This is a genomic window from Microbulbifer mixtoriginis (SeqCode) (genome assembly GCF_052468275.1).
The window spans coordinates 180,172-237,842 of record NZ_CP174341.1; the positions used below are offsets into that span (position 1 = coordinate 180,172).

Genomic DNA, 57,671 nt, shown 5'->3' on the forward strand with positions numbered 1-57,671 from the left:
CTCGCACAGTATTTTTATCCACAGCGCCAAACTCAAGTCATGAACGAGGGCTGGGCCACTTTTTGGCACTACACACTGCTAACAGAACTCTACCGGCGAGGACGAGTGACTGAAGGCTTTATGATGGAGTTCCTGCAAAGTCATACGAACGTGATCTATCAGCCCAGTTTTGACAGTCCTTATTACAATGGCATCAATCCATACACCTTGGGCTTCAGTATATTTAGTGATCTCCGGCGTATCTGTGAAGAACCAACCGATGAGGATCGCCGCTGGTTCCCAGATATCGCTGGGAGCAATTGGCGAGAAACACTCCAGTTTGCCATGCGCGACTTCAAGGATGAGAGTTTTATCCTACAGTTTCTCTCACCAAAAGTGATGCGTGATATGAAACTCTTTTGTGTCAGCGACAACGATCAGGAAAATGAAATTGTTGTCAGTGCAATCCATGACGAAAGTGGTTATCGACAACTTCGGGAGAATCTCGCGGGCCAGTACAACTTGGGTAATCGAGAACCCAACATACAGGTTTACTCTGTAGATACACGGGGAGATCGTTCACTCACCTTAAATCACACCCAGCATCGCCGCCGGCCACTTGGCAAAGATACTCCGGAAGTTTTAAGGCATCTACACAGACTCTGGGGTTTTGATATACATCTAAACAGCCTCAACGGCGATGAAATTATGGCTAGCTTCCACTGCCCTGAACAGGGCCGTGATCGGCAGGAAGGAGAAGAGGAGTCAATGCTGATTCCGAAACCTATCTGAATCTTTGCACGGGAGCTTTTTGTTAAAACTCCCGTGCAAACGGGGCGAATGGCCAGGAATAAATCCAGGCAGAAAACTTGGCTTAGTGATCAGCCTCTAACAGCAACCTGGCTTTAGCAGCCAGTTCACCGCGTTCTTCACGATGTGCCAGAAGGGCATCGGCCCCCGCATCCAGCCAGCGGGCTTTATCCAGATCTTCCTCAGCAGCCACAACCAGGATACGCAGGCTGCTATACTCGCTGCGCGACCTCAAGTAATCCAGTACCTGAAAGCCCCCGTCACCAACCAATGCGGCATCGACAACCAACAGCGCCGGCTTGGCATTAGCTAATAAAACACCCGCAGAGAAACTGTCACCAGCCACTTCAATTTCACAGCCGATATTTTTCAAGGCCTGGAGGCCTGAAGAAGTCAGTTCCGGATCTGTTGTCAGCAACAGAACTTTGCGACTGGGTACCGCCAGGTCATTCGGCACTGGCATAGAGTTATCCCGCAGGAAACCCACGAAGTCCTCTACACAAATCCGATGGTCGCCACGCCCAGGAAGCTTGTAAGCCTTGAGCTGCCCCCGCTCAATCCAGCGAATCACCGTTCGGAAGTTGACCCCACAATACCGAGCCGCTTCCCCGGTGGTTAGCACATGTAGTTCGCTCATATTTATTCTCCCCAACAACTGCAATCCTTGACGAACAAGTCAATTTCAAAAGCCCCAACTCCATCCCCCGAAGCCAGGCGCGAAATTATCCTGCCCAACAGGATCGCCCCTATAAATTATGCTGTTCAATGCTGCAAAACCAGCCCGAAATTCGGTCCATGTATTTAGTTAACGAACAGAGATACAACCCCCTCAAAAAATACTAAAAGATATAGTTGACAGGTATGACAGGTCACATAGAATGACTTCAGATTTAGCGGTACCAGTGTGTCGCCAGATCCTCTCCAGCGGGTATGGCCGGTAAGTCAGCGATCCCGCTATTGGCAATTAGATGTTTGCTAAGCGAATACCCTAAGACCCTGGGCCCCCTTGTTTTTTCGGGGCCTTTTTTTTATCTTGCCAAAACCTCTGACTCTCCTTCCCTGCATTCTTATCCAGCAGCACCCCTGCGGACATTGCCGGAATAAATGGACTTATGGCAGTACAATCACCTACCGAATTAATGATATCTCCAGCTCTGGAGAACAATTTTTGAAGATCTACCTTGTTGGCGGCGCAGTGCGCGACAGACTTTTGAATCGTCCAGTCACCGAGCGTGACTGGGTAGTGGTTGGGGCAGATGTAAATAGAATGCAGGATCTCGGATACAGCCCAGTCGGCAAAGATTTTCCAGTATTCCTACACCCTGAGACCGGTGAAGAATACGCGCTCGCTCGCACCGAAAGAAAGAGCGGACACGGCTATGGCGGTTTTACCGTTAACGCCGATGCCAATATCACCCTGGAAGAGGATCTCCTGCGGCGAGATCTCACTATTAATGCCATTGCAGAAGACACCGACGGCAAGCTAATTGACCCCTACGGCGGGCAGAAAGATCTGGAGGCACGGCTTTTGCGCCATGTTTCCCCTGCTTTTGCCGAAGACCCGCTAAGAGTTCTGCGAGTGGCCCGCTTTGCCGCCCGCTACCATCACCTTGGCTTTAGCGTTGCCCCTGAAACCATGATACTCATGCGCCAGATGGTAGAAGCGGGTGAAGTGGAATATCTGGTGGCCGAGAGAGTCTGGAAAGAGGTCAGCCGGGCGCTTACCGAGCCAGACCCCGATATTTTTATTCGAGTACTGCGAGACTGCGGTGCCCTCTCGGTACTGTTACCAGAATTAGAGAATTTGTTTGGTGTTCCCCAGCCGCCCAAACACCACCCCGAAGTGGACACTGGAGAACACGTACTGCTAGCCCTGCGCGCCGCACCGGCAGAGCTCCCCTTGCGTTTTGCAGTACTGCTACACGACCTGGGCAAAGGACTGACTCCCGAGGAGATTCTCCCCAGTCACCACGGCCATGAGGCCGCCGGCGTGCCCCTGGTAAAGGCCGTCTGTGAGCGCTGGCGTACCCCAAAAGACCTGACTGCACTAGCTGTCGGGGTCTGCGAATATCACCTGCATTGCCACAGAGCCTTCGAATTGCGCCCACAGAGCATTATGAAGATGATCCGCAGTCTGGATGCCTTTCGACGTCCCGAACGATTTGAAAACTTTCTTCGCGCCTGTGAGGCAGATGCCCGAGGTCGTGAGGGGCTGGAGAATCGAGATTATCCACAGGTGGAATTTTTACGCGCCGCTCGAGATGAGGCAGCGGCAGTAACTGCCGAGGAGTTGATTAAACAGGGCTACCAGGGTGCGAAACTGGGGCAAGCATTGGACCGGGAGCGTATCAAGGCAATCGCCAAAGTAAAGGATGACTACATTGCGTAATGTGTTGATTACCGGTGCCGCCGCACGCCTGGGCCGTGCTATTGCTGAGGAGCTACATAAAGATCACAGAGTTGTTATTCACTATCGCAACTCGGCTGATGCTGCCAAGGCCCTGGCAAACGAGCTGAACCAACGTCGCCCCAACTCTGCCATAGCGTTGCACAGTGAGTTGAATAGCGCCGAAGCCTGTTCCAATCTGGCCCAACGCGCACAAGAGGCCTGGGGCAGTATTGATGTTCTGGTCAACAATGCCTCAGCATTTCACCCCACACCTGTGGGAAATGCGACCGAGGAGGACTGGGATCGGCTGGTAGGCAGCAACCTCAAAGCCCCTTTCTTTCTCACTCAGGCCCTGAAAGAAACACTCAGCCAACAACAGGGTTGCGTTGTTAATATGGCGGATATTCACGCCGAGCGCCCGATGCCCGAGCACACTATTTACTGCGCCGCCAAGGCTGGGCTAGTAATGCTGACAAAAAGCCTCGCTCTGGAGCTGTCTCCCCAGGTCCAGGTCAATGCAGTCGCCCCCGGTGCCATTCTTTGGCCAGAGCAAGAGGCAACTAACGAAGCCAAGAAAGCACAGATCACCCAGCGCATTCCTTTGGCCCGAACCGGTGACCCCAGTGATATCGCCAAAACCGTGCGCTTCCTGGTCTGTGACGCCCCCTATATCAACGGTCAGGTTATTGCCGTTGACGGCGGCCGCAACCTCAATATCTAGAGCAGTCCAACCAATAAACAGTCCAACAACGAGGCTTCACTTCAATTTCACCGGCACTCTGTCAGAATGTTTTGCAACTTCCTCTGCCAAAAGAGATTTGCCGGTGCGCTCACTGAAGATATTGTTGATTGAAGATAACCCCACTATCGCCCGCCAGCTTGCCGAATTCCTGCACGCTGAGGGCTGGCAGATAGATTATGCCCAGCGGGGCCGCCAGGGCTTACAGCTGGCCCTGGAACAAATCTTCGACCTGATTATTCTCGACCTGGGCCTGCCGGATATGGACGGCTTAGAGGTCTGCGAAAAGGTCAAGGCACAAGCGCTAGTTAACATGCCAATTCTGATGTTAACTGCCCGAGATGCTCTCGCAGATAAAGAACGCGGATTTGGTATCGGTGCCGATGACTACTTATGTAAGCCCTTCGAACCAAGGGAACTGATACTGAGATGCCGTGCCCTGGCACGTAGACACCAGCTGCATACCAGTGAAGAAATTAAGGTCGGTGATTTACAGATAAACCAGCGCCAGCAAACGGCCTACCGGGATAAACAACCTCTGCCCCTGACAACTATCGGTTTTCGCATTCTCACTATGCTCGCCCAGGCGTCGCCAGCACCAGTAAGCCGCTCGGCAATAATCCACCATATTTGGGGTGATGAACCCCCAGAAACAGACGCCTTAAAATCCCACATTTATAGTCTTCGCCAAACACTGGATAAGCCTTTCCAGGCCCCTATGTTGAAAACCATCACCAATCTCGGTTATCAGTTGGAAACTCCCAATGCGCGAAACCAGTAATTTACAGAGGAAGGTCTTCGCTATTTTTGGCAGTTTTACCCTGCTGCTATGCTTGGTGTTTTTTGCCATTTGTATGATGGTGGCCTATGTAGTTGAAGACCATTTACTCGATAACTTATTGGCCGGAGAAGTCCGCTACCTCGAACAGCAGGCAAGACTGACTAATGCGACCCCAGAGCCACGCCTACCCTATTTAACGCTATACACTGAAAGCAAAATAATTCCGGCCGAACTGCGCACTGCCTTACCAAGCTATGCAGAAAAGGCTGAGTGGTTTAGTGATACTGAACATCACTTCCATTTACGCAGAGTACATTTTCCGGACAACCATTCCGCCGTTCTCGTAGCTGAAGTCAGTGAATTGCTCACTGTTACCCGACAATCTTCAAAGCTTCTCTGGCTTTTTGCCAGCGCCTGTATCTTGACCCTACTCTTAGCCCTCTATTGTGCTTTTCGTATTTCCCGTAAAACCATCGCGCCTGTAGTAACCCTCGCTAAAGCAGTTCAGCGGCAGAGAAACTGCGATTCTCAAATTTCCCTGCCCTATAACAATGAACAAGATGAAATCGGTTATCTCGCAAGTACGTTGCAAGATACTCTTAACCAGCTCAAGCTAACATTGCGCAGGGAAACTGAGTTTACCCGGGATACAAGCCATGAGTTGCGCACCGGGCTAACCATTCTGAAAAGCACGCTGGCTCTCAGTCAAAATCGGGAAATGACTTTAGCTGAGAAAAATGAGCTATTAGAAACTGTTACCGGTATGGAAAAAACCGTTAAGACACTATTAGCCCTCGCCCGCTCTGAGTCTCTACAGTCGGAAGATATCCCGTTGTGCGCTTTACTAGAGGAACGTCTTTTAGCTCAACACCAGTTAATTGTACAAAAGCATTTTAATGTTGATTTAAAGTTAGGGCACAAAGTCAGAGTCCTGGCCAATCGACACCTGGTAAGTCTGCTCTTCGACAACTTGATCAGCAATGCATTACAGCACGCTACCAGCCCTGAATTGGTTATTACCTATAAGGGGGACACACTCTTTTTTGAGAACGCCACAGACAACCAATTAGATCTAGAAACCTCCCTCTTACCCGGCCAAAAAAGGGAAGGCAGTGATGGTATTGGTCAAGGCCTTTTCCTGGCCACGAGAATCTGTGAAGCCTTAAATTGGACCATCTCAATCCAATGTCGAAACAATACTTATCAGTGCGCTCTGTCTTTTACACAGTAGCGTTCTAAGATTCAAATTTTTACCGTATGCGCTCGATATGCACAGTGAATCGGCATCCATACCTTATACGATCTCGAGTGCAGCTTTTTCTTTCTTCCTAAATAGCAATTACAATCTCACCTGAATTTCACCTTCCATCCCTTATTCTCCTACGAACTCACTAGAAGATTTTCCGTCTACTACTGCAATTTTGGAGATTAATATGTTGAAGAAAATTGTTATTTCCCTGGCACTGACTTTGTCCGTATTTTTTGGTTTTATTATTTGGATTAAGGGCCTAATTCCACCCCAAGAGCAGGACTTTTCCACTACGACAGTAAGTGACCTGCCGTATTTACAACAATTACCCAGGGAAAGCCGAGGAAAAATCTTAGCTGTTGTCACCAGTACTGAAACGATGGGAGATAGTGGCAAGGCAACTGGTTATGAATTAACTGAACTGGCACGCCCCTATTACATCTTTTCAGCCAACGGATTTATTATCGATATTGCCAGTCCCAAAGGCGGCAAACCGCCTGCGGTGATCGATAAAGATGATCTGGGGCCTTTCGACTATGCCTTTCTCAATGACCCGGAGGCACAACAAAAGGTCAACAACAGTATTCCTATCGATCAGGTATCAGCAGAGGATTACCAGGCCGTATTTTTTGTCGGCGGTAAAGGCACTATGTTCGATTTCCCTGACAATCCCCATATCCAGTCCCTGGTGCGGGAAATCTATAACAGCGGCAAAATTATCGGAGCGGTATGCCACGGGCCAGCAGCCCTTGCCAATGTCACCCTGGATAATGGCAAGCTCTTAATCGCCGATCGGCAGATCAGTGCTTTTACTAACGAAGAGGAGCTTTTTCTTATCCCTGACGCCGAGCAACGATTTCCATTCCTGCTTGAGGATCGCTTACGTGAGCAAGGCGCGTTTTTTCAGGCTGGGCCCACTTACCTGGAACAAGTCAGCGTGGATGGCCAGCTTATTACCGGGCAAAACCCCTGGTCCACCTGGCTGGCGGCTGAGAGTATGGTAAGCGCGATGGGGTACACCCCTGTTCCACGCCAAATCACTCCGGCGGAGCAGACCGTCAAATTACTACTCACTTATGAGCAGAGTGGCTTTACCGAGGCCACAGAGAAATTACAAAAGCTTCAGAAGAAGGGGAAAATAGACCAGCGCCTACTGGCCATGCACGGCGTTATCTCTGTTATGCGTTGGGAGCCGGGCAGGGCTCTGGACATAATCAGACTGCTGTCCAAGAGCCAGGATTGATTGAGCCCCTCAAAAAGCCAACTAGCCAGCCTGCTCTAGGGGCTGGCCATTTTCATCCACAAATAATACATCGCGAATACTGAGTTTTTGTCCCTGGGCATTCTGCACAGCCACTTCGGAGATAGGCTCACCATTTTTTTTATCGACCAGATGCATCCCATCTTTATTGCCGTTCCAGCGCAGATTCCACTGGCGTAGGGCGATTACCACCGTAAACAAGTCCCGACCTTTTTCCGTTAAGCGGTACTCGTAGCGAGTGCCGTGTTCACCCGCATCAAAGCGCACCAGAACCTCGTTTTCCACCAGACGGGATAACCGATCCACAAGGATATTTTTGGCAATTCCCAGGCTTCTTTGGAAATCCACAAAACGGCGGGTACCCAGCATCGCCTGCTTAATTATCAGCAGGGACCACCAGTCCCCCACCTCATTTAGGGCGCAAGCCAGGGAGCAATCCAGATCATCAAAGCGTTTACGTGACATATAGGGAGCCTCTAAATAACTCCGTGATACCTCTGGCATGCAGAGCGGTTCACAATAAAGGCGCGGCTTCGCAAGAATGTCTAGACCTTTCAAGAAGTCGCAACGCGGAGTGTGAATCGCTCTGCAAGCCCCGAAGGGCGGGCCTTGAAGGCCACAGCTGCTGCGTTGCAGCTCTTGCAAAGGACTGAGCCATTCGCGGCGAGCTGCGCCTAACATCTGCAGCCTTCATGGCCCGCAGAGGCATTACGGAGTTATTCAGAGGCTCCCTAGCCATTATACCGACAAAAGAGTTGCAATACGAAACCAGATATTGAACTCAACCTTAAAATAAGGTCTTATAACGCAACCATTTTAATTGTGACCTAGTGGGACCAGTGAGTCCCAGTGTTGAATCGAGACATTCAGGAGAGAAATATGAGTGGTTCCCTGGACAACCTACTGCGTCCTTTCGAGCATAAATCCCTAAAGCTGCGCAACCGGGTCGCAATGGCCCCCATGACACGCACTATGTCACCGGGCTATACAGCCAATGACCAAGTGGCCGGCTATTACCGCCGTCGAGCTGAAGGTGAAGTGGGACTGATTATTACCGAAGGCACCTTCGTTAATCATAAAGCTGCCAACGGCTACGAGAATGTACCGGCAATCTACGGTGAAGCCGCTCTCGCCGGCTGGAAAAAAGTGGTAGACGAAGTACACGCTGCCGGTGGCCAGATTATCCCGCAGTTATGGCACGTAGGCTCCGTGCGCAAAGAGGGCACAGGCCCGGATAAATCAGTACCCGGCTACTCCCCCTCAGGCCTGTTCAAACCCGGCAAGCCCAATGGCCAGGCGATGAGCAAAGAGGACATTCGGGAAGTTGTACAAGCTTTTGCAGACGCGGCGAAAGCAGCCAAGGAAATTGGGTTTGACGGCGTAGAGATTCACGGCGCCCACGGCTACCTGATCGACCAGTTTTTCTGGGAAGGTACCAACCAACGCGATGACGAGTACGGTGGCTCCATCGAAAATCGCACCCGCTTTGCAGTGGAAATTATCAAAGCGGTACGTGAGGCCGTAGGCGAAGATTTCGCCATAGTGCTGCGCTACTCCCAATGGAAGCAGCAGGATTACGAAGCCAAGTTGGCGCAAAACCCGGAAGAACTGAAACGCTTCCTGACTCCGCTACTTGAAGCCGGCGTTGATATTTTCCACGCTTCTACAAGACGCTTCTGGGTGCCAGAATTTGAGGGTTCTGATCTCAACCTGGCAGGCTGGACCAAGGAGCTGACTGGAAAACCAGTAATTTCTGTCGGCAGTGTCGGCCTTGACGATGATTTTATCGGCGGCAATAACCAGGGCATGGGCGGTACTGCCAACCCTACCGATCTAGGCGAACTAACTCGTCGTATGGACAACCAGGAGTTCGACCTGATTGCCGTTGGCCGCGCACTATTACAAGACTCACACTGGTTCGCTAAGGTACGTGAAGATCGCGCGGAGGAAATCACTCCGTTTACCAAAGAGGCACTAATGAGCCTGAGTTAATTTTTACTGACAAAAAAGCAGCCTCTAAAGGCTGCTTTTTATCTACATTTTTTAAAAAATTATTGGAATCACGGCCAAATAAATTCTACCGGCCACAATTTTTGTGAAGCCTGGTCGTACTCATTCCACAACTGACGGTAAGTTTTCTGCTCGATCGGATGCAATACTTCCGGAGCAATCTCTGCCAGAGGCTGTAAAACAAAGGCATTTTTTACAATCTCACCTCGAGGCAATTTCACTCCATCGATAGTCCCCGTAAGTTGATCATAGGTAAGAATATCAATATCCAGGGTGCGCGCACTGAATTTAGGTCCAGAGCGCAGGCGGCCGTTGGCATCTTCGATACCACGCAGACACAGGGCCAGCTGTCCTACTGGCAGGTCAGTTTGTAGCCCCACCACCAGATTGTAAAAATTATCCCCTGGGAATCCTACCGCTTCGCTCTCGAAAACCTGAGACACCTTCAAGTCGCCAAACTGTCCTGCAAGGGCATCCAGCGCTGCGCGGATATATTGCGCGCGATTGATATTACTGCCGAGGCTAAGATACACCTGAGCCACGTTTACACTCCCGCAGACATCGCTGCTGCACCTTTTGCTGGCCTTTCGCCACGCTCAATAATGACACCCACATCCCTGGACCCTCGGACCGCACCCGGCTTGGACAAACGCAGTCGCAGCCAGCTTACGGAAAACTCTTCCCTGACAATTGCCGCAGCCTGTTCCGCCATAGTTTCCACCAGCAAGAACTCGCTGCTTTCAATAAAAGCGATCAAGCGCTTGGCCACCGCCTTATAGTTAAGTGTGTGCTCGATATTGTCTGTACGCGCCGCCTCGCTGATATCGAAAGCCATTTCTATATCAAGGCTGACAGTCTGGCGTACTTCCCGCTCCCACTCGTAAATACCGATAATGGTATTCACCTTTAAATCCCGTATATAAACAATATCCATTTATCGGCTCTTTTCTTTTTACTGCCAGGATGCCCCTGGGATTTCTTAAAGTTCGGTCTTGGGCAATTCTGTCATTGGCCAACGTGGACGCACATCAACTGCAAGGCTCGTCTGTTCTCCGGCTTGCAAACGCAGACTACCGGCATAGGCGATCATAGCGCCGTTATCGGTGCAAAACTCATGACGGGGGTAGTAGACGCTGGCACTATCCTTGCGCAGGCTCATTTCCAAACGTTCACGCAACAACTTATTCGCGGAAACCCCACCGGCAATTACCAGAGTTTTATAACCAGAGGCTTTAATTGCACGACGACATTTAATCACTAGAGTATCCACGACCGCCTCTTGGAAGGCTGCCGCAATATCCGCACAGGTCTGTTCATCCGGCAGGCCATCTTCGAGGGCGTGCTGACGCACAGTGGTCAGGGTGAAGGTTTTTAAGCCCGAAAAGCTGAAATCCAGCCCCGGTCGATCCGTCATAGGGCGAGGGAATGTAAAGCGCTTGGGATCACCTTTCTCAGCCAAGGCTGCCAATCGCGGACCACCGGGGTAGTCCAGATCGAGCATCTTGGCGGCCTTGTCAAAAGCTTCGCCAGCGGCATCGTCCAGGGATTCCCCCATCAGTTCGTAGTCGCCAAGACCGCGCACTTCGACTAATTGGGTATGACCACCAGAGACCAGCAAGGCCACAAAAGGAAAAGCCGGTGGATTGTCCTCCAGCATCGGAGCTAATAAATGCCCCTCCATATGATGCACCGCCACAGCGGGCACCCCCCAGCCATACGCCAGGGCGCGGCCGGCACAGGCGCCCACCATCAGGGCGCCAACCAAGCCTGGACCGGCGGTATAAGCTACACCCCCCAAATCGGAAGGCTTGGTATTGGTCTTCGCCATTACCTGCCGTACCAACGGCAACAGCTTGCGCACATGGTCGCGGCTTGCCAGTTCAGGGACTACACCGCCGTAATCGGCGTGCAGGTCAACCTGACTAAATAGAGCATGGCCGAGCAGACCGGACTCAGAATCGTAGATAGCGACGCCAGTTTCATCGCAGGAAGTTTCTATACCGAGGACGCGCACTTGATTTCATTCTCGTGACTACTTCGAGGGGCGGTTATCATACTGGAAAATGGGGTTGCGATCCCGTATAGGAGTGTTTAGAATTTGCGCCCTCGCTGTGAACCGGCCACCGGATGCAACTGCGAGAGCATTGCCGGAATGGCCGAGAGAAACGAATTTTAACAGGTATCCTAATGCCCTCTGTACGAATCAAAGACAACGAACCTTTCGATATCGCTCTGCGCCGCTTCAAGCGCTCCTGTGAAAAAGCAGGCGTACTGTCTGAAGTACGTCGTCGCGAGTTCTACGAGAAGCCCACCGCTGTTCGTAAGCGCAAAGCTGCTGCCGCTGTTAAGCGTCACGCTAAAAAGCTTCAGCGCGAAAACCGCAAGTTCCAGCGTCTCTACTAAGAGCCGCAGGCTGAATAAGCCTGTCGCAGCGAGGCGGCCGGACGGGCTTAGCCCGTAGCGGAGCTATAAAGAACGGCGTGCGAGCCCTACTCGCGCGCCGTTTTTCGTTCTGCCAACCGCATTCTCCATGCTCGGCGGACGCGCTATCCTTAGCGCTCAACCCAATAAACCACAATCAATGCCAATCCCGGAACACTCACTATGAGCACTCTCAAGGACACCCTGACTCAAGCGACCAAAGACGCAATGAAAGCACGCGACAAAGAGCGTCTTGCCACCCTGCGTTTAATCAATGCTGAGATCAAACGAGTTGAAGTGGATGAGCGCATCGATCTGGATGACGCGCGTATCCTCGCTCTGCTGGACAAGATGACCAAACAGCGCCGCGACTCCATCACCCAGTATGAAAAGGCCGGCCGCGCCGAGCTGGCTGCAGTGGAACAGGCGGAGATCGAAGTCATCCAAGAGTTCCTGCCCAAGCAGTTGACCGAAGCGGAGATTAGCGAAATTGTCGCTTCCGCCGTGCAGAGCACCGGGGCCAGCGGTATGGCCGACATGGGTAAAGTGATTGCCCAGGTGAAGCCCCAGGTTCAAGGCCGTGCAGATATGGGCGCAGTCAGCAAATTGGTTAAGGCCCGACTGGCCTAACGCCCAGCCGGATTACAGAAAAGTATGCCCAGCAAGATCCCCCAGCACTTTATCGACGACCTGCTCGCCCGCGCAGATATCGTCGAGCTGGTGGACAGTAGGGTAAAACTGCGCAAGACCGGAAAAAACTACTCCGCCTGCTGCCCCTTCCACGACGAAAAAACCCCATCCTTTACCGTGAGCCCAGACAAGCAGTTCTACTACTGCTTCGGCTGTGGCGCCAACGGCAATGCAATCGGCTTCCTGATGGAATACGATCGCCTGCCATTTCCCGAAGCCGTGGAAAAACTGGCAGCCACCCGCGGCTTGGAAGTACCCAGAGAGGCATTGGCTCCCGGGCAGGAAAAGCGCCAGAGGGAAAGCCAATCCCTCTATCTACTGGCGGAAAAAGCTGCAGAATTCTACCGTGAACAGCTACGCAACCACCCTGCAGCAGGTAACGCAGTGGCCTACTTGCGCAATCGCGGATTATCCGGGGAGATTGCCCGAGATTTCGACATCGGCTTGGCACCACCGGGCTGGGACAACCTGCTCAACGCCCTGGCCGACACTCCCGAAAAAGCCGACCAGCTTGAACTGGCAGGACTCGCCATTCGTCGCCAGGACAGTGACGGCAACAGCAAACCAGGCGGGCGTCATCACTACGACCGCTTCCGTAACCGTATCATCTTCCCCATTCGCGACCAGCGCGGCCGCACCATCGCCTTTGGCGGCCGGGTATTGGGGGACGAAAAGCCCAAGTACCTCAACTCCCCGGAAACCCCGATTTTCCACAAGAGCCGTGAACTCTACGGCCTGTGGGAGGCGCGCCAGGCCAATCGCAACTTAGAGCGCTTGATCGTGGTGGAGGGCTATATGGATGTAGTGGCCCTGGCACAGTTCGATATCCGCTACGCCGTCGCCACCCTTGGCACCGCCTGCGGCGAAGAGCACATTCAGCTGGCCTTTCGCCATACTAGTGAATTGCTATTCTGTTTTGATGGTGACCGCGCCGGCCGCGCCGCCGCCCGCCGCGCACTGGAATCTGCCCTGCCCCATATGCAGGACGGCCGCAGCCTACGCTTTTTGTTGCTGCCGGAAGGCGAAGACCCCGACACTCTGGTGCGGCAACTGGGTGGAGAACGTTTCCAGCAACTGATAGAAGAGCAGGCCCGCCCCCTGGAGGACTTTCTCTTCGACCTGCTCAGCGAAGACATCAACCTCCAGACCATGGACGGCCGCGCGCGCCTGTCCAAGCTGGCCGCCCCACTGCTGGATTTGCTGCCAGGAGGCGTATATCGCCAACTGATGTTCCAGCAGCTGGCCTCGCGTACCGGACTCGACAAAGACACTCTGCAGGAGGTGATTCACGCGGAGAAGGCTCGCAACACCCAGTTACAGCAAGCACAGGCACAGCCAACTGTCACCGGCGCACCCCTCTCTACCGAGCAGGATGAGGAACTCCAACACCGCACCCCACCGGAACCCTGGCCCCGCGAAGACGAATCTGAATATTCCCCCACACTTGGGGACAGCCCACGCCGCACCGGCCAGTATCGCCTACCTCCTGAACGTATGCTGGTAGCGCTGATCCTCCACCACCCCGAGCTGGCCACGCAGATTGAGGACTTGCAACAGTTCCTCGGCGCCGACAACCCAGACCTGCTGCTATTTGCTCAGCTGGTGGAGCTTTTCAAGAGCCGCCCACAACTTAACTTTCGCCAATTGATCGGCCACTGGCGCGCCCATCACGGCGCCGAATCCAGCGATATTCTGGCTAAGCTGGCGATATCTCCCCTAGTTTCCGGGGTTCGTCACCTAGCCCAAGGCGATAGCAACCTGGAATACGATCCCCAGGCTGAATTTAACGACTGTCTACGTCACCTAGAAAAATCCGATGCCAAGCAGCGCAATCGCGATCTCTTGGCCCAGTTAAAAGCCGGTGCCCAGCTCAGTCAGGAAGAACAACTGGCTTTATTGGCCAACTGGCGCAGAAAAGACAATTAATCTGCAATAACCCCTTGAAAACTGCGGCCTCAACACTATATTCACTCACCCCGCCGGGCGGGAACGGGAACCTCAGCACCCTAAAATTCACACCAAAGCCGTTGCTTGACAGCTAGAGTGGTTATTGCTAGTGCATATACGCTATAATCCCGCGTCTTTGTCCCGTATTTTCATCCCCAGAATTCAGGGTTGTGCATGACCGACAAAACCCAGCAACAAACCTCCCGTATCAAGGAGTTGATCGCCCGCGGTAAAGAGCAGGGCTATCTCACCTATGCCGAGGTAAATGACCACCTCCCGGAAGATATTTCCGATCCCGATCAGGTGGAAGACATTATTGGCATGATCAACGACATGGGTATCAAGGTGTTCGAAAGCGCACCAGATGCCGAAGAGTTGTTGATGGCCGAGGGTGACAGCTCCGCCGACGAAATCGCCGCAGCCGAAGCCGCCGCCGCACTGGCCGCAGTTGAGTCTGATGTAGGCCGCACCACCGATCCGGTACGCATGTATATGCGCGAAATGGGCACTGTAGAGCTGCTCACGCGCGAGGGCGAAATCGCCATTGCCAAGCGTATCGAAGAGGGCCTGCGCGAGCTGATGGCCGCCCTCGCCTACTGGCCTGGCGCAGTACAGCAAATCATCGATGAATACGCGCTCATCGAGAAAGAGGAGCGCCGTATCCCCGATGTCATCGCCGGCTGGCTCGACCCAGCAGAAGATGTGCCCCCCGGAGCCCAGGCTGGCCAAGCCGCTGTAGTAAGCGACAACAGCAGCGAGTCCTCTGAAAGCGAAGGCGAAGAGGACGATGACTCGGACGACGCCGACGATTCCTCCAGCGAGGAAGAAGAGGAAAACGCCGGCGGTCTCGACCCAGAGGAGCTGGCCGAGCGCATGAATGCGCTGATCGCTGCGCAGAAAGCCGCCGATGAGGCCATCGCCGCCCACGGTCGCGACTCCAAGGAAGCCGGTACTGCTTTGGAAGCCGTCGCCGAGGTATTCCGCTACTTCAAACTGGCACCACGCCAGTTCGATCCTCTCTACGGCGAAGTTCGCGATATTCTCGATAGTGTGCGCAGGCAAGAGCGCATCACTATGAATTTGTGCATCAAGCGTGCACGTATGCCGCGCAAGACCTTTATCAAGGAATTTCCCGGCAACGAAACCAATGAAGAGTGGATCCCCGCGATCATCAAAAAGAAGCGCGACTACTCTGACGCCCTGCGTCATGTCGTAGACGATATCGTTCGCGCGCAACGCAAGCTGGCCCAGTGCCAAGAGCGCTCCGGTCTAGACGTAGGCCAGATCAAAGAGATCAACCGCCGTATGTCCATTGGCGAGGCCCGCTCCCGCCGCGCTAAAAAGGAAATGGTTGAAGCTAACCTACGCCTGGTTATCTCTATCGCCAAGAAGTACACCAATCGCGGCCTGCAGTTCCTGGACCTGATTCAGGAGGGCAATATCGGCCTAATGAAGGCGGTGGATAAGTTCGAATACCGCCGTGGCTATAAGTTCTCCACCTACGCCACCTGGTGGATTCGCCAGGCTATTACCCGCTCTATCGCAGACCAGGCACGTACCATTCGTATCCCGGTGCATATGATTGAGACTATCAACAAGCTCAACCGTATCAGCCGCCAAATGCTACAGGAAATGGGGCGCGAACCCACGCCGGAGGAGCTGGGCGAGCGCATGGATATGCCGGAAGACAAGGTGCGCAAGGTTCTCAAAATCGCCAAGGAGCCCATTTCCATGGAAACTCCTATCGGTGACGATGAAGACTCGCACCTGGGTGACTTTATTGAGGACCAGAACCAGTCCTCCCCGGTGGACACCGCCACCCAGACCGGCCTGCACGACGCCACCCGCTCCGTGCTCTCCGGCCTAACCGCGCGTGAAGCCAAGGTACTGCGTATGCGCTTCGGTATCGACATGAACACCGACCACACCCTGGAAGAGGTGGGTAAGCAGTTCGATGTAACCCGTGAACGTATTCGCCAGATCGAGGCTAAGGCCCTGCGTAAGCTGAGGCACCCATCCCGATCAGAGCACCTGCGGAGCTTCCTCGACGAGTAAGCCCCCACGAAAAAGCCCGGTTCGACCGGGCTTTTTTATGTGACACAATCATGACCGCCCGCAAGGGTCTACGGATGGCAGGAGAGCAGCATGCAAAAAGAAGTCGCCAATAAACCGGAAGAGTCTGAAGAAGTCGCCAACAAGCCAGGCAAAAAAGGCATTGCCCGCCTGATTGCCGCCGCCAAATATTCAAGCGAAGGTCTCAGCGCCGCCTGGCGTAATGAGGAAGCCTTTCGTATTGAAGTTATCCTCGCTATCTTCTTTGTCCCTTTTGCCCTATGGGTAGGAGACACCCCGGCTGAACGCGCCGTATTGATAGCTGTTAGCCTGGTGGTATTGCCTTTGGAGCTTATCAATAGCGCTATTGAAGCCACTGTGGACCGCATAGGAGCTGAGAAGCACCCACTGGCCAAGATCGCCAAAGACACCGGCTCTGCCGCAGTAGCAGTGGCCCTGTTAATGTGGTTTATCGTCTGGGGTTGTATTGTGATTCCCAAGTTGCCGATTTAACCGCACTATTTGAAAATCGTTAGTTATAAAAAAAGGGAGGCTACGCCTCCCCTTCTATAACCTGAACAATGGTACTAACTAACACCAACAAACTGAACAGGCGTACCAACAAGCTCAAAATGGGATATCCATCCCTTACTTTCTAGGCTGGGAAGTTAAAATTTAAAGACCGCTCAAATAATAGCTACTGAGATTGACGTTGTTGTGCAAACACGACAAGAAGAAATTTCTGCCACAAAGGCATTGATTTGAAAGGAAAAATCTTGTACTTTGCCCAACCGCTTGCAACGATACCCGCAAGCAAAGTGTGGGCCCTTAGCTCAGTTGGTTAGAGCATCCGACTCATAATCGGCAGGTCCTGGGTTCGAGTCCCGGAGGGCCCACCATTTTAATCCCCAATTAATCCCTTCTCATGTGACTCACTGGGTTTCTAGGCGTCTAGGAAAAGCACCCACTTACGCACTCCCAACGTTGAAGTAGCTAGCGATATATCACACCTTTTCTAAAGCCCAGTAAATTCAAACATCAAACTATTAATCCGCCATCACCACCAAAATCTCCAAGAAACATAGAAGGTCATAAAAACTTTTACAGCGGATGATATTCACCACTGATAGAGAGCGATTAGAAGCCTGAACTATTATGAATAGATCTATATCAAGACTACTCCTAACAACTAGTCAAAGTGTTGTAATTTCAAGTAGGGTGCTCAATCCTCTCAGTAAACCATTAAAAATAGTATTCAGTTATTTGAAACAGCAGTATCTCTAAATAAATTTTGATCATTCATCCAAGGTATTTTTTCGGCGACATGACATGTCATACATGCAGAGCGGGCATTGGAAAATCCTTGCCAGGCTTTTTTTATATCCCTGGTCTCAAATGCACTAAGTACAGCTTCATATGTTGAGTTTATAAAAATTGCATCCGAATTTGCCCTCCGGGCAGGACGTTTTAGGTAACCATTCTCAATGACAGCTTTAATTTTTTTCCAATGATATATAGCTAGGTCAAAGTTCTCATTCTGAAGTGCCGAATATATGGTTTTGTAACGATCCCCTACTTCCCACATGGAAACAGAAAAACCACCAAGATAATTTTGCAGCAAAATAAAGCGACCTCTATCATTTTCTGCATTCAACAACCAATCACGCTCATCGCCCGTATCGTAACTCTCAGAATACGCAAAATTTTCTACAGATAAAGATACAATCAGAGCTATCAACAACTTATTCCCATTAAAAGTCTTTGTCATGAGCTATACCAGTTTCCCAGAGACGTATACCAACTAAATACTTATAGCAGCAGAAAATAACGCCAGCTTCTTTCCATTCAAATAATTTTTAATTTCTAGACCTTTTAAACACCCAAATAAATATATTGCAAGTACTTAAACCTTCAGTTAGATATAAGATTTTCTCATAGAGAATAATGAATAAAAATTTGAAGTATATAGCCCTATGACCCCTTCAACGCCATACAGAAGAGTCGTGAGATTAAAGAATATATTGGTAACTCTGCAGAGAAAAGTGATTGACCGTCATCAACATTACCAAGACCACAATGAGTAAAATAATCTGGTTCAGAGCTTCTCTCAGGATTACCCAATAACCATTGCTCTAGGTAAATTTTATCTCAAAGCCAGCTATAACTGATGGGTGGCCACTACTCCATGCCTATTAACTCTGTAAATGTCCAATTCCAGAATGGGCAGGGACCTGAATTAAGTAAAGGTACACAAAGTATATTTTAAATTCTCAATTTCCGGTTGAAGCGCGCTATGTAGGATATACTGCACCAGTTAAACAATAGTCAGCACCTGCAGCTTGATATGGATGTTCAGTACGCCTGGTTAATAATATCCTCAGATAAGAAGCACAGAATCGGTTGCCTGCCATTGAATTAGTGATAACCCAACCTAATCCTATGATTAATGGCCATCAAGATTGGCTAGAAGGCCTGAGAATAAAGGCTCTTAAGATTAAAGGAAGAACATAATGAAAGCTCTGACGCTAAAAGCACCTGGCGGTCTTGAAAATATCTCTCTGAGCGAAATTAATGACCCCGGCAAGCCAGGGCCTGGGCAGATCCGTGTTGCCATTGGCGCATCCTCGCTCAACTTCCATGATTTGCTGGTTGCCGACGGCAGTATATCTACCGAAGATGGCCGTATTTTAATGTCTGATGGTGCAGGAACAGTTGAGGCCGTTGGTGAGGGTGTCACCGAATTTAAGATCGGTGATTCCGTGGTTTCCTGCTTTTTTCCCCAATGGCAGGCAGGGCCGGCATGCCACAATGTTTGGGGCTTCGCCAATACACCCGGAGATGGCATTGATGGAATGGCAGCCCAGCATGTAGTACGTGATGCCACTGCATTTACCCTGGCACCCAAGGGCTGGAGCCATACTGAATCTGCCACTATTACCACAGCGGGCCTCACGGCCTGGAGGGCCTTGGTCAGCGATGGCAAGGTTAAACCAGGAGATATAATTTTAACCCTTGGTACTGGCGGCGTATCTATTGCCGTAATTCAAATTGCCAATATGTTGGGCGCCCAAGTAATTGTGACCTCATCCTCCGATGAGAAACTAGAACGCGCCAAGAAGCTGGGGGCAACTCACGGGATTAATTACAGGACCCATACACAGTGGTCAGAAAAAGTACTGGAGTTAACCCATGGCAAAGGGGCCGATCATATTATCGAGGTGGGTGGGCCCGCCACTTTGGAACAATCCATTCAGTCGGTTAGGGTGGGGGGGCACATTTCCCTCATTGGGGTGCTAACTGGCAGAGAGGGAGAAGTCCCAACAGCATTACTGATGGGAAAACAAGCACGCCTTCAAGGGCTGGTTGTGGGAAATCGCCGTGAACAGCAGAATTATGTTGCGGCATTGGAAAGCAACACAGTGCATCCAGTTATCGATAAGACATTTCCGTTTGCCAATCTTGAGGAAGCTTTTGAGTACCAAACCAGCGGTTCGCACTTTGGTAAGATTTGTGTGGAGTGGTAGCCGTTTATTTTAGAGAGCTATTCCCTAGAAAACGAGTAATACACTGCTATCGGAATTTATCATGAATAAAATCATGTATGCGCTCAATGAGTATTGATACCTAATAAAATTTCGAGTGCAGTGTATTATTTTTTCAGCACAATGAAAGTCAATATTTACTATGACTTTACCTGATTTTCACGATCCTTTTCTTGAATATGATTTAGTAACTGTAATAGTGCTTCGTCTCTACCCTGCTTATAGTCACGCCAGCTTGTCGTCATCGGAAAATCAGGGTAGAGCGCATCGGTAGGAGATTGAATAAAGCAATAATAGCGCTTGGCAATACTTATCTCTATCTTCGAGTTTTTAAGCTTAAAACGGTTAGTTTCAGAGGCTATATTAGGATCGGCACCTGTCGGAGTACCCACCAGGTTGGCATTGAGAATTTGCTGATACTGGGCCGCATTACTCATCGCTGCTGATTGAGTACCCTCATCAATCATTACATATATACCATTGCGCCAATCGAATTGATCCAAATTTTTAATACAGGAGGAGAGAGCCAAGCCTACGTAAAAATCCCCGCCATGATTATCTCGAAAATCGATAACAAGATTCTGAACTCTACTACCACGTATGATATCAACAATATTCTCACACTGCTCTTGAAGACCACGTAAATCTGGATAACTATCAAAGTCCACGTAAACTGCGTCGTACTTTCTTAGTAAAGCCAGGCGGATACCAGACAAGTCGATATTAAAATAATCAGCAACCACCCGCATAGCGGGTGGTATGGTGAAAGCCCCCAGAGGGGCTAGTTACAACCCCGCTAGTTGAATCTGCTCTTGCCGGCGTTCTTCGACCTCTTGATTCTTGATGTACTCTCGAATCATCTGCTCATCAAGCCCCACTGTACTCACGCAGTAACCCCGAGCCCAAAAGTGTCTTCCTATGAAATTTCTCTGTACATGCTTGTACTTCCGAAATATCTGGATCGCAGATTTTCCTTTCAGAAACCCAACCGTATTGGAAACACTAAACTTCGGAGGAATCATTAACAGCATATGAATGTGATCCCTCATTGCGTACCCCTCGACTAACTCAATGCCCTTTTGACGACATAAGTCTCGGAATATTGCTCCAATCTCCCGCCTCAATGTCCCAAATAACGCTTTCTTTCGATACTTGGGCACAAATACCACGTGGTACCTGCAATAATGTTTCACGTGAGCTTGGCACTGCCAATCTCGCATATGGCCTCCTTCTAGAACTTGCCCGTTCATGGAGGCCATATTTTTACTCTGCACGCCGGAACGGCTGAGCCTTGTCAAGTCTCACCGCCAGAGGCGGTGGTTTACCAGTGTGTTAATTAATATCAGGAACCAAAACCGGATACTGTGTGCTCAACCCACCAAATTTTTCCATAGGCACAGAGTGCACTTTCATTGAGATAGATCTACCATCTTTTAAAAACTGGTAAGTCACCTCATCTTGTCCATCAATAATGCCAGTGCCATAAAGAAACTTTGCCAATACTACGCATTAAACGCATTATTCCCACCTCTACTTCTGCTTCATTCATATCTGGCAGAGATTTAAGTAGATTATGAATTTGCTCATAGAATTCATATTTATCAACATTAACAAGCGGATCTATATGATGTGTTTCAATTAACTTCTGTAATTACTGTATATCTTCCTTCCACAAACTAACCTTCTCAGTTTCAAGTGTGTTGGCTTTATATGAAAAAAATAACAAGTAGATAATTAAAAATAATCTTTGTTTTATGCTTGATTCCGGCTGAAATATGAGGGAGAGACCCCAAACTGAAGGTGAAAGGCCCGGCGAAAACTATCGTAACTGGAAAAGCCCACTCTTAGAGCTACTTGCTCCAAGCTCAAGGACTCGCAAGTAATCAGGTCCCGCGCCCGGTTGAGACGAATTTGATTTAAATACTGGCTAGGCGTGCTGTGTAAATGACGCTTGAACAAGCGAGTTAACTGGCGCTCACTGATAGATATTCTCTCGGCCATATCGGAGACACTGATAGGTTTTTGATAATCTTGAGCTAACCACTCCAGCAATGGGTTGAGACGCATGCTATCGCCAGATTGTACCTGTAATAAGTCTGAGTACTGCGCCTGACCACCACGGCGCTGTAAGTAGACCACCAGTTCTTTGGCAACACTCGCAGCAATAGTATTGCCGTGGTCTCTGCGGATGATCTCTAAGGCTAGGTCGACACCGGATAAAACACCGGCGGAAGACCAGATTCCTTCACTTTCAATAAACAGCGGGTCTTCTTCTACTTGATAATTAACTGCCTGTTGTGCCAATTGTCGGCAATGTCGCCAATGTGTAGTAACTCTATGACTCTGTTCAGGAAAAATCTTTGCCAGAATAAAAGCACCGGTACAGATACTCATTACCCTACGGGCACTTTCAGCTATCAGCCTCAAAGCATTGAGTTGCTTCGAGCTCAGTTCCAATTGCCGCATTCCAACACCGCCACAAATGACCAAGTAATCGACTTGTGGTAATTCAAAGATATCGCAGTCTACAGAAAGGGATTGTCCATACGCTGTTTCAACAACCCCTGAAGACAAACCTAATAAATAGCAAGAATAGGCCTCACTGATAAAACTGTTAGTCTCCATAAATGCATCCAAGGGGCCAAATAAGTCCAGGGCCTGAAAACCATCGGCAATGAAAAAACCAATCTTTTTGCTCATAGCAATTCCTCCTTGTACCTATTCTACTCCTCTAGAAATGTCACAAAAGACGCAATTACGACAAAAACAGACATGCCGATTGCAACGCAAAATACGCTGTGGGTAACAGCTTCATTTTCCATGCCATCTTATGTACTCGTGTCGCAAGCCACAGATATTCGCTATTCATAAGTACTCATTCCTTCAAATTTCTCCTTTTATAGTTTCAACAGAGAACCGTCGAAGTGGATAATCAAATGGAGATATTGCAAAGCAAAGAAATCCGTATGGGGATAGTTGAGAATTCATGAGGGAAAATAGGTTTAGCAGAGTGACCGGTATAGACCTGTCACTCTGCTGTGAGAGAGTATAGATTGACAAAACTCTGGTATAGATCACTACAGCTCTGTAGCCGACTTAGTTATACTTCCCGAGTGACAGCTTAGTGCCTCGATTACCCCGACTTCGGCCAAAGAACAAGATTTATGCTCTTTTCATCTGCCCTACTAGCCATGGTTATGGCCACCACCACACCAAATAATTGTACCGATGGTATTGCCCTGGCAAGGGGGGTAGCCGCCATTGCAAACGAATACCCTTGGTTGAGCGCAAACAAGAAAGACTACGTATTACGTAACTATCATCGTATGTACATCATTATCCCCAAAAAGTCCGATATCAATATCAAGGGTGGTGGTATGCCAACGGCTACAGTAGGTAAGGAGAACTGTGAGGTAATTAATGTTCACCTAGCTCGTTAATTTATTGTCGAACACTAATAAGATATACTTTAACCTTGCTTTTTATAAATCTGCGTATTGTTAGTTTCATCGCATTCCTCCACGATGTTTTTATAGTCTGCGGTCACTTCCAGCACCGCATCAGGATCAAATACCCAATAATTCAAGGTAAAGTTGAGGGTTATCGTCGCACTAACGGCTAAGGCTGGGATTGCTTGAACATCATTGGCCAAAGTATCGGGATCGATCAGGCGAGCAAAACTTGCGGCAGCTGCCATTTGCCCGACATTGGTGATATCTACAGCAATCAGGGATTGCCCTGAACCAGAGTCCCAGATTGGATCATGAATTTTGCTCACGATCAGGTCTGGTTTATCACATACACATAAGCACATGTAGTGATCATCTTCAATTACTCCAAAGGGTGTACCCGCATAACAATTAGCTTCGTCGTCAAATTGATTACCATATAACCAATGGGCCAATGGATCATCATATGGCTTTTCAATAATCTCTGGATTGCGAGTGATTTTACAAACATTGGTTTGTTCAAACTCCTCTGTCATCTCCTTTGTCAGTTCAGATTCTGATGTAGCACCGACCCAAATTGCACAAGTTCTACGACAGGTAAATGGACCCTGACCTTGATAGAAGTTAGGGTACCAACCAGCATTATAGTTCTGCATACTTATATCCTGAATCGGATCTGCATAACTGATTATCGCAAAAATCAAAGTCAGTAAACTAGCTAAAAAACTGATTATCAGTCTCAACATGTTACCCTCCATAAAGTATTTTTTTTACTAACTATTTTACCCTTCAACCACATATCAAATAAAAACTACATTCTATTGGCTGGAGAGATTGTAAAGCGACCTTATGGAATATCTATATATAGCTGGAAAATATTGGCGGAATTTAATCTTAAACAGTTGCAGCTCTCTTATTTATCATGATTTTTTTAATTTTAAATTCAGTTTTATAATTAAGACACTTCAGCGCTAGAGAAATGTAAATATAACCAAGATACAAAGCATATATCCTAATCCATCCACATTAACTTATCCTCTTATAATCAAGGGTATTAAACGTGTATTTTTAATACCCTAGCACCCTAATTACTACTGAGTGAGAAAATCCGAAAATAAACAGGAAATACTAAAATTCTGCGACGCTGTATAAAACTGCCAATGTAGCTCCAATTGAAAGCATTAGCGGATACACAACAGCTAAGAAAGAATACTTAATCAAAGTCATAATCCAACCTTGCCTATATAAACGCTTTTGCATGATTAAAAGATATACAGGTATCCAAAAGACAAGGATAGATATTAAACTCCACGTGATCTGCTCAACCCATGGATAACCGCCAAACCAACCCTGAACATTAAGTAGAAGAGTCGTCAGTAATAGTGCCAAACTAATAAATGCATGGCTATGTAATGCAACAATTAAGTGTTCCATATATAACCTTCGCTTGAACAGATAAAGCACCCATAACATGAATGCAAAAATAGGCAGCATAATAAATAGTGTGGAAGGTAAAGAGCCAAGAAAAATCTTCTTGAAACGATTGGGATCAGCTTCAACTAGATCACTATTTTTTTCGATCTTTAGCAAGAATTCAGCCACGCTATCCACCAGGGATTGTGGTACACCTGAAAATCTTGGGCGTTCCGCTTTGTTATCCCAGCAAGCTCCACCAACCTTTACATTGCAATGATCATCCTCTTCACTATCAAAAATATCAACTACCAATTTGGGCTCAGCCCTCTGAAATTCATCGATTATTTCACCAACTTTTTTCTTTGGAGCCTCATTCGGCAAAAACTCAGTCTCGACATCCTGATTTGATGTGTCTGATATAGTATTTCTCCCTTCATCAAGGGGCTGCTTTATATCAGATACTTCCTCAACCACAGTCTCATCATTCTCAGATGAATAATCCTTCCAATCAGTGCTAAGCTGAATTGTAAAAAAGGTTGTTATACATAAGAAAATAAACAAACGTACTGGGCTGACATAACGTACCCGCCGTCCAGCAAAATACTCGACTGTTAGAAAACCAGGACGAAACAGCAAAGGCGCCAGAGTGCGTACTATACGCGAATCAAGCGCTAGTAATGTGTCAAAAAAATCCCCGATTATGTTAGAAAATTGGCGCACCATTCCTTTTACAGGCTGACCACAAGAATAACAGTGTGGCCCCAAAAGTTCGGTCTTGCAGTTTGCACATTCAGCAACACTTCCTTTTATATGCTCCACTGTTTCTGAACAACTCATTACCTCTATCCTTTTTTCTACTTCTAGGTATCAACCATAAAAACGTTCTACTTCTTTGCATCTTATTATGTGAAGAACGTCCAAAAAATACTAACCACTGATCAATTTGTTTTATTTCACGAATAGCTAAAAACTAGCACTAAAGCTCTGCCAAGCTCCAGAGAACAGTCAAAGCCGCACCCAAGGCCAGCAAAATCAAATAAGCCCCTCCCAGAAAAGAGTATTTACATAAGGTAATAAGCCACCCCTGCTGATATATACGCTTTTGCATCCAAAATAGATAAATGGGGACCCAAAAAATTAGCAGAAAAAACAGATTATCAAAAAGCGAAGAGATTACATTGTAATCAGAAAACTTTTCGCTTGCGCTGTAAAACAGATTGGCAGTTAAAATACTTAAACAAATAAAAGCATGACTGTGCAGTGCAACAATTAAATGCTCCATATAAAGTCGACGTTTGAAGATATAAGCTACCCACAACATCATGGCGAAAATTGGCAACATGATTATTAAAGTAGAAGGCAAGGCTCCCAGAAATGCTTTCTTAAGTCGATTTGGATCTTCAGTGACTCGTTCTACATTTTTATGGGCACTGTCTACTTTTTTATTAACCCAATCTTCCAAAGAATCAGGAAGCCAGCCAACTTGAAAAAACTCTTCATCTATTTCGGTAATAGTTTCATTTAGCCCCGAAGCAATAGCATCCTTAGTGAAATATTCGGATTGCTTTGATGCCCCTGTAACACCGTTCAGATTGACATTAACTTTATCTAGATCCGTATTCAGTTCGTCTAAACCCGCCTTAATTTCAATGCGTTCTTCAACAAGGTCAGACTCTACCTCCTTTAAATTGATGACCACCAAATTGTCTTCCGCATGTTTTTTTTGGAGGTCTTTTAAATTCTCAACAGCCTGATCAAGACCTCTTTCGGCAGACTCCGTATCCACAACTACAGATTTATTGCCACCAAAGTTAATAGCCCAGTCACTATTAATCTGAGTAACAAAAAAACTGGTGATACAAAGAAAAATAAACAACCTTACAGGACTCACATAGCGGACTCTACGACCTGAAAAATATTCAGTAGTTAAAAATCCAGGTCGAAAGAATAAAGACGGCACTGTTTTCCATGTACGCGAGTCAAATGCCAGTAGAGTGTCAAAAAAGTCTCCAATTATGGAAGAGAAATGACGCACCATCCCCTTGACCGGCTGACCACACTTGTAACAGTGAGGTCCCAAAAGTTCAGTTTCGCAGTTAGCACAACGATTTGATTTTTGAGCAGAATGATTTGCGGATGCCGTAGTACTCATTACCTATTACCCCTCGACATTTAAAATAAATTTCCGAATTACACAAAACGTATTTATGAGCCCAAGTCCCAATTAACGAGCTAAATTAAAAAAACCTCAACTAGTGAAAGTTCACTGATTAAAGCTTTCAAAAGGAATATAATTTCGTGAAAATTTACAGGCGCAGGTCAGGAAAAAATAGAAACGCGCCAATTTTAGGCGCGTTTTGCAAGGCTTTTGGCAGTAATTGCTGGGTATTAATTATCCAGTAGGAAACGAGCAATAGTTCTCAAGCCATGTCCCTTGGCACCAGCGGCCCAAAGGTCATTGGCACTTGGCTGGTAAGAGCCAGAGAGATCTATATGCACCCAGTTGCGGCCCTCCTCCGATACAAAACGAGCAAGGAAGGCCGCCGCAGTTGAAGCCCCAGGGCTACCGTCAGCGCCTATATTAGAAATATCGGCAAAGTTAGAGGGGGTCTGCTCCAGATGGAAGGGCTCCAGTGGCAAGCGCCAGGCCTTCTCATTCTCCTGTGCTGCGGCATTCAGTACCTTCTGTGCCATTTCATCTTCAAAACTGAAGACTGAATTAAAGTCGCGGCCTACAGCCATTTTGGCAGCACCCGTCAGGGTAGCGGCATCCAAAACAAAGCGAGGCTTATCTTCCCCTGCGGCGAGTAGGCCATCCGCTAATACCAGACGCCCTTCCGCATCGGTATTCAGCACTTCAACGGTGACACCATTCTTGTATTCAATAATATCGCCCAACTTAAATGCGTGGCCGGAAACCAGGTTCTCCGCACAGCAAAGGTACAGCTTCACTCTTTTTTCCAGACCACGCGCAATGGCCAGCGCGAGGCCTCCAGTCACCATAGCGGCACCGCCCATATCAGATTTCATGGTGGCCATGTTGCTTGAGGGCTTAATGCTGTAGCCACCGGAATCGAAGGTGATCCCTTTGCCCACCAGACAGATATCCACCTCAGCATCCGCATTGCCTGTAGGGTTGTAGTCGAGCTGTAACATGACCGGCTCGCGCACGCTACCACGGCCCACATTGTGGATACCAACAAAACCATCGCGCAGCAAGTCATCGCCGGCCACTATGCGATAGTTAACTGCGCTCGGGGCAAGCTTCTGTAGCATTTCCGCCGCGCTCTCCGCCAGCACCCTGGGAGAAACATCATCCGGCGTGCCATTGGTAATCTCGCGGACCCAACACGCAGCATTTTCACGTGCTGCCAGTTCTTTTAGCTCGCCAGTATCCTCGCTGCCCCAGTGGATTTTATTATTGATACGTGGATTAAAATAACCGCCCCAGAAAGCCCAGCGACTTTCGATATCCCAACCCTCACCGCTGAGTATCACCTCATTGATTCCCATGCCATCGAGGCGCCGAGCCGCGCGTTGCGCCGCCACCAGTGCAGCACCTTTGGCCGCACCAATATGGATATGAGCTTCGCTGCCATTAAAACTGAGTAACGCCGCCTCGCCCCAGGGTCCTCCTGCAGTGCCTTCCACCAAATGAACGCGCATAGCTTTTGTCATACAACACCTTTTTTGAAACTTGTGTGCCAATTTTATTGGGATTCACGCTGCATTCTAACAGTACATCAAAAATACTCGACGATTGCGCCGCCACGATGACGGCAGATAAACTGTTAGAAAGAAACACAATAAACCTTCAGGAAGAAAAGTTTTTAGGGAAAATTCATGGCTGAATCCTGCCGCTACCATTCCAGTGCCGATGCATCCTGGCAGTGCCAACCCTGTCAGCGCAAATACTGTAGCGAATGTATCCCAGGCTCCAGTGCCAACTATCAGGGCCTTGGACCCGAGTGTCCGTTGTGTCGCGATCTAGTGGAGTATATCGGTGCCAGCAACAGTGCTAAGCCCTTTTGGCAGATGGGAATTTTTTATTTTCTCTACGCCTTAAAACCAGGTCCCCTGGCGATCATAGCACTGGCAGCTGCAGCTAGTTTACTAATCTCAGGCCTGGGTCTTTTAGCAATCGTGGCCCTGGTGGGCATCGTTGCCCTGGTGAGCCGCTACAACTTGCTGGTTATCGAGCGGCTTGCCAGTGGCCAGTTGGAAGCTCCCGGAATCGGCGATGCCCTGGACGGTAATAGTGCACCGCTGTTCTTGAAAGTCATCGCTATGACCTTGATTGCCGGTTTTGTTGGTTACAAGCTCTTCTCTTTCGGTATGGGTGCCGTGCAGCTTTATGCTTTTGCCCTCTTCCTATTTGCGCCGGCAGCGATGATTGTACTGGCCCTTGAACACAGCCTGCGTGCGGCGATCAATCCACTTAAGTTACTGCAATTCACTTTGATTATCGGCTGGCCCTACTGGCTGTTGTGGATTACCACCACTGCGGTTTCCGCCGCACCCAACCTGCTGATGGCCATTGCTATTGAAAAGCTACCCCCCTGGTCCCTGGGCCCGGTGATTGCAGCCACGACTACCTATTTCTATATCGTGACTAGCGCCATGATGGGTTACATCTGCCTGTCGCGGCAGCAAAAACTGGGTATTCAGGCCGAACTGGATGACGAAAGTACCTTTCTGGAAGAGGACGAATTCAACCGCGCACGCGCTTTGGCCGATGCACAGATTTTAATGCGCGAATCGAATCTTCCAGCCGCACGGCAGGCGCTGGTAGATGGCTTGCGCCGCTACCCCAATGATGAAGTCCTCAACGAACGCTACTACCGCTTGCTACTGGCAACCCAGGACCAAAAAGCCCTGCGGGAACTCGGCCCCCATTTACTGGATAAGTTCATACAACTCAACCGGCCACACAAAGCGGCGGAACTTTACCTGGCCACCGAGCCGGCCCCCCCTATTGTAAAACCCGAGCTTCGCCACACCCTAGCCAAGGTGCTCTACCAACAGCACAAATACCAGCTGGCGGCGCAATTATTGAACAATCTACACAAAGAAAGTTATCCACAGCTGGATGCGGCTTACCTGCTGCTGGCGCAGGTATATATGGATGGGCTGAACCGCGAAGACCTGGCCAGGAAATTACTGCAATTCATTAGACAGAAATTCCCTAACAGCACTCTACGCAATCAAATCGATACTCTGTGGAAAGTACTAAATAGTTCAGAGAACACACACCAATAAATTCATAGGGTCAACGAGTCAGTAGCCTGTACCGATAGCACGTTTCCAGGAGAGGGTTGCGTGCTTTCTCTATCCGTTTATTCCACTCGGCAGAAAATCAGAAGCAATCTCACCAGTGCTTTAAAGCCCTATTCCATAGATAGAGGCAGCGGGCAAAGCCATTATAGATTTTGTTAAGACACCATCGCAGACCCGGTGTTTTTGAAAACCTTGCTTTCCACTGCTCACTGGGAGAGTTCTCCCAAATCGCTATAAATGCTTCGTAACCCACTCGCAGGTGCCCCTGTGTATCAATCACGTGCAAGCGCTCTCGCACAAATTCCAGGTCCACATCGAGCTGCTGTGCTTTGGCATTATCAAGGTGAACATCTTCCCACTCCACACCGCAAGTGGTGTTTTTCTTCTTCTGAGCACGGATACCCGCATCGCATACCGGACAGGCAGAATTGTAGAAAACACGTACTTTTGTGGCCATACAGAATCTCTGTCTGTGGAGTTAACGAGGGTGCTCGATATCTTTATGATCCACTAGTTCCCACGGCAACCCCTTATTACGGTAAATCCTCTTATTCTTATTGGGGTAGTCTGCCACATCATGATCCAGGCGCTGGCCCACTACGATACAGCGCAGAATATCGTTTCCGGTATTTTTCATCACATGGGGAAGGCCATTAGCCGGATATCCGATAAAGTCCCCTTCACCCACTATATAGTTTTCTTCGCCGATGAATACTGAAGCCTGCCCCTGCAGGATATAGACACATTCATCTTCAAATTTGTGGCAGTGATACTCTGTGGATTCGTACCCAGGCTCTATTTCAATAATGTGAAAGCCAAAGCCACTTATCCCGGTCATGTCTCCCAAGGATTTATTGCGGCGCACTGCATTCGGGTTGAGGAAGTGCACCTTGTGCTCCCCCTCCATATCCAGGATTTGTTCTTTTTTAAGAATATATTTATTCATAAGGCTCCCCTGCCAATTTGATCTTATGGATGCTTACTGGGATCTGTCTAACTGCCAATGTATTTTAATAAACAGGTTTTTATCCTCTAGGGCTGTCCAGATATTTCCATCCCCTGGGTTAACGCCTTCATTTCCCGCGCGCGCCCCTCTTCGCCCAGACGTCGGTAATAATTCACCAGAGTCATACCTAATTTGGGTATCAACGGGTGCTGTACTTTTTGCGCAATAAGCTTGTTCAAGAGTTCATCGAGCCAGGGCCAGTTTTTGGCTTCAGCAGCGCGGCGCGCCATCAGCAGGCAAGTTTTGGCGGTTAGGGCTCGAGGCTTCTGCGTAGTTTGCAGGTAACTGTAATAACCGTCGGAAATAATACGAGCATCAACTGTTGGGTTGGCCGCCTGGGTAAATAGCGCCAAATTGGCTCGGTGATACGCCTCACTATCGGGATTAATCGCGGTCAACTCGATAAAGCGCTGTATCAGCGGTAGGTGGTCGGGATACTGACGTACTGCGGAGGCCGCAGCCTCTGCGGCTTCGAGCAGCTTACCCTCTTCCTGGAATCGATCGATGCGCGCCAGCGCGCTCTTTTGCGGGGATGGTAGTTCCTCTTCTTCCTGCGGCATCGCCTTTAACGGTGGTCGCCAGTAAATCAACAGTAAGGCCAGAACAAATCCAGCCAGCAAGCCGCCGGTATGGGCCCAATAGGCGATCCCGGCATCACCATATAGGTAGCCAAACACTTCCTTACCCAGCCACAGGGGCAACACCATCAGAGCCGGTGCACTGAACTCGCCAAACATAAATCCGATGGTGTAAAAAAAGCGCAAGCGCCGCACTCCGTATATAGCAACGAACATCCCCATAATCGCCGATACAGCGCCAGAAGCACCGACCATAGGTACATAACTACCCGATTCAACCAACATATGCAGGCTAGCCGCAGCCAAGCCACCGAGAAGATAAAGGGCGATAAACCAAAGCCCCCCCAGCGCCAGCTCAACCGATAAGCCAAACAGCAGCAAAAACACCATATTGCCAATCAGGTGATCCCAGCTGCCGTGTAAAAACATATGACCTAAAAGTCCAGCCGCACTGGGTTCCGCCGGCGTCAGACCCAGGGCCATGCTGCTAATCTTGTCGCGCAGCCCGGCAAAATACTGGCGCTGCTGTAACCACTGGGTTTGCCCCTCCTGTTCCAGCCTGGGCAGTAGCCACTGGTGAAATTCCGTATTCCACAGTAGTTCCCGATAGACAAATTCCTCGCCCTCTACATCCATCTGCAGGCGCCACTCGGGATGCTCCTCATTGACATAAATCAGGAAGCGCTGCTCCTCCAGATCCGGTAAGTCACTGTCGAAGTAATATTCCTCAGCCTGCTGCCAGCGGGCATCGTCACCGCCCTGGTAGAACATAAATACCAGTAAGTTGGCGAGGATTAGCACAAAGCACATCAGAGGAGGTCGGCGCCAGTCTGGTTTATTCTGGATCGGGATTATTAGCACGGGCAGTTCCTTGTAGATATTGCACGAACGCCCAATAGCAAAACGCTGCAATAAAAATAACAGGGATGGGGCCGACATCACCGTCGGCCGCTTGGAAAATACTACGCCTGTTCACCGCAACTCAAGCCCGATGCTCTCCCTGGGCTACTACTTTCTCCCTGTGCGAGTAATCATTGCCGGTGCATCCCAACTGCGCAGGTGCAGATCCCGCTGTGGGAAAGGCACCTCGATACCCTTTTCACGAAATTCCCGCAACAGTTCTAAATTGTAAAGCGCATAGGAGTCACCCAAAGAAGTGACCATGTTACTGTTCACCCATACCACCAGCTTAAAATTCAGCGCGCTATCGCCAAATTCCATCAGCCAGACTTCAGTTTTACGCTTCCAGTCGGTATGAGTGATATTGACCCGCGAGGCGGCCTCCAGTGCAGCTTCCCGCACCAAGTCTGGATCGGAGGCATAGGAAACACCAAAGGACACATGAATACGACGCACCGGGTCATCGAGGGTATGGTTAATCACCCTTCCAGCGACAAACTCGGTATTCGGTACCAGGATATCCACATTGTCGCGGGTGGTGATACGGGTTGAACGTACATTGATATCGCGGATTCGGCCAAAAACACCGGACTCCAGCTCTACCAAGTCCCCAACCTTCAAGGGCCTTTCGAACAGCAAAATAAGCCCGGAAATGAAATTGGAAAAAATAGCCTGCAAGCCAAAACCAATACCTACAGATAGGGCTCCAGCCACCAGTGCCAGCTTGGAGGTATCCAGGCCGAGCATACTCAACACCACAATCAGGGCAACGCCGATATAGGTGTAGTGCAAAACGCGACTCAGGTTATACATGGAGGATTCGCTGGCGTGTTCCCTGCGTACCAGCCGGCGTAGGAAGGCGCGAGTCAGTACCGACAGCAACCAGGCGCAGACCAACACAAATGCCATCCTGGCAATCAGGCGCAACGTGATTGGGTTTTGCGTGATAGTAAACAGCTGGTAATCCGCCAGAGTGCGCCAGCGTTTGTATACCTGGCGGCCGGTCAGCGCCAATCGTTCACGAACCGTGGCCCACCAGCCCTGGCGCTCGCGGTAAACTTCAAGTTGGGCCTTCTCATAACGCTGGATATCCTGCTCCAAGTCGTTGGCCCGCGCCAGACCACTGCCGATCCGTTCAAAGTAAGCCCACCAACGGCTCAGATCGGCACTTTCCTCCTCATCGCGCCAAGCCACCACCTGCCGCTGTCGGATCGCCAGCTCCCGCGAAGTGCTATCGATCACCGCATTGGCATTCTCCAGCAGCTCGCGACTGACAACCAATGTCTCCTCGCCAGTTTCTGGATTCAATACGCGGTTGATGGATTGTAGTAACTCACTCTTGCGCTTACCCAGGTGTTCCTCTAAAAGGTCCACCTCCAGTTGCATCAGGGTGAGGTCCTTTTTCATATTGACGTCGGGGTCAGTGGAGGGCTCGGTAGTGCTCTGGATACTGGTGCGGGTAGCGGCGATACGCTCAATTTTCTTATCGCTGTCGGTGATGGATTTCTCCAGCTTTTCGGCATCCTTCTCACTGAACTGCAGGTCGTCGAGCATACCGCGCAGCTTGGTTTCCGACAGTTCGATTTTTTCCTGCCAGGTGCCGAGAAACTCATTCACCGTATCCAGCTGCTCAATAATATTCAGGTGATTGATCTGCGCCAATAACAGCGCTTGTGCCGCCTGGTCTTCTTCCTCACCTTTGGCATCACGCAGCACAATTACTTGCTTGCGCAACTGCGCCAAGGATTGCGATCGACTAGCGCGCAGCTGCCGCGCCTCTAGCTGCACACCACTTAGGCGGCGTTGACCGCGGCTAATGGCCGCATCGGCGCGGGCCCAGTCGAGTACACTAGGGTTTTCCGGAAACTTCACCTCCGGCATCAACTCAACTTTTAGATATTCCTGACGCTTCTTCCAGGTGACCTCCACCCCCTCCAGGCTCTGGGTAATTTTTTTTGCCCCTTTTTGCAGCGCCTCATCCTCTTCAGGTAATTCTTGCTGCCACTCTTGCCAATCCTTTTTAATCGCTTGTAGCCACTCTCGTCGCTGCTCCGGCGATGCATTGGTCCAGCCGGTCCACCAATCTGCAGAAGGGTCGGCAAACTCAGGCACCACCGCCTTGAATTCCTTGGGCTTGGAACCGGGTAACTGGGCACTAGCGGCCAGAGAGCAAAGGGCGAAAAAAATCAGGCAGAAGGCGATCGGAAAAAAGTGGGAAAGTCGTTGCCCGGTGCGAGTCTTAGGCTTATCAGTAAAGAAGTAACCACCAACACCCAGCATAAAATACACATCTGTCCGTGAAGCAGTATCAGCAAGGGGAAGACCTTGCCCCTAGGGGCTTATTTCTTGAGTGTAGCCGAGAGCGGCCAGGCTCTCGGCCCTTCAACTTAAAGGGGGCTCAGTAGCGTCTGCGCCCATAGCTGCGCATACAATTGAGGTATTGTCTGCGATAGGCGCGAGTACTAACCACAGATACCCTTCCGGGTCTATGCACACTTCTCACCAGATTGGCTGCTCTGGCCTTACAAAACACTTCCCTACGGCCGAGATTTCTGTCAGGGCGGCGGACATTTCTCGAATGACGTAGCTGGCTGACATTGCGGGAGGATTCGTATTTAGGAGGATAGGCTCGGGTAGATTCGTAATTGGGCGGATAGGCACGCGGGTAAATTCTTACTTCGGGTGCTAGGGGATTGCGATTGTAATTGCGCCAATTGGCCGGAGGGGTAACCACCACAAATTGGTTGTCTTTAGGGTCAAACTCGAAGAAAGTACCATTCCCCGCTCGCCGGTAATCCTTGCCACCGAGGTAAAAGGATGTGCCTGTTGGTACTTCCGGCACTCTAGCCCCGAGTGGTGGCTCCACACGGGTGTAACCATCTGGTCCCTGCCGGTAGAAATATCCATCTGCATAGAAATAAATTTCATTGTTGGCTTCGATAAGGCGCGCCCCGTCCAGAAGGGGCACCACCTGCGTCTCCGCGAGAGGTGCTGAGGCAATCGTCAGTAACAGCAGCGCAAGCAGGAAACGCATAAGACACCTCGACGAGCAAGTAAATGTCGCAGAAGTGTATTGTCATGGAACTCTGTTCCCCAATTTAATTAAAAGAGACTGGTATCAATATTTCAGTCAGCCACCGCCAGAACACTGCTGTCATCTTTATCGCGCACCACCTCTGATAATATCTTCACCTCCTGCCCCGGCTGCAGGCGCTCGGCACCGCGCACGATAACCCGATCGCCATCAGCGAGTTCACCATAAACGGCTATCCACTCTCCATCACCACTGCCAACACGAACCGACAAACGCTCCGCTTTATCCTCTTTATCTACACGGTAAACAAAGGTTTCGCCATTGCGCAACACCAAGGCGTCACGCGGAACTGCCATGGTGTCGCGGGCCTCAGACAGGGGGACTGCCACCTGTACCGGCATGCCCACTACCCAGTCCCACTGCTGCGAAGCCTTGCCGGGCAGCTGCACCATCAGCTTAACTCTGCGAGAGTTTTCGCTGGCCACAGGTACATACTGGCGCACATGACCGCTGATAATCCTTGCTTTAGCGCGCTCACTCTCGGAGAGGGACAAGGCATCGCTGCGCACCGAAATACTGTCGCCGGCACCAATCAGGGGCAGAGCAGCCAACGGAATATCTGCCTCCACCTCCAGCTGGGACATATCCAGCGCGCGCAACAGCTCGGAGCCGGTGCGGACATATTCCCCCGCCTGCAACTCGCGGCTCACCACCAGGGTATCGAAGGGGGCGTCAATGTTGGTCTTACCAAGTTCATAGGCGCGCCTGTCCCGCTCAATCTGTGCGGCTAACAGATCCTGGGCCATCGCCTCGCGCTCGGCCTGCTGTTCTTCCAACGCTGCACGGGAGGTGCTGTTGGTTTCCGCCAATTTACTCAGTCGATGCAGCTGCGCGTCCAGGTAGGTGAGACGCGCCTTCAGCTGGGCAATACGACTTTCACTATTGCGCAACTGCAGGCGCCAATGGGTTCCATCCAACTGCGCCAGGCGCTCACCTTTTTTTACCAAGCTACCGGGCTCAGCAACAAACTCCAACACGCCATCCAGTTCAGAGGAAATACGAATATCGCGACGGCTCACCACCTCCCCCGCGGACCACTGGCTAGCTGCCATCTGGCGGGTCTCAGCCCGATCCACAGTGACCGCCACGGCGCCACTCTGGGCCAAAACCGGTCCCACAGAGGTGAGGGACAGGACTACTCCGGCAAGTAACTTTTTCATTGGGAACTCCTCAGGGCCAGTCTTTGACGCAAGCGGGTAAATTGCGGCACAGGCAGGCGACCGGTCTGTAACAGCGCCGGTAATAAAATCAAGGTAAACAGAGTACTGACCGCCATTCCACCGACAATCACGGAGGCCAGACCGCGGTAGATCACACTTCCTTCGCCCGGAGCTACCAACAGGGGCAACATGCCGAATACGCTGGTCAAGGTACTCATAAAGATCGGCCGCAGGCGCAGGCGCAACGCCTGCTCCACCGCCTCTACCCGACTGGCGCCCGCGCCTTCCGCTGAGCGGGTCTGGTGTACTAACAAGATGGCGTTATTCACTACCAACCCCAGAAGAATAACGAAACCAATCATGGTGAGAAGATCGAGGGGCTGGAAGCTGATCAGATTCAGCAACTGCAGTGCCAAGACCCCGCCGACAGTAGCCAGCGGTACGGTTAACAGCACCAGCCCAGCATCGCGCAGTGAGCGAAACAAAGCACTCATCAGCAGGAACAGAATCAACAGCGCCAACAGGAAGTTCTGTGAAAGAGATACCAGAGCTTTATCCAAATCACTAGCGTTCCCCCCTACCAGGATACTGCCATCCTCGGGCAAAGCCTCGCGAATTTTCGGCAGCACCTCTTCCTCAAGCTGGGCACGTACTTCCTCTAGAGAGATGTCATCCGGTGGCACAATATTCAGGGTAATAGTGCGACGACCATCCACTCTACGCAGATTGCCCGGGCCCACGGTGCGCTCCACACTCGCCAACTGGCTCAGCGATACCACCTCTCCACGGGGAGTGACCAAAGGCGTATTCTGCAACTGTTCCGGTGTACTCCAAGGCTTGGCCTTGAAAATCATATCCAGGCGTTTTTCCCCGTCGAAGTATTCGCCCACATAGAGACCATTGCCGAGGGTGCGAATCAGCCCCCCCATATCCTGGCGGTTCCAACCCTGCTCCAGCATGGCGCGGTCGTTAGGGCGCACAGTCAGCTCTGGTTCAGACAGAGACAGACCCGGGTTAGTCTGCACTGGGGTGCCCGGCATCACCTCTTCCACCACTTCAACACCGCGGGCAGCCGCGCGCATTAATCCATCAGCATCACGGGATTGCAGGTGTAGGGCGATATTGCGATCTCCACCAAAGCGGCTAAACAGGTTGCCCCTTGCGGCGAAGCCTTGAAAGTCGGGAATATCTACCAGGATTTCCTCACGCAACAGCGTCTCCATCTCCTTGGCCTGATCCATATCCTTAACACGCACGCCCATATTTCCGCCGCTGGGCCAGGTAATGATGTAGTAGTTTTTGAGAGCCGGCTCGCGCTCACCACTCATAAAGGGTGCCATGCGCCGGTCCAGTTCGTTGACGATATCCTTTTCGATAGTTTTGGTATTTGTAGCCGCGGGGAAATTCATCCATACATCCACCGCATCCCTTTTTACCGGCGGTAAATAATCGAGATTGGGTAATAGGAAATAAGTTGCGGCAATAGGCACCAGCAGAAAGCCACCGATCACCTGCCAGCGACGCGCACGGGTACCGGTCAGTGCCATAACCCGAGTGGCGATTTTCTCCCACACATGAGCCAGGCGATCCTCACTGGAAATCGAGGGCAGCCAGAGTTTTGCCGCCAGTGGCACTATGGCAATGGCCGCCAACAGGGAAAATACCACTGCCACTGCAATCGTCAGAGCCAGATCACCAAAAACCTGTCCCTCGACACTGTTGAGAAAAAATACCGGCAAGAAGATCGCTACGGTAGTGGCAGTACTCGCCAGCAATGCGCCCCAAACCTGACCGGCGCCCTGTTCCGAAGCCTCCTCCGGATTGCTGCCTTTTTCCCGTAGACGCACAATATTCTCCAACACCACAATTGCCGCATCGAGCACCATACCGGTAGCGAAAGCAAGGCCAGCAAGGGAAATCACATTGACACTGCGCCCAGCGGCAGACATGACAACGAAGGTGGATAAAAGGGAAATGGGAATAGCGGCTGCCACAATCAAAGTAGCGCGCATACGCCGCATAAACCACCAGAGCACCCCCACCGCCAGTAATATGCCCAAAATCATATTACCGCCAAGTAAATTGAGGGCGCGGTAAACGAATACCGAGGCATCGAAGGACTGCACCAGTACCAGCTGTTCGTTTTTCAGCTTGGTCTCATTCAGTTCCTCCACTTTCTGTTTTACCAGCTCCAGAGTGGCAAGCATATTGGCATCGTTTGCGCGGTTGATGCGCATAGAGACAGCCGGATTGCCATTTTGTGTGGCCACTCCGCGGGGCTCAGAGGGCCCTACACGCACCTCGGCAATATCACCGAGGCGCACCGGCTGGCCATCGCGCCACTCCAGCACCAGTTCGGATAAATCCGCCGGCTTGTACTCACCGACAAAACGCAGTGTGTAGCGGCGACGCCCGACATCGGTAAAACCACCAGAAACATCTCTTGCCGAGGCCAACTGACGGCTGATCGCCGGCAACTGAATACCTAAATCAGCCGCTTTCCAAGGGTCGAAAATAACCTGCAGTTCCTCTTGCGCGGCACGACCGGATTGGGCCTCCACACTTGCCACACCCGGCACAGACTCCAGCTCCGGCCGCAACACATCCTCAATCAGGCCGGTATAGTCGTCTAGGTGGTTGGGATTTTCAGGCAGCTTCTGCAAAAAGAAATAAGTAAGTGCATTGGTACCACCGCCCCAACCACCTAGCATTACCCGCGGCGGTTCCGCATCTCGCGGCAGAGGCGGCAAGCTGCTCATACGGCTGATCACATCGATCAGCACCTTGTCCATGTCGGTGCCCATACTGAATTCGAGATTTACCCAAGCACCGCCACGGCCAGCATTGACCTCCATGGTTTCCAGACCGGTAAGGCCCTGCAGAACCGATTCAATCGGCTCGACAATTTCTGCCTCCACCTCTTTCGGTGCGGCAGCACGCCAGCCCGCCTGGATAACAATACGCGGGCTTTCGATATCGGGGAAAAGCTGTACTGGTAAGCGGCTGGCAAGAAAAGCCCCCAGCAAGACTGCGAACACCACTACCACGCCGGCGGCAGCAGGATTTTTCAGAGCGGCTTTTGTCAGTGCCATTCCATAGGCCCTTAATTATATATTTACGGTTAGTGTGGCAGTGACCCAGACATGTCCTGATCTATTTCACTGTCTCTGACAAAATACTGGTGCAGAGATCGTAAACCTGCAGTTAGTAGGTCGGTTCGCACCCGATTTATTTTCTTGGAAAAAATACCATTTTTCTGGGAGTGATAGGCATTATTCCAGACACTCTAGCTCTGGGCCAATAACCGCACTTCCTGTGCCGTGCGATATGCCCGCGGCTGGAGAACAGCGGGCTAGGGAAAGGAAGATTAATGCAATAGGAGTTGCAAACAAGGCCGTTGCGACAAAGTGTCGGGAATATTCGATCAGGTTACTGAGTGAATTTTTATTTCTGCTAGGCGCAAAAATACCTCAAAGAAAATGCTGCACTTTACTCTTATAGCTGCGGCTCATTTTCAGGCACTCGCCACTGTCCAACACCAGGTGATATTCACCATTAATATGCGCGCGAATTTCCCGCACACGGCTTAAATTTACGATGGTGGAGCGGTGAATACGCTGGAATAATTTTGGATCCAGCTGTTGCTCCAATTCCTTCATGGTAATGCGCATCACATGGGTTTCGCCCTGGGCGTGTACACACATATAGTCCCCGGCAGCGTCAATCCAGTCGATTTCCCGTGCCGGCACTAGGGTGATCTTACCAGAGTCCTTCACAGCGATTTTATCCGGGTAGGCGCTGCCGGCAAACTGTCCGCTGACCAGTTTCTGCTCCAGTGCCTCCGGGGATTCCTTGGTCAAATCCGCAACCGCCTCCAACAGCTGCTCGCGCTGTATGGCGATATCCGCCGTGGCCATTTTTTCCCGTGCGCGAGTCAGAGCCAGTTGCAGTCGCTCCTCTTCGATGGGTTTCAATACGTAATCTACCGCGTTGACCTCGAAGGCCTCCACCGCATACTGATCATAAGCCGTTACAAACACCACCTGGGGCAGTTTTTCCAGGGGTATTTGCTGCACCAGCTGCAGACCATTGACGCCAGGCATCTGAATATCCACAAACGCCACATCCGGGTTTAGCTGCAGAATAATTTCCAGAGCCTCACGGCCGTTGCCGCACTCAGCGACTACATCGACACCGGACATATGCTCCAGGCGCAGGCGCAGGCCGCGACGTGCCAGGGGTTCATCATCGACAATTACTGCGGTCAGGTTTTCAACTGCACTCATCTCGTTATTCCTGTTCATAGGGAATGCGGATATTCACCGACAGCCCACCCTGTGGACGGTTGTGGAAACGCACTCTCTGATCATCGCCATACAGAGCGCGCAAGCGCTCACAGGTATTGCGAATACCAACACCGTAACCTTTGCCTATCAGGCGCAACTCCTCTTCCGGCATACCCGGACCATTGTCGCTCACTTCGAGCAGTAACTCCCCTGCGAACACTCGCGCCTTGATATTGATCTCGCCACCGCTCTCCAGTTGAGAGATACCGTATTTAATTGCATTTTCCACCAGAGGTTGCAGTAGTAGGCTGGGCACCAATGCCTGGGGCGAGTCGCCCTGCAGATCCAGCCGTACCCCAAGGCGATCGGCAAAGCGTACTTTCTCGATATCCAAATACAACATCAGGGCCTCCACCTCCTTGGCCAGGGTAACCTTTTGCATGGGGTCATTATCGAGGGAATGACGCAAAAACTGAGACAAGCGTGTGACCATATTGTTGGCGGTGCGCCCATCGTTATCCAGGATCAGAGTGGAGATAGCGTTTAGCGTATTGAAGAGAAAGTGGGGATTCAGCTGGTAGCGCAGCATCTTTAACTGGGCCTGATGCGCCATGGATTCCGCACGCAGAGCCTTGGCCCGCTGGGTCTGTGAAGATCGATAATACTTGATGCCGTAATACAGTGCCGCCCAGGTGGTGAGAATCAGGAAGGAATAGGAAAACCAGTACATGGCCAGCACGGCCGGATGCTCATCGCTGTCCTTACCGTACAACCACAGGGAACCGCCAAACTTGATTGCCGCCCACACAGCAGCTGCACCAATCACCAGCAGCTGTGAACCAAAGAATCGAGTCGCCGGAGGCTTGTTCCAGAGGCGCTGAAAGCCGAAGCGCATGGCTTCACTGAGAAATATCCCCGCGACAGTAGCCACAGCGATATAACCCGAGTGGATCCAGTGGTCCTTCACCCAGAAAAAGCTACCGACAAAAGTCAGCAGTGTGTAGCCGGCCCAACCACTGATTTGCAGGGCCCAGTACTGGGACCTGTGGCTCGACAGGCGCTCTGAAAGCCACTGAAATGCTTTGTTTCCCATAATCTCCCGCTAGAGGCGTAAAAAAATAACGCCGATTTGACACTTTTGTATGGCTTCATACTAAATGGCGCCGATCGCCGGCGAAACACCAACCGGCGCAGCACAGGGACAAACTGCCGCATGACACACTGGTTATTCAAATCCGAACCCGATGAGTACAGCCTGCAAGACCTCGCCGCCGAAGCCAATGGCAGCGGTCGCTGGGATGGTATTCGAAATTACCAGGCGCGCAACTTCTTGCGCGATCAGGTCGCCGTGGGCGATGGGGTGCTGTTCTATCACAGCGCCTGCAAGCTGCCGGCGGTGGTGGGCACCGCCGAGGTAGTGCGCACCGCCTATGCGGACCCGGCGCAATTCGACCCCAAGAGCAAGTACTTCGACCCCAAGGCCAGCGCCGATAGTCCTCGTTGGTTCTGTGTGGACCTGGCATGGTGCAGCGAATTCAAACGCCCAGTACCCCTGGCAGAAATCAAGAAGGATCCACAGCTGGCGGAAATGGTACTGGTCAGGCAGGGGCGTTTGTCGATACAGCCGGTGCGCCAGGAAGAGTGGGATTACATCCTGAAATTGGGCGGGTAAAACTAGAACAGGGCGGCAAGACGCCACCCCGAAGTGATTTATCCCAGCTTACGGTTGTTCGTCTCCACCGGGCTCGCCGCCCCTCTGGGTAGGGCTGTGCCCGACGTTGTACCAGTCCAGTTGACGAGTCAGTACCATAGTGCAGCCAAGCACCCCGAACACTAACAGCGAGCCCATCAACAGAGCGTAGTCCTCAGCGCTGAGCAAACCATACAAGAGTGCATATAGGGCGGCCAACAACCCCGCGAAACCCAGACCGCGCTGCCAACTGCGCAACACCGCGCTGGCATAAAAACCAATTAGGCCTACGCAGGCTGCGGCGGAAATTATGTAGGCTTTGATGAAAGCGATATGCTCCGACAGAGACAATAGAAGCAGGTAAAACAACGCCAATGCCAAGCCCACCAAGGCATACTGCACCGGATGCACTGCCAGGCGCTTGAGTATTTCAAACAGGAAGAAGGTGGCAAAGGTCAGGGTGATAAACAGCAACGCATATTTGATCGCGCGATCTGTTTTTAGGTATTGATCTACTGGGTCGAGGAAGCTCACACCAAAGCGGCTGTTAATCAAGTTATTACAATGATCACTGCCCATACAGCGCTGCAATATCTCCTCCAAGTTGGTGGCGAAAAAGCTGGTCTGCCATTCCGCAGTAAAGCCTTGATCGTTTAAATCTCTACTACTGGGCAGGAAGTTGCCAAAGAAGCTCGGATGCGGCCAATCGGCCCTCATCATGACACGACTGTCACGACCCACCGGTACCAGGCTGAAGTGCTCGGTACCCTGTAGTTTGAGATCGAAGGAAAACGCCAGGGTTTGGCCGCCTTCCGAGTCCAACATTGGCAGCATAGCGTGCACACCATCACCGAGAATCGGTGCACGACTGCCCGGGGCAAATTCCAATGTCTGGTTGTTCAAGCGCAATTTCAGATCGTTGCGGATACCTCGAATATCGTTGATACCTACCGAGAAGTAAGGCGTGCTAAAGCGGTACTGATCCAAATTCGCTCCCAAACCCAGTTTCTCCGGCACTCGGAACAAGCCACTGACCTTGCTATCGCTGTGGTACAGAAGCGCCTCATAGATACCCCGAGCACGCCGCTCAGTTGTCAGGTCGGCATCGAAGACAAAGCGCTCGGGAAGGAAATACAAGTGGCCGCGCTCTTCCCGCTGCTCCTTGTGCCTCTCACCGGTTTTTTCATTGGTTATCCACTTCCAGTATTTCTTGACGTAGGGCACCACTAAAATAGGGCCGGTAATTTGCTGGTTAAAGCTGGAACTGCGGGCAATATCCTTTAGCACATCACTCTGGTAACGCTTTCGCTCACTGATCAGGCCATCGATCATGGTCAGTGGAATAAGAAGCAACAAAATCAAAACAGCAATAGCGCCCAATTTAAAAGCCAGGGCTCGGTTCATGGTTCAGACCTCGGTATCCAATTTCGATAACCTCAGTCTGAGCTGCGAGTATGGATTGCCGATGGAGGCAATATGGAGAGTCTGGGGAGATTGTGTGGGGGCCAGTGGAAAGTAACTTTACCCATCAGGCTGCGGGCAAATTTAGACTGACCTCGACACCACCAGACACATTGCGGATCGACAGAGTACCGCCGTGTAACTCCGCCACCTCCTCAACAAAGTTGAGTCCCAGTCCAGTACTCTTACGCCCGCCCCCAGGACGCGGCAGTGAATAGAAGCGCTCAGTAAGGCGCCCTAGGGCATATTCCGGGATTGCCTCGCCCCGATTGAACAAGCACACCTTGACCCATTCTCCACAGCATTCGGCTTTGACGCGAATCAGGCCGCCATCCGGGGTAAAATCCAGCGCGTTGTCCAGTAGGTTGGCCAGGGCCTGCCGCAGCAGAAAGCGCTCACCGTACAGCTGCAGTGCCGGTGCCAGCTCTTGCTCCACATGCAGCTGGGCGGCACTGATACGAACTCGCTGAGCCTCGATTAGCTCCTCAACGAGCGGCGCCAGCGGTATCGCCACTCGCTCCTCCAGCCCCTGACGCTGCTCCACCTGGGCCAGATGCAGTAGCCGTTCGCTTAACTGCTGCAATCGCTCGGCCTCCCGCTGGATATTACCCACAAAACGCTGGTGCTGTTCGGTCGGCATATCACTATTAAGCAGTTCGGCGGCACCGCGAATGGCCGCCAATGGGCTCTTCAGTTCATGAGTCAGGGTGTGTACATAGCGCTCTACATAGTCCCTGCCCTCTAGTTCACCGCGCATCTGCTCTACCGCCACCGCCAACTGCCCCAACTCTCCACTAGGTAACTGCGGCGGTTTTACCCTGCGGCCCGTACTGGCAGCCTGGGCATAATCGGTGAGTTTCCCCAGAGCACGACTGAGCCACCAGGACAGAAGGGCGCCTACCAACAAACCGAGTACAACCAGCCCCGCCCCCTGCCATATCAGGCGACGCTGCGAACGCTCGATATAGGGCTGCAAGGTTTGATTGGGCTTGGCCACCGAAACCACACCGATAATCCGTTCGCCATCGCGGATTGGCGCCGCCACATACATGACGGAAGAATCTGGATTATTGGGGTCTTCGCGGGTAGATCGGGCACCGTAATCGCCACGCAGGGTCAGATAAACATCGTTCCAACGGGAGTAATCCCGCCCCACAGCGAGGCCACTGGAGTCAAGTAATACTGTACCGCTGGCATCGGTGACATAGATGCGGTGATTGACCTGGCTCTTGGTATACCCCCAGATACTCGCCTCCGGGCGGCGACGACCATAGGCTTTAAGCACTTCGGGTAAATGACTTTGAGCCAAGTTACCGGCGATCACCGGATCGCGCAGGATTTCCGCCAATAGATTAGCGGTATCCACCAGGGTTTCCTCAGTGGACTGGCGCACGCCGGGGCGAATTTCATCCATCACCGTGCCCAATACAAACCAACCGGCCAGCCCTACAAACAGGAAATAGACGGCAAAAATGCGTATCCCGAGCGGCATATTATTGCTCCGGGCAACAACTATATCCGAGGCCGCGATGGGTTTGGATTGGCTTGGAGTCTGGTGCTATCTCGCGAATTTTTGCCCGCAGCCCTTTGATGTGGCTGTCGACATTGCGCTCATACCCCACTTCCAAAGCCACCCCCAAAGCATCGAGCAATTGTGCACGGGAAAACACCCTTCCGGGCTGGGCCAGCAGGGTTTCCAATAGGCGGTACTCGTGGCGGGTCAGGGGCAATAACTGTTCGTGGAAGAGGATTTGGTAACTCACCGAATCGATACGGAAAGGGCCTTTAGCCTCAGATAGCTTTACTCTCTCTGGGCGTGGCGCCACCCTTTTGAGGATGGCCTTGACCCGCGCTGCCACCTCGCGCGGGCTGAAAGGTTTCACTACATAATCATCAGCGCCAATTTCAAGCCCTACAACCCTGTCTATTTCCCCGTTGCGCGCAGTGAGAAAAATCACTGGCACTTCGGAGAAGCGTCGCAATTGTTTACAGGCTTCGAAGCCACTGATATCCGGCAGTCCCACATCCAGAATCACCAAGTCGAAAGACTCACTCTTCAGTAGTGCTAATGCCTCGCCGGCAAGCGCCAGCCAGTGAGTGGTAAAACCCTCGGCCTGCAGCGCATAAATCAGGGTATCGGCTATTGCGCCTTCGTCCTCGACGATCAATATTCTTGGCATGGAACCCTAAGCTCAAATTCCACCAGTGTATCTATTTTTGCCGCGCGGAAAGCGGTAACTCAAATAAAATCAGCAATTTCATCCAGGGGTTTTCTGCCGATAGCTGGCACCTGAGCACCTTCAGCGGGCAGCCCAGCCACCAGAATCATATAGGGTTTTTCCTGCACAGGGCGGCCAAGAATTTCATTGAGAAATTTCATCGGACTGGGGGTGTGGGTCAGGGTCGCCACACCGGCATTATGCAGGGCGGCAATCAATATACCTGTGGCGATACCTACCGATTCCGCGGTGTAATAGTTTTTTAATCGCTCACCATTTTCCGCACTGGAAAACTTCTTCAGAAAAATTGCAATCAGGTAGGGCGCCGTTTCAAGAAAAGGCTTGTGCGCATCTGTGCCCAGGGGTTCCAATGCGTTAAGCCATTCCTCTGAGGCACGGCGCTGGTAAAACTCGCGCTCCTCCTCTTCCGCGGCCAGGCGAATACGGCGTTTAACCTCGGCATTTTCAACGACGACAAAATGCCACGGCTGCATATTGGCCCCGCTGGGAGCGCTACCGGCAGCTCGCACGGCGTCTTCGATAACCTCGCGGGGCACAGGTTTAACTGAGAAATCCCGCACCGAGCGACGCCGGCGCATCAAACGGAAAAAGTCCCCTGCGCGACGGCGCATCTCGTCATCGCCAAGGCAAGTAAAATCCAGTGGCTGAAAGTTTTTATCGGGCTCCATAGCAAGCCCCTCACACCACGCCTTTGGTCTGCGCGATCAACACGCTGATCAACGACAGCAGGGTCAGCACCACCAGGAGCATGACGAACAACAACCAGGGGCGGAAGGGCTTGCGCTCCACTTGGTTGACCGCGCTTTGCAGATACTGATCGACCCGGGCCTGGTCTTCCTCGGAGAGTCTCTTCTGGGAGATATTGGTCATTGGCTGTTTCGCTCTTTATTGTTTTCTCCCGAGTGTAGGAGAAAGCGAAAAGCGACTCCATAAAAAAAGCCCCGCAAGGCGAGGCTTTTTTAGAATCTACCGAGAGGGTTGTTAGAACAGTTCCTCTTCCAGATCCATCAGGGTGGCGCTACCGGCATTGACGCTGCTGGCGAGTGCCTGGGTGCGCGGCAGTAAGCGCGCAAAATAGAAGCGTGCAGTTTTCACTTGGCCCTTGTAGAAGCTGTCCGCCTCCTGCTTGTCCAGCGCAACTGCAACCACCTTGGCCCACATAAAGGCGTAAGCCACATAGCCAAACAGATGCAGGTATTCCACCGAAGCTGCACCCGGCGCGTGGGGGTCTTCCTTGGTTGCGGCGATCATTTTCTCTGTGGCTTCGCGCAGGCGCTGCAACTCAGTTGCCAGCGGCTGTACAAACTCAGCCATTGCCTCGCGATCAACCTGGCTATCGATAAAACGCTGCACATCCGCAGCAAATAGCTCGAACAGGGCGCCACCGCTGGCGACGGTCTTGCGACCCACCAAATCCAATGCCTGAATACCGTTGGTGCCCTCGTAAATCTGGGTAATACGCACATCGCGCACCAGCTGCTCCTGGCCCCATTCACGAATATAACCATGACCGCCGAAAACCTGCTGGCCGATTACGGTGCAGTCGAGGCCCATATCGGTAGTGAAGGCCTTGGCCACAGGGGTCAGCAAGGCCACCATAGCCTCGGCGTTCTTTTTCTCTTCACCCTCGCCGAACTTGGAGATGTCCAGCCATTGAGCCACGTAAGTGGACAGGGCGCGGCCACCGCCCACCAGTGCTTTCTGGGTGAGCAGCATACGGCGCACATCGGGGTGCACGATAATCGGGTCGGCAGCTTTTTCGGGCTGCTGGGCACCGGCAGGAGAGCGGCTCTGGATACGATCGCGGGCGTATTCCAGGGCGTTTTGGTAGGAGCGATCAGAGGCACCGAGGCCCTGGATACCCACACCCAGTCGCTCGTAGTTCATCATGGTAAACATAGCGGCGAGGCCCTTGTTCTCCTCACCCACCAGCCAACCCTGAGCACCGTCGAAATTCATCGCACAAGTAGCGGAGGCTTTAATGCCCATCTTGTGTTCAATGGAACCACAATTAACGTTATTGCTCTCGCCGATGCTGCCGTCTTCGCTCACCTTGTACTTCGGCACCAGGAACAGGGAAATGCCTTTAGGGCCCTTGGGTGCGTCCGGCAACTTGGCCAGTACCAGGTGAATTATATTTTCGGACAAGTCCTGGTCACCGCCGGTGATAAAGATCTTGCTGCCGCTAATGCTGTAACTGCCGTCTTCGCGGGGCTCGGCCTTGGTGCGGATAATACCCAGGTCGGTGCCGGCGTGGGGCTCGGTCAGGTCCATGGCCCCGGCCCAGGTGCCCTCGTACATCTTGGGCAGGAATTTCTGTTTCAGCGCTTCACTGGCATGAGCATCGATCGCCAGACAGGCACCGTTGGTCAGTACCGGGTAGAGAGCGAAGGAGATATTGGAGGCGTTAATCATTTCCTCGACCTGAGCGCCCAGCATCTTCGGCATACCCATGCCGCCGTACTCTGGGTTGCCCAACAGCGCGCCCCAGCCACCCTCACAGAAAGTGGCGTAGGCTTCTTTGAAGCCCGCAGGGGTGGTCACAACACCATCGTTCCAATCACAGCCCTCTTCGTCACCGCTGCGGTTAATCGGATCCAGGGTGTTGGAAGCCAACTTGGCCATCTCTTCGAGAATCGCATCTGCGGTCTCGCGATCCACAGCTCCGGCCAACCCGGGCAGTTCCGCCCAGAGTTTTTCCGCAGCAAATACTTCGTGCAGCAGGAAGTTCATCTCCCGCAGTGGCGCCTTGTAGTCGGCCATGCTCCCGGTCCTCATTCAGGTGTTTCAAACGCTTGTTTGAATCTAGGGCCGAAGGCGTACAAAGTCAACCGATTTGGGCCCTCTCGGGCCCGACTGAGAATGCTTTGATGAGGTGCTTTAGCTGGGTATCAGCGGGCGAATATCCAGGTGTTGCGCCGCTTCGCGGTAATCCCGCGTCTCGCTATGGGGCAGCACACCGAGCAACGGGGCCGGCAGCAGGGCCTCAAGGGTGGCCAGGTTTTCCTCGGCCCGCGCCATGCCCGGACGGACGAAGTTGGCCACCCAACCCGCCAGAGGCAGCCCATCGTGGCGAATCGCCTCGGCGGTCAGCAGTGCGTGGTTGATACAGCCGAGCTGCATACCCACCACCAGAATCACCGGGGTATTCAACTCCCGCGGCAGTTGCGAAAGAAAGGCTCTGGGACCCAGGGGTGTGCGCCAGCCGCCGGCCCCCTCGATTAACACCAGATCAGCGCCGGCACACATCACACCGCGGCAGACTCCAGCCATGCGCGATACGTTGAGCTGCTTACCCGCCTCTATGGCGGCGATATGGGGGGCGATTGCCGGTTCCAGTGCAAAAGGATTCACCTGCTGGTAAGGCAGATGCAAAGTCATGGCCTCCTGTAACAGCAAGGCATCCTCATTGCGCAGTCCATATTCAGTTTGCTCACAACCGGAGGCCACCGGTTTTACCGCTGCGGTTTGCAATCCCACATTCGCGGCCGCTGTGAGTAGAGCCGCACTGACAAAGGTCTTGCCCACTTCGGTATCGGTACCGGCTACAAAATAACTTCTGCCCAAGACCAAGGCCTCCCCTATTCAAAAAGTTCAAATTTTTTCTTGTGGTGACTTTTCACGCCAGCCACTTGATGATAATTTAGTCGTGTAGCGCAGATTTTGAACAAATCAAGCCAAGCACTGATAACAAAGGCACGGGGCCGCGCTCACAAAATAATTCCCTCAAAAGGGGAAACTGCTCTGCAGGGACGCGGGAAATCTCGAAATAACTGAAAACATTCAAGCAGCTTAGAGACCATGCGATACCTGACTCTTGCCCTGTTGCTGGCGATGCCTCTGTTCGCCTCAGCAAAAGTAACTCCTGTCGATCATGTTGTTGTGTACAAGTCGAAGAAGCTGATGCAGCTGATTCGCGACGGCCGGGTAGTGAAAAGCTACACCGTCTCCTTCGGCGATAATCCCAGAGGACACAAGGTCCGCGAGGGGGATGAACGCACCCCCGAAGGGCGCTACACCCTCGACTGGAAAAACCCCAACAGCCGTTTCTACCGCTCTATTCATGTGTCCTACCCAAATAAACAGGACCGTGCGCGGGCAGCCAAAATGGGGGTCAGCCCTGGCGGCGATATCATGATCCACGGCATCAAGCCCGAGTGGTCCTATATGGAGAGGCATCTGCGCCGCAATAACTGGACCGATGGCTGTATCGCAGTGGCCTCCAATCGGGAAATGGACGAGATCTGGGCGCTGGTGAAAACCCCGATCCCCATCGATATCTACCCCTGATCTGGTTCACAGGCCAGCTTCATATAGATGACCTCGTAGCTTACCGGCAGCCCTCTGGGCTGCCTGAGGCCTTCATAGGCTTCGGCCAGTTGCTGTAACCTGGCACGCCCGGTCATCCCCCGCTTGGCGGCGCGGTTAATATTGTGTGCCCCCACGCCTTTTAATTCCTTCATCAGCTGGCGCAGGCTATCGAAATACAACAGGCGCTGCTCATCGAGCACCTCGCCATTTAATTGCGATTGCACCGCCGCTTCACGCCACTTTACCAGGGGAAGGAAACGATTGACGTGTATATCGCCATCCACCTGGGCCCAGCTATTACGCAACTCTGCCAGCGTGCCCGGCCCCAGTGTCGCCACCAGGCAGAACCCCTCTGGAGAGAGTACCCGACGCAACTCGGTAAACAGCTGTGGCAAGCGATAGCACCACTGCAGCGCCATACTGGAAAACACCAGATCCACGCTGTCATCTGCTAGGGGCAACTGTTCAGCATCCGCAACAATATAATCATCAGCCTGGGGGCGTTCTGTGCGAGCGTAGCGCAACATATCTTCCGCCAGATCCAAGGCGATAATTCTCGCCTCGGGAAAATGTTGGCGCAGCAACTCACTACCAAAGCCGGTGCCGCTACCAAGGTCGACAATCGTGCGCGGTGCCCAGTGGCGATCCGCCATTTTCATCAGCTGCCGACACACCGCTCTCTGTATATGAGCGCAGTCGTCATAGCTGGCGGCAGCGCGGCCAAAGGAGCGCGCCACGGCGGATTTATCGAAAGGCTCGGAAGTACCGCTATCAGGGGGAGACAGGCTCTCGACAAAATGCCGCAATCGCCCTGCGACTTGGCGCGGCTGAGATAAATGCGGTTTATGACCACATCCCTCAATCACCTCTACCGCTGCACCACAGCCCTGGATCTCCTCTACGGCAGCTTGGGGCACCAGGGCATCCTGCTTACCAAACAGATGCAGTGTGGGGACTCCGAGTGTCTGCAGTAGTTGACGATTATCCAGGTCTGCCAGGCAGTCCAGGGCCCGCTTCCAGGCTTCGGCATTGATATTGGGGCGGCGCTCCTTAAGCTGCTTGAGCAGGTCGCGCATGGCACTATCACCATGGGACTGCAGGGCACAAAAGCGCTCCCAGATTGCGTAGGGGTCCTGCACAAAGGCCCTGCGAAATCTCTCAAAAACACGCCGCTGCATACCCGGCCAGTTGTCCCGCTCCACAAAACAGGCATTGGCAGAAATGGTGACAACACCGAGGATTTTTTTCTGTCCCGGTCTGGCCGCCAACTGCAGGGCCAACATGCCTCCGAGAGAGTGCCCAACCAAAACACAGTTATTAGGCAGTTCGTTATACAGTCGCTGTAAAAGTGTCTCTAATTGTGGCCAGGGCACGCCACTACGCTCCCCACACCCCGGTAATTCGATACAAGTCAAAGGTTGTGCCAGTTGTTCACGCACCGCTTCGAGTAGGGGCTGCCAGGGCCCTTTATCTCCCCCCCAACCGTGCAGGAATACCAGGTTCTCTATCTCAATCACAAAGGCACCGCTATTTTTTCCTGAAGCACAGCTACGAGGGCATCTACCAAAGCATCAATTTGGCTGTGGTTATGGGAGGCACTCAGGGTGATTCTCAAGCGAGCGGTACCTCTGGGCACGGTAGGTGGGCGAATAGCGCCCACTAGAAAGCCACGCTGCTCCAACTTTTTGGACACAGTCATCACAGTTTCTTCACAGCCCAACAGGAGTGGTTGAATCGCACTGGATGAATCCGTCAGAGGTAAATTCGCTTGCGCCGCACGCCGGCGGAAGTAAGTGATATTCGCCTGCAGGCGCTGGTTCAACTCGGGCGCATTGCGCATCAGTTCAATTGCTGCAATACAACCTGCCGCCACTGCCGGCGGCATACCGGTGGTATAAATATAAGGCCGTGCAAACTGCACCAAAAAATCGATCAACATACGCGAGCCAGCCACAAAGGCACCTGCATTGCCGGCGGCCTTACCCAGCGTACCCATCAGTACCGGCACTTCATCCTGGCCGAGACCGGCGGCCGCGCAGCTGCCGGCAAGGGGCAGCTGTTCACTCCCCATCACTCCAAAGCCGTGGGCTTCATCCACCATCAGCCAGGCATCAAATTCCCAACACAGGGCAGCAATCTCCGCCAATTGAGCCCTGTCGCCGTCCATACTGTAGACCCCATCTACCGCCACCAGAGTATTGCCACCGCGTTCGGCCGCCCTTTGCAGCTGGCGGCGCAGGGCAACTGGATCGTTGTGGGCAAAACGTAAACTGTTGGCGCCACACAAGCGCGCGCCGTCTATCAGGGAGGCGTGGTTGAGCTTGTCGGAAATAACATTGTCCGCGCGGCCCAGCAACGCACAGAGTGTCCCCACATTGGCCATATAACCACTGGAAAAAACCAGTGCGGCCTCGCGTCCGGTGACTTCGGCAAGGCTCTGTTGCAATTGTTGATGGACTTGAAGGTGGCCGTTAACCAAATGGGAAGCGGTGGCACCGGCGCCCAGCTCAGCACCGGCCTGCTGGGCACGGATAACTTCTGAGTGGCTTGCCAGTCCCAGGTAATCGTTACTACTAAAGGTCAGCAGCTTTCGCCCATCCACTACAGCGATGGGGCTGGGCGCCGCTTCCAGAGTTTTAATCTGGCGATAAAGATTGTCCCGATGCCGCTCATCGAGACGCTGGCGCAGGGTTTTATCCAGGGTCATTTGGCCGCATCGTAAAAGAAAGCGTCGTTTTGCTGCTCGGTAATCTGTGCATTCAACTCCGCTTCCACTGCGCTCTCATCGGCGTATTGTTGATACTCCTCCGGCTGGATACCCAGGCGGGAGAACAATTGCATATCCTTGTTGGCCTCGGGATTGGCGGTGGTCAGCAGCTTCTCGCCATAGAAGATGGAGTTGGCACCGGCGAGGAAAGCCATAGACTGCATCTCATCACTCATCTGTTCGCGCCCGGCGGACAGGCGCACATGGGACTTGGGCATCATAATGCGCGCTACGGCGATGCAGCGGATAAATTCGAAGGGGTCTAGGTCCTTCTCCTGCTCCAGCGGCGTACCAGCTACTTTTACCAACATATTAATGGGCACCGACTCGGGGTGTTCAGGCAGGTTGGCCAGTTGCATCAGCAGGCCGGCGCGATCTTTGTCGCCCTCGCCCATGCCGACAATACCGCCGGCGCAGACTTTCATACCGGCGGCACGCACGCGCCCCAGTGTCTGCAACCTATCCTGGTAGGTGCGGGTGGTAATAATCTCGCCGTAATACTCCGGTGAGGTATCCAGATTGTGGTTGTAGTAATCGAGCCCGGCATTAGCTAATTCCTGCGCCTGGTCATCATTCAACATCCCCAAGGTCATACAGGTTTCCATACCCAGTGCCTTCACTTCACGCACCATCTGGGTGACGTAAGGCATATCTTTTTTCTTGGGTGAGCGCCAGGCAGCTCCCATACAGAAGCGAGTGGCGCCGCCAGCCTTGGCCGCGCGAGCTTCTTCCAACACCTTCTCCACTTTCATCAATTTTTCCCGCTCCAGCCCAGTATCGTAACGGGCGCTCTGCGGGCAGTAGGCGCAATCTTCCGGGCAGGCGCCGGTCTTAATGGAACAGAGGGTGCTGACCTGGACCCGATTGGGATCGAAGTGTGTCCGGTGAACCTGCTGCGCGGTAAACATCAGATCGCTAAATGGCATAGCGAAGAGATCCAGAACCTGCTGACGGGTCCAGTCGTGGCGGATATCGGCGGCGGGCATAGTCTGGGCTGCAGTCACAAGCTTACTCTCTCTGTTACTGGAGTTGGGGTGCTGTTTTTATGTATTCGGGCGGGGTGACTGCAGAAGACAGCAGTGGCAAACTCGACCAAACAGACTGGCCAGTTTAGCCAGGCCCCACCTGCTGTCAACTCAGAAGCTCTCATATGGTTTACAGCCTGATTTCAGCTCGACTCTCCCGCTACCTGACGCAGTGCCTGCTGTGCGGTGATAGAGCCGGTGACTTTGGTATCTGTGCCAGCTGTATCCGAGACCTGCCCTATCTGGGCCAGGCTTGTGAAAGCTGTGCGCTGCCGTTGGCCTCCAGCGCACGCCTGTGCCCCAGTTGTTTGCGCCAGCCGCCGCACTGCCAGAGGGTTCAGGCCGCCTGGCAGTATGCCTTTCCGGTGAACCAGCTAATCCAGCGCTTCAAGTACCAACGCGACCTGGCCGCCGGCCATAGCCTGGCGCAACTTGCCGCCACTTCAATAGTCCCACACAACGAGCCCCCCGACTTACTCGCCCCCATTCCTCTTCACTGGCAGCGCTACTGGCAACGCGGATACAATCAAGCGCAACTGATCGCGAGCGAGTTGGGAAAGCAATGGCATTTGCCGGTGCAAGCGCGACTGTTGCGCAAAACTAGCGCCACCCGCACCCAGTCGCAGCTGCGCCGGCAACAACGCCTACGCAACCTACTGCAAAGTTTTGCCCTGCGTGAATCCGTTGAAGGAATGCATATCGGGCTGGTGGACGATGTCCTGACTACCGGAGCCACCCTGGAGGCGGCGGCACAGATACTCCTGAAAGCTGGTGCACACAAGGTCAGTGCGTTCATTTTGGCCAGAACGCCATGACTCTTCGGCGCGACCGCAGATAGACCGGCAGTCACAGAGACGTCACAATAACTTGCCTTGCCGTTCTGGCAGATAAATCCCAAACAAGCCGGCACCGCTAAAGGCTAAGGTTTTAATCAGTGACTAATTGCTCGCAGGTGTTTTGCTGCGAGCCAGGGATTCAGCGATGAGTGAACACAAGTTGCCACGGGGCATTGTCATCAGCGGCACCGGCCTGTGGACCCCACCGGAAGCGATCAGCAACGAAGAGCTGGTAGACGCCTACAATAGCTACGCCAAGCAGTACAACCTGGAGCACGCTCAAGCAATTGAATCCGGCGAACTGCAGCCCAAACCACAGTCCTCTGCGGAATTTATCGAAAAGGCCTCCGGTATCAAGAGCCGCTATGTGGTGACCCGTGAAGGAATTCTCGATCCCGCGCGCATGCGCCCCTTTATTCCCGAGCGCAACGACGACGACCTGTGTGTTCAGGCGGAGATGGGGCTAAAAGCCGCCAAACTGGCGCTTGAGAAAGCCAATAAACAGGCCTCCGATGTCGATATGGTGATTGTTGGCGCTTCCTATATGCAACGCGCCTATCCCGCCATTGCCATCGAAATTCAGGGCGCCCTCGGCATCGATGGATTCGCTTTCGATATGGAAGTCGCCTGCTCCTCGGCAACATTTTCTCTACAGCGCGCGGTAGATGCCATCTGTTCCGGCGCCGCACGCACCGTACTGGTGATCAATTCTGAATTGGCCTCACCGCAAGTGGACTTTACCGATCGCGACAGTCATTTCATCTTCGGAGATGTGGCGGTCGCCAGTGTGATCGAGCGCCGCGAGACCTGCAGCGTAGACACTGCCTGGGAAATCCTCGGCACCAAGGCCAAGACCGTCTACTCCAACAATATCCGCTCCAACTTCGGCTATGCTGCGCGCGCTGCCGATGTGGACCCTTTCGGCCCCGGCAAGTTGTTCCGCCAGAACGGCCGCAAGGTATTCAAGGAAGTCTGCCCCATGGCCGCCGCCCATATTGAGGAGCACCTAGGGGAGAGCGGCACCGACCCCCGCGAAGTGAGCCGCTACTGGCTACACCAGGCCAACATCAACATGAATAATCTGATCGCCAAGAAACTGATGGGTGATGAAGCCAGCGCAGAACGCGCCCCGGTGGTGCTGGACCGCTACGCAAATACCGCTAGCGCCGGTTCTGTCATCGCCTTCAATCTGCACAGCGATGACCTGCAAGTAGGTGAGCGCGGAATTATCTGTTCCTTTGGCGCAGGCTACTCTATCGGCAGCCTGGTAGTGGAGAAAGTCGCTTTATAAACTAGCGCTCGACTCATTTCCGCACCAAAGACACAAAAAACCGGGCATCGCCCGGTTTTTTTAACTGCTCTCTTCACATTTTTGTTCCAGTTGCTGCAGCATATTTTCCGCCCAGTTGATCCAGGTTTTCTCCGCCTCTATGCCTAACAGCAGCGTCTGGTGGGCCAGCCAATAGCGCTCCTGCAGGGCGGGGTCACTCTTAAGCACCCGCTCATTTTGTTCCCGATAATTCTCCAACAGCCCTCGGTGCCTGTGCAGCTGATCATTGAGAGCCGAGCGCAACTCCTCTTGGCTCAAATGGTGGCCGGCAAACATACGCACTAAAAAGGGTTCGCGAATCTTCTGTGGTGCCGCTGGCTGAATGACCCAGTCGCGCAGCTCCGCACGCCCCTTGTCGGTGAGGCTGTAGACCTTTTTGTCCGGTTTGCCCTCCTGCGGTTGCTCCTCGCAATCCAGCAATCCTTCGTCGTGCAACTTGTGCAGCTCCCGATACATCTGCTGGTGGCTGGCGCTCCAGAAATGGGAAACACTGCGCTCGAAGCGGCGCTTTAGGTCGTAGCCACTGCCGGGCTCTATATCCAGCAGGGTGAGTACGGCATAGCGCAGGGACATGGCAGCTCCGATTCGTCTTATGCAAAGAGTTGCATATTAACCTCTGCGGAGCCATCGTGACCAGGAGGCGCGTTAGGCCAATAAGATAATTAGATTAATTTTCTAATAATTAGTAGGACGTTTATCTCGGCAGACCTCACCAGTCGAGATGCAAGGCTAGCATTTACGCAATTTGGAGATATAATCGCCGGCCTGCCGCCATCTTGATATGGTGGCTCGAGGTTCAAGAGGTTGTCTGCTCCATGTCCGCGCCCGCATTAACACCATCCGGCCCCGACGCCGAACCAGCCGCACCCAACTCGCGACGCTGGGATTTCCTGCTCGATATCTTCGCCATGAACAGTTTTTCCTGGGCCGTGGCGATCCCCATCGAGCTGGTGTTGGCAGGTATGAGCTGGAGTG

General features: G+C 52.0%; 53 protein-coding genes and 1 tRNA gene (2 of these 54 only partly in view). 21 read left to right on the forward strand and 33 right to left on the reverse strand.

Annotated elements, in window-relative coordinates:
- Positions 1 to 771: the 3' portion of a SpoVR family protein gene (locus ACJJIC_RS00860; protein WP_444908609.1), read on the forward strand. The gene continues 819 nt to the left of window position 1, outside the view; the window shows 771 of its 1,590 coding nt (coding positions 820–1,590); its start codon lies off the left edge, out of view; it ends in the stop codon at positions 769 to 771.
- 82 nt (positions 772 to 853) lie between these two features.
- Here ACJJIC_RS00860 and ACJJIC_RS00865 read toward each other — a convergent pair whose 3' ends face one another.
- Positions 854 to 1,426, reverse strand: a complete 573-nt coding sequence (locus ACJJIC_RS00865; RefSeq protein ID WP_444883633.1) for a helix-turn-helix domain-containing protein — start codon at positions 1,424 to 1,426, stop codon at positions 854 to 856.
- A gap of 531 nt (positions 1,427 to 1,957) precedes the next feature.
- Here ACJJIC_RS00865 and ACJJIC_RS00870 point away from each other — a divergent pair.
- The 5 genes from ACJJIC_RS00870 to ACJJIC_RS00890 all read left to right on the forward strand — a co-directional run bounded on the left by ACJJIC_RS00870 (position 1,958) and on the right by ACJJIC_RS00890 (position 7,190).
- Positions 1,958 to 3,178, forward strand: coding sequence for a multifunctional CCA addition/repair protein (locus ACJJIC_RS00870; RefSeq protein WP_444908608.1), 1,221 nt, complete (start codon positions 1,958 to 1,960; stop codon positions 3,176 to 3,178).
- On the forward strand, positions 3,162 to 3,899 hold the full coding sequence (locus ACJJIC_RS00875) for a pteridine reductase (RefSeq protein WP_444908607.1): 738 nt from the start codon (positions 3,162 to 3,164) through the stop codon (positions 3,897 to 3,899). Before ACJJIC_RS00870 ends, ACJJIC_RS00875 begins: the two co-directional genes overlap by 17 nt.
- Positions 3,900 to 4,002: 103 nt before the next feature.
- The gene (locus ACJJIC_RS00880) at positions 4,003 to 4,698 is read left to right on the forward strand and encodes a response regulator transcription factor (protein ID WP_445357806.1); all 696 of its coding nucleotides are present in this window, start codon (positions 4,003 to 4,005) and stop codon (positions 4,696 to 4,698) included.
- On the forward strand, positions 4,682 to 5,929 hold the full coding sequence (locus ACJJIC_RS00885) for a sensor histidine kinase (protein ID WP_445357807.1): 1,248 nt from the start codon (positions 4,682 to 4,684) through the stop codon (positions 5,927 to 5,929). The genes ACJJIC_RS00880 and ACJJIC_RS00885 overlap by 17 nt, the downstream gene beginning before the upstream one ends.
- A gap of 202 nt (positions 5,930 to 6,131) precedes the next feature.
- Complete coding sequence (locus ACJJIC_RS00890; RefSeq protein ID WP_444908605.1) at positions 6,132 to 7,190, forward strand: type 1 glutamine amidotransferase domain-containing protein; 1,059 nt, start codon at positions 6,132 to 6,134, stop codon at positions 7,188 to 7,190.
- A 21-nt stretch (positions 7,191 to 7,211) separates the two neighbouring features.
- Here ACJJIC_RS00890 and ACJJIC_RS00895 read toward each other — a convergent pair whose 3' ends face one another.
- On the reverse strand, positions 7,212 to 7,673 hold the full coding sequence (locus ACJJIC_RS00895) for a winged helix-turn-helix transcriptional regulator (protein ID WP_444908604.1): 462 nt from the start codon (positions 7,671 to 7,673) through the stop codon (positions 7,212 to 7,214).
- A gap of 414 nt (positions 7,674 to 8,087) precedes the next feature.
- Between ACJJIC_RS00895 and ACJJIC_RS00900 the strand changes: the two genes are divergently transcribed.
- Positions 8,088 to 9,200 (forward strand): NADH:flavin oxidoreductase, encoded by a 1,113-nt coding sequence (locus tag ACJJIC_RS00900; RefSeq protein ID WP_444908603.1) that lies wholly within the window; start codon positions 8,088 to 8,090, stop codon positions 9,198 to 9,200.
- A gap of 68 nt (positions 9,201 to 9,268) precedes the next feature.
- On the opposite strand, the gene folK is transcribed toward ACJJIC_RS00900, so the two are convergent.
- The 3 genes from folK to tsaD are packed head-to-tail and all read right to left on the reverse strand — an operon-like array spanning position 9,269 to position 11,232.
- Entirely contained in the window at positions 9,269 to 9,760 is a 492-nt protein-coding gene (gene folK / locus ACJJIC_RS00905) for a 2-amino-4-hydroxy-6-hydroxymethyldihydropteridine diphosphokinase (protein ID WP_444899186.1), read from the reverse strand.
- A 2-nt stretch (positions 9,761 to 9,762) separates the two neighbouring features.
- A complete protein-coding gene (gene folB, locus ACJJIC_RS00910) occupies positions 9,763 to 10,152 on the reverse strand; it encodes a dihydroneopterin aldolase (protein ID WP_444887906.1) in 390 nt (129 codons plus the stop codon).
- 45 nt (positions 10,153 to 10,197) lie between these two features.
- A complete protein-coding gene (tsaD, locus tag ACJJIC_RS00915; protein ID WP_444908602.1) occupies positions 10,198 to 11,232 on the reverse strand; it encodes a tRNA (adenosine(37)-N6)-threonylcarbamoyltransferase complex transferase subunit TsaD in 1,035 nt (344 codons plus the stop codon).
- A 173-nt stretch (positions 11,233 to 11,405) separates the two neighbouring features.
- On the opposite strand from tsaD, the gene rpsU reads away from it, so the two are divergent.
- The 6 genes from rpsU (at position 11,406) to ACJJIC_RS00945 (ending at position 17,227) form a co-directional block, all read left to right on the forward strand.
- On the forward strand, positions 11,406 to 11,621 hold the full coding sequence (gene rpsU, locus ACJJIC_RS00920) for a 30S ribosomal protein S21 (protein ID WP_020411530.1): 216 nt from the start codon (positions 11,406 to 11,408) through the stop codon (positions 11,619 to 11,621).
- A 201-nt stretch (positions 11,622 to 11,822) separates the two neighbouring features.
- The gene (locus tag ACJJIC_RS00925) at positions 11,823 to 12,269 is read left to right on the forward strand and encodes a GatB/YqeY domain-containing protein (RefSeq protein ID WP_444883624.1); all 447 of its coding nucleotides are present in this window, start codon (positions 11,823 to 11,825) and stop codon (positions 12,267 to 12,269) included.
- A gap of 24 nt (positions 12,270 to 12,293) precedes the next feature.
- Complete coding sequence (gene dnaG, locus ACJJIC_RS00930; protein WP_444908601.1) at positions 12,294 to 14,255, forward strand: DNA primase; 1,962 nt, start codon at positions 12,294 to 12,296, stop codon at positions 14,253 to 14,255.
- Between the two features lie 195 nt (positions 14,256 to 14,450).
- Positions 14,451 to 16,331: an RNA polymerase sigma factor RpoD gene (gene rpoD, locus ACJJIC_RS00935; protein WP_444887903.1), complete on the forward strand. Its 1,881-nt coding sequence runs from the start codon at positions 14,451 to 14,453 to the stop codon at positions 16,329 to 16,331.
- 90 nt (positions 16,332 to 16,421) lie between these two features.
- Entirely contained in the window at positions 16,422 to 16,841 is a 420-nt protein-coding gene (locus ACJJIC_RS00940; RefSeq protein WP_252084337.1) for a diacylglycerol kinase, read from the forward strand.
- Positions 16,842 to 17,150: 309 nt separating this feature from the next.
- Positions 17,151 to 17,227, forward strand: a tRNA-Ile gene (locus ACJJIC_RS00945).
- 356 nt (positions 17,228 to 17,583) lie between these two features.
- Here the strand turns inward: ACJJIC_RS00945 and ACJJIC_RS00950 are convergent.
- Positions 17,584 to 18,096: a hypothetical protein gene (locus ACJJIC_RS00950; RefSeq protein WP_445357808.1), complete on the reverse strand. Its 513-nt coding sequence runs from the start codon at positions 18,094 to 18,096 to the stop codon at positions 17,584 to 17,586.
- Positions 18,097 to 18,838: 742 nt separating this feature from the next.
- Here ACJJIC_RS00950 and ACJJIC_RS00955 point away from each other — a divergent pair.
- Positions 18,839 to 19,852 carry a zinc-dependent alcohol dehydrogenase family protein gene (locus tag ACJJIC_RS00955; protein ID WP_445357809.1) on the forward strand — a complete coding sequence of 338 codons (1,014 nt, stop codon included), beginning with the start codon at positions 18,839 to 18,841 and terminating at the stop codon, positions 19,850 to 19,852.
- Between the two features lie 158 nt (positions 19,853 to 20,010).
- Here ACJJIC_RS00955 and ACJJIC_RS00960 read toward each other — a convergent pair whose 3' ends face one another.
- From ACJJIC_RS00960 to ACJJIC_RS00970, 3 genes are all read right to left on the reverse strand, one after another.
- On the reverse strand, positions 20,011 to 20,619 hold the full coding sequence (locus ACJJIC_RS00960) for a hypothetical protein (RefSeq protein ID WP_445357810.1): 609 nt from the start codon (positions 20,617 to 20,619) through the stop codon (positions 20,011 to 20,013).
- 36 nt (positions 20,620 to 20,655) lie between these two features.
- Positions 20,656 to 21,090 (reverse strand): IS200/IS605 family transposase, encoded by a 435-nt coding sequence (gene tnpA / locus ACJJIC_RS00965; RefSeq protein WP_444908597.1) that lies wholly within the window; start codon positions 21,088 to 21,090, stop codon positions 20,656 to 20,658.
- Between the two features lie 532 nt (positions 21,091 to 21,622).
- A complete protein-coding gene (locus ACJJIC_RS00970) occupies positions 21,623 to 22,570 on the reverse strand; it encodes a GlxA family transcriptional regulator (protein ID WP_445357811.1) in 948 nt (315 codons plus the stop codon).
- A 464-nt stretch (positions 22,571 to 23,034) separates the two neighbouring features.
- On the opposite strand from ACJJIC_RS00970, the gene ACJJIC_RS00975 reads away from it, so the two are divergent.
- Positions 23,035 to 23,310: a hypothetical protein gene (locus ACJJIC_RS00975; RefSeq protein ID WP_444883615.1), complete on the forward strand. Its 276-nt coding sequence runs from the start codon at positions 23,035 to 23,037 to the stop codon at positions 23,308 to 23,310.
- A gap of 29 nt (positions 23,311 to 23,339) precedes the next feature.
- On the opposite strand, the gene ACJJIC_RS00980 is transcribed toward ACJJIC_RS00975, so the two are convergent.
- The 4 genes from ACJJIC_RS00980 to pepB form a co-directional block, all read right to left on the reverse strand.
- A complete protein-coding gene (locus tag ACJJIC_RS00980; protein ID WP_445357812.1) occupies positions 23,340 to 24,065 on the reverse strand; it encodes a CARDB domain-containing protein in 726 nt (241 codons plus the stop codon).
- Positions 24,066 to 24,447: 382 nt separating this feature from the next.
- Complete coding sequence (locus ACJJIC_RS00985) at positions 24,448 to 25,572, reverse strand: DUF3667 domain-containing protein (RefSeq protein WP_444908594.1); 1,125 nt, start codon at positions 25,570 to 25,572, stop codon at positions 24,448 to 24,450.
- A gap of 139 nt (positions 25,573 to 25,711) precedes the next feature.
- Complete coding sequence (locus ACJJIC_RS00990; protein WP_444908593.1) at positions 25,712 to 26,887, reverse strand: DUF3667 domain-containing protein; 1,176 nt, start codon at positions 26,885 to 26,887, stop codon at positions 25,712 to 25,714.
- Between the two features lie 236 nt (positions 26,888 to 27,123).
- On the reverse strand, positions 27,124 to 28,413 hold the full coding sequence (pepB, locus tag ACJJIC_RS00995) for an aminopeptidase PepB (protein ID WP_444908592.1): 1,290 nt from the start codon (positions 28,411 to 28,413) through the stop codon (positions 27,124 to 27,126).
- Positions 28,414 to 28,578: 165 nt separating this feature from the next.
- Between pepB and ACJJIC_RS01000 the strand changes: the two genes are divergently transcribed.
- Positions 28,579 to 29,994 carry a hypothetical protein gene (locus tag ACJJIC_RS01000; RefSeq protein WP_444908591.1) on the forward strand — a complete coding sequence of 472 codons (1,416 nt, stop codon included), beginning with the start codon at positions 28,579 to 28,581 and terminating at the stop codon, positions 29,992 to 29,994.
- Between the two features lie 109 nt (positions 29,995 to 30,103).
- Here ACJJIC_RS01000 and ACJJIC_RS01005 read toward each other — a convergent pair whose 3' ends face one another.
- The 9 genes from ACJJIC_RS01005 to ACJJIC_RS01045 form a co-directional block, all read right to left on the reverse strand.
- The gene (locus ACJJIC_RS01005; RefSeq protein ID WP_445357813.1) at positions 30,104 to 30,469 is read right to left on the reverse strand and encodes a thiol-disulfide oxidoreductase DCC family protein; all 366 of its coding nucleotides are present in this window, start codon (positions 30,467 to 30,469) and stop codon (positions 30,104 to 30,106) included.
- A gap of 21 nt (positions 30,470 to 30,490) precedes the next feature.
- The gene (locus tag ACJJIC_RS01010; RefSeq protein ID WP_444883608.1) at positions 30,491 to 30,958 is read right to left on the reverse strand and encodes a cupin domain-containing protein; all 468 of its coding nucleotides are present in this window, start codon (positions 30,956 to 30,958) and stop codon (positions 30,491 to 30,493) included.
- A gap of 86 nt (positions 30,959 to 31,044) precedes the next feature.
- Complete coding sequence (locus ACJJIC_RS01015) at positions 31,045 to 32,535, reverse strand: rhomboid family intramembrane serine protease (protein WP_444908589.1); 1,491 nt, start codon at positions 32,533 to 32,535, stop codon at positions 31,045 to 31,047.
- 69 nt (positions 32,536 to 32,604) lie between these two features.
- Positions 32,605 to 34,776 (reverse strand): mechanosensitive ion channel family protein, encoded by a 2,172-nt coding sequence (locus ACJJIC_RS01020; protein ID WP_444910993.1) that lies wholly within the window; start codon positions 34,774 to 34,776, stop codon positions 32,605 to 32,607.
- Between the two features lie 118 nt (positions 34,777 to 34,894).
- Entirely contained in the window at positions 34,895 to 35,530 is a 636-nt protein-coding gene (locus ACJJIC_RS01025) for a DUF6515 family protein (protein ID WP_444887887.1), read from the reverse strand.
- 92 nt (positions 35,531 to 35,622) lie between these two features.
- A complete protein-coding gene (locus ACJJIC_RS01030) occupies positions 35,623 to 36,750 on the reverse strand; it encodes an efflux RND transporter periplasmic adaptor subunit (protein WP_444887886.1) in 1,128 nt (375 codons plus the stop codon).
- Entirely contained in the window at positions 36,747 to 39,842 is a 3,096-nt protein-coding gene (locus ACJJIC_RS01035) for an efflux RND transporter permease subunit (protein ID WP_444908588.1), read from the reverse strand. Before ACJJIC_RS01035 ends, ACJJIC_RS01030 begins: the two co-directional genes overlap by 4 nt.
- Positions 39,843 to 40,220: 378 nt before the next feature.
- Positions 40,221 to 41,036: a LytR/AlgR family response regulator transcription factor gene (locus tag ACJJIC_RS01040; protein WP_252084319.1), complete on the reverse strand. Its 816-nt coding sequence runs from the start codon at positions 41,034 to 41,036 to the stop codon at positions 40,221 to 40,223.
- Between the two features lie 4 nt (positions 41,037 to 41,040).
- Positions 41,041 to 42,129, reverse strand: coding sequence for a sensor histidine kinase (locus tag ACJJIC_RS01045; RefSeq protein ID WP_444887884.1), 1,089 nt, complete (start codon positions 42,127 to 42,129; stop codon positions 41,041 to 41,043).
- Between the two features lie 120 nt (positions 42,130 to 42,249).
- Between ACJJIC_RS01045 and ACJJIC_RS01050 the strand changes: the two genes are divergently transcribed.
- A complete protein-coding gene (locus tag ACJJIC_RS01050; RefSeq protein ID WP_444908587.1) occupies positions 42,250 to 42,708 on the forward strand; it encodes an EVE domain-containing protein in 459 nt (152 codons plus the stop codon).
- Positions 42,709 to 42,756: 48 nt separating this feature from the next.
- Here ACJJIC_RS01050 and creD read toward each other — a convergent pair whose 3' ends face one another.
- The 7 genes from creD to bioD all read right to left on the reverse strand — a co-directional run bounded on the left by creD (position 42,757) and on the right by bioD (position 50,000).
- Positions 42,757 to 44,130: a cell envelope integrity protein CreD gene (gene creD / locus ACJJIC_RS01055; protein ID WP_444908586.1), complete on the reverse strand. Its 1,374-nt coding sequence runs from the start codon at positions 44,128 to 44,130 to the stop codon at positions 42,757 to 42,759.
- Between the two features lie 124 nt (positions 44,131 to 44,254).
- Complete coding sequence (gene creC / locus ACJJIC_RS01060) at positions 44,255 to 45,679, reverse strand: two-component system sensor histidine kinase CreC (RefSeq protein ID WP_444908585.1); 1,425 nt, start codon at positions 45,677 to 45,679, stop codon at positions 44,255 to 44,257.
- 1 nt (position 45,680) lies between these two features.
- Entirely contained in the window at positions 45,681 to 46,367 is a 687-nt protein-coding gene (gene creB / locus ACJJIC_RS01065; RefSeq protein ID WP_444908584.1) for a two-component system response regulator CreB, read from the reverse strand.
- 59 nt (positions 46,368 to 46,426) lie between these two features.
- Positions 46,427 to 47,095 (reverse strand): nitroreductase family protein, encoded by a 669-nt coding sequence (locus ACJJIC_RS01070; RefSeq protein WP_444908583.1) that lies wholly within the window; start codon positions 47,093 to 47,095, stop codon positions 46,427 to 46,429.
- Between the two features lie 10 nt (positions 47,096 to 47,105).
- Positions 47,106 to 47,297, reverse strand: coding sequence for a DUF3094 family protein (locus ACJJIC_RS01075; protein ID WP_252084312.1), 192 nt, complete (start codon positions 47,295 to 47,297; stop codon positions 47,106 to 47,108).
- A gap of 111 nt (positions 47,298 to 47,408) precedes the next feature.
- Positions 47,409 to 49,190: an acyl-CoA dehydrogenase C-terminal domain-containing protein gene (locus ACJJIC_RS01080; protein ID WP_444908582.1), complete on the reverse strand. Its 1,782-nt coding sequence runs from the start codon at positions 49,188 to 49,190 to the stop codon at positions 47,409 to 47,411.
- Between the two features lie 117 nt (positions 49,191 to 49,307).
- Positions 49,308 to 50,000: a dethiobiotin synthase gene (gene bioD, locus ACJJIC_RS01085; RefSeq protein ID WP_444887877.1), complete on the reverse strand. Its 693-nt coding sequence runs from the start codon at positions 49,998 to 50,000 to the stop codon at positions 49,308 to 49,310.
- A 228-nt stretch (positions 50,001 to 50,228) separates the two neighbouring features.
- Between bioD and ACJJIC_RS01090 the strand changes: the two genes are divergently transcribed.
- Entirely contained in the window at positions 50,229 to 50,717 is a 489-nt protein-coding gene (locus ACJJIC_RS01090) for a L,D-transpeptidase family protein (protein ID WP_152450920.1), read from the forward strand.
- Here the strand turns inward: ACJJIC_RS01090 and bioC are convergent.
- The 3 genes from bioC to bioB are packed head-to-tail and all read right to left on the reverse strand — an operon-like array spanning position 50,708 to position 54,491.
- Positions 50,708 to 52,255, reverse strand: a complete 1,548-nt coding sequence (bioC, locus tag ACJJIC_RS01095) for a malonyl-ACP O-methyltransferase BioC (RefSeq protein ID WP_444908581.1) — start codon at positions 52,253 to 52,255, stop codon at positions 50,708 to 50,710. The two genes, ACJJIC_RS01090 and bioC, sit on opposite strands and share 10 nt — an antisense overlap.
- Positions 52,252 to 53,445 carry an 8-amino-7-oxononanoate synthase gene (gene bioF, locus ACJJIC_RS01100; RefSeq protein WP_444908580.1) on the reverse strand — a complete coding sequence of 398 codons (1,194 nt, stop codon included), beginning with the start codon at positions 53,443 to 53,445 and terminating at the stop codon, positions 52,252 to 52,254. The genes bioC and bioF overlap by 4 nt, the downstream gene beginning before the upstream one ends.
- A complete protein-coding gene (gene bioB, locus ACJJIC_RS01105) occupies positions 53,442 to 54,491 on the reverse strand; it encodes a biotin synthase BioB (RefSeq protein WP_445357869.1) in 1,050 nt (349 codons plus the stop codon). The genes bioF and bioB overlap by 4 nt, the downstream gene beginning before the upstream one ends.
- A 164-nt stretch (positions 54,492 to 54,655) precedes the next feature.
- On the opposite strand from bioB, the gene ACJJIC_RS01110 reads away from it, so the two are divergent.
- Complete coding sequence (locus ACJJIC_RS01110; protein WP_445357814.1) at positions 54,656 to 55,345, forward strand: ComF family protein; 690 nt, start codon at positions 54,656 to 54,658, stop codon at positions 55,343 to 55,345.
- A gap of 166 nt (positions 55,346 to 55,511) precedes the next feature.
- Entirely contained in the window at positions 55,512 to 56,657 is a 1,146-nt protein-coding gene (locus tag ACJJIC_RS01115; protein WP_444891486.1) for a beta-ketoacyl-ACP synthase III, read from the forward strand.
- Between the two features lie 60 nt (positions 56,658 to 56,717).
- On the opposite strand, the gene ACJJIC_RS01120 is transcribed toward ACJJIC_RS01115, so the two are convergent.
- Entirely contained in the window at positions 56,718 to 57,269 is a 552-nt protein-coding gene (locus ACJJIC_RS01120; protein ID WP_444887871.1) for a PadR family transcriptional regulator, read from the reverse strand.
- Positions 57,270 to 57,511: 242 nt separating this feature from the next.
- Between ACJJIC_RS01120 and alaE the strand changes: the two genes are divergently transcribed.
- Positions 57,512 to 57,671 carry the 5' portion of an L-alanine exporter AlaE gene (gene alaE, locus ACJJIC_RS01125; RefSeq protein WP_252084304.1) on the forward strand. 335 nt of this gene lie beyond the right edge of the window, so 160 of the gene's 495 nt are visible here — the first part of the coding sequence; it begins with the start codon at positions 57,512 to 57,514; its stop codon lies beyond the right edge, outside the window.

Excerpts from the sequence above, each read along its gene's own strand:
- ACJJIC_RS01090 (WP_152450920.1), top strand. The coding sequence starts at position 50,229 with ATGCGATACCTGACTCTTGCCCTGTTGCTGGCGATGCCTCTGTTCGCC.
- ACJJIC_RS01000 (WP_444908591.1), top strand. The coding sequence starts at position 28,579 with ATGGCTGAATCCTGCCGCTACCATTCCAGTGCCGATGCATCCTGGCAG.
- creD (WP_444908586.1), bottom strand. The coding sequence starts at position 44,130 with ATGAACCGAGCCCTGGCTTTTAAATTGGGCGCTATTGCTGTTTTGATT.
- ACJJIC_RS01040 (WP_252084319.1), bottom strand. The coding sequence starts at position 41,036 with ATGAGTGCAGTTGAAAACCTGACCGCAGTAATTGTCGATGATGAACCC.
- ACJJIC_RS00980 (WP_445357812.1), bottom strand. The coding sequence starts at position 24,065 with ATGTTGAGACTGATAATCAGTTTTTTAGCTAGTTTACTGACTTTGATT.
- creC (WP_444908585.1), bottom strand. The coding sequence starts at position 45,679 with ATGCCGCTCGGGATACGCATTTTTGCCGTCTATTTCCTGTTTGTAGGG.
- ACJJIC_RS00975 (WP_444883615.1), top strand. The coding sequence starts at position 23,035 with ATGCTCTTTTCATCTGCCCTACTAGCCATGGTTATGGCCACCACCACA.
- ACJJIC_RS01025 (WP_444887887.1), bottom strand. The coding sequence starts at position 35,530 with ATGCGTTTCCTGCTTGCGCTGCTGTTACTGACGATTGCCTCAGCACCT.
- bioF (WP_444908580.1), bottom strand. The coding sequence starts at position 53,445 with ATGACCCTGGATAAAACCCTGCGCCAGCGTCTCGATGAGCGGCATCGG.
- rpoD (WP_444887903.1), top strand. The coding sequence starts at position 14,451 with ATGACCGACAAAACCCAGCAACAAACCTCCCGTATCAAGGAGTTGATC.
- ACJJIC_RS01075 (WP_252084312.1), bottom strand. The coding sequence starts at position 47,297 with ATGACCAATATCTCCCAGAAGAGACTCTCCGAGGAAGACCAGGCCCGG.
- ACJJIC_RS01045 (WP_444887884.1), bottom strand. The coding sequence starts at position 42,129 with ATGGGAAACAAAGCATTTCAGTGGCTTTCAGAGCGCCTGTCGAGCCAC.
- ACJJIC_RS00885 (WP_445357807.1), top strand. The coding sequence starts at position 4,682 with ATGCGCGAAACCAGTAATTTACAGAGGAAGGTCTTCGCTATTTTTGGC.
- ACJJIC_RS01070 (WP_444908583.1), bottom strand. The coding sequence starts at position 47,095 with ATGGAGCCCGATAAAAACTTTCAGCCACTGGATTTTACTTGCCTTGGC.
- ACJJIC_RS01080 (WP_444908582.1), bottom strand. The coding sequence starts at position 49,190 with ATGGCCGACTACAAGGCGCCACTGCGGGAGATGAACTTCCTGCTGCAC.
- ACJJIC_RS00895 (WP_444908604.1), bottom strand. The coding sequence starts at position 7,673 with ATGTCACGTAAACGCTTTGATGATCTGGATTGCTCCCTGGCTTGCGCC.
- ACJJIC_RS01030 (WP_444887886.1), bottom strand. The coding sequence starts at position 36,750 with ATGAAAAAGTTACTTGCCGGAGTAGTCCTGTCCCTCACCTCTGTGGGA.
- ACJJIC_RS01035 (WP_444908588.1), bottom strand. The coding sequence starts at position 39,842 with ATGGCACTGACAAAAGCCGCTCTGAAAAATCCTGCTGCCGCCGGCGTG.
- ACJJIC_RS00925 (WP_444883624.1), top strand. The coding sequence starts at position 11,823 with ATGAGCACTCTCAAGGACACCCTGACTCAAGCGACCAAAGACGCAATG.
- ACJJIC_RS01015 (WP_444908589.1), bottom strand. The coding sequence starts at position 32,535 with ATGTCGGCCCCATCCCTGTTATTTTTATTGCAGCGTTTTGCTATTGGG.
- ACJJIC_RS01005 (WP_445357813.1), bottom strand. The coding sequence starts at position 30,469 with ATGGCCACAAAAGTACGTGTTTTCTACAATTCTGCCTGTCCGGTATGC.
- ACJJIC_RS00960 (WP_445357810.1), bottom strand. The coding sequence starts at position 20,619 with ATGCGGGTGGTTGCTGATTATTTTAATATCGACTTGTCTGGTATCCGC.
- folB (WP_444887906.1), bottom strand. The coding sequence starts at position 10,152 with ATGGATATTGTTTATATACGGGATTTAAAGGTGAATACCATTATCGGT.
- ACJJIC_RS00940 (WP_252084337.1), top strand. The coding sequence starts at position 16,422 with ATGCAAAAAGAAGTCGCCAATAAACCGGAAGAGTCTGAAGAAGTCGCC.
- ACJJIC_RS00990 (WP_444908593.1), bottom strand. The coding sequence starts at position 26,887 with ATGAGTACTACGGCATCCGCAAATCATTCTGCTCAAAAATCAAATCGT.
- ACJJIC_RS01115 (WP_444891486.1), top strand. The coding sequence starts at position 55,512 with ATGAGTGAACACAAGTTGCCACGGGGCATTGTCATCAGCGGCACCGGC.
- ACJJIC_RS00900 (WP_444908603.1), top strand. The coding sequence starts at position 8,088 with ATGAGTGGTTCCCTGGACAACCTACTGCGTCCTTTCGAGCATAAATCC.
- ACJJIC_RS01110 (WP_445357814.1), top strand. The coding sequence starts at position 54,656 with ATGGTTTACAGCCTGATTTCAGCTCGACTCTCCCGCTACCTGACGCAG.
- ACJJIC_RS01050 (WP_444908587.1), top strand. The coding sequence starts at position 42,250 with ATGACACACTGGTTATTCAAATCCGAACCCGATGAGTACAGCCTGCAA.
- ACJJIC_RS00985 (WP_444908594.1), bottom strand. The coding sequence starts at position 25,572 with ATGAGTTGTTCAGAAACAGTGGAGCATATAAAAGGAAGTGTTGCTGAA.
- ACJJIC_RS00970 (WP_445357811.1), bottom strand. The coding sequence starts at position 22,570 with ATGAGCAAAAAGATTGGTTTTTTCATTGCCGATGGTTTTCAGGCCCTG.
- tnpA (WP_444908597.1), bottom strand. The coding sequence starts at position 21,090 with ATGCGAGATTGGCAGTGCCAAGCTCACGTGAAACATTATTGCAGGTAC.
- ACJJIC_RS01020 (WP_444910993.1), bottom strand. The coding sequence starts at position 34,776 with ATGCTGGGTGTTGGTGGTTACTTCTTTACTGATAAGCCTAAGACTCGC.
- ACJJIC_RS00955 (WP_445357809.1), top strand. The coding sequence starts at position 18,839 with ATGAAAGCTCTGACGCTAAAAGCACCTGGCGGTCTTGAAAATATCTCT.
- rpsU (WP_020411530.1), top strand. The coding sequence starts at position 11,406 with ATGCCCTCTGTACGAATCAAAGACAACGAACCTTTCGATATCGCTCTG.
- ACJJIC_RS01010 (WP_444883608.1), bottom strand. The coding sequence starts at position 30,958 with ATGAATAAATATATTCTTAAAAAAGAACAAATCCTGGATATGGAGGGG.
- dnaG (WP_444908601.1), top strand. The coding sequence starts at position 12,294 with ATGCCCAGCAAGATCCCCCAGCACTTTATCGACGACCTGCTCGCCCGC.
- ACJJIC_RS00950 (WP_445357808.1), bottom strand. The coding sequence starts at position 18,096 with ATGACAAAGACTTTTAATGGGAATAAGTTGTTGATAGCTCTGATTGTA.
- ACJJIC_RS01120 (WP_444887871.1), bottom strand. The coding sequence starts at position 57,269 with ATGTCCCTGCGCTATGCCGTACTCACCCTGCTGGATATAGAGCCCGGC.
- ACJJIC_RS00865 (WP_444883633.1), bottom strand. The coding sequence starts at position 1,426 with ATGAGCGAACTACATGTGCTAACCACCGGGGAAGCGGCTCGGTATTGT.
- ACJJIC_RS00890 (WP_444908605.1), top strand. The coding sequence starts at position 6,132 with ATGTTGAAGAAAATTGTTATTTCCCTGGCACTGACTTTGTCCGTATTT.
- pepB (WP_444908592.1), bottom strand. The coding sequence starts at position 28,413 with ATGACAAAAGCTATGCGCGTTCATTTGGTGGAAGGCACTGCAGGAGGA.
- creB (WP_444908584.1), bottom strand. The coding sequence starts at position 46,367 with ATGCCAAGAATATTGATCGTCGAGGACGAAGGCGCAATAGCCGATACC.
- bioB (WP_445357869.1), bottom strand. The coding sequence starts at position 54,491 with ATGCCCGCCGCCGATATCCGCCACGACTGGACCCGTCAGCAGGTTCTG.
- ACJJIC_RS00875 (WP_444908607.1), top strand. The coding sequence starts at position 3,162 with ATGACTACATTGCGTAATGTGTTGATTACCGGTGCCGCCGCACGCCTG.